Here is a 57,671-nt window from a genome sequence, read left to right on the forward strand (position 1 = left end):
GGGATGGACGAGCCGTCCGGCACGAATGTGCTCCTGGATCAGATGTTTCCAGCCAAGCGCTATCCCCTGCCCTAGCACCGCTGCTTCGGTTGACGCCAACGCGTCTGTAAAGATCGCATCGGGACTTAGACGAGTGACAGGGACGGAATGATGCAGCAGCCACTCTTTCCAGCCCAATCTCGTCCTGTGACGCTCTTCAAAATGCAGCAATCGATGGTTCAGGAATTCCGCCGGAGTTGAGATTGGTCCATGCTCCCGCAGATATTCTGGGGCACACACCGGAATCACCTCTTCTGTCACGAAGTGCCAAGCATGAACGCCTGGCCATTGGCCGTTTCCAAGTCGAGCGGATATATCGATGTCCTCAATGTTCAAATCTTGATCATCCCTGCTGCTTTCCGCGATCCTTAGAGAGACGTCTGGATGCTTCGCCTTGAAGTCTTTTAGACGGGGCAGAAGCCATAACTGAACAAATGACGCTGAAAATGACACCCGAACCGTGTCGTTGGAATGCCGCGTTCTAAGAGACGTCAGAACCATATGCAAATGGTCGAATGACTGCTGAATTTCCTTATAGAACCGGAGGCCCTCCGCCGTCAGCTCGAGTTTAGTGTGCTCGCGACGAAAGAGCTGCAAGCCGGTGGCTTCTTCGAGCAGCTTTATAGTCTTGCTGACAGCGGGTTGGCTGACGTTGAGTTCTTCGGCTGCTGCGGTGAAACTGCCACGACGAGCAGCCGCCTCGAAGACGAACATATAATTGGCGGATGGAACAAGAGATCGTAACCTGTGCATAAACTGAAGTTATGCCGAACTGGAATTTTTTGCAACGTCACAAGTGCGCTTTGCCTCAGTAGTCTGCCCCTACAACACTGTAAGGAATCTACTCATGCAAACTCATGCTCGTGCCGTCGTCATCGGTGGTGGTTGCGTCGGTGCCGCCATCCTTTATGGCTTGACTAAGAGGGGCTGGACCGACGTCGCCCTTTTGGAGCGAACCCAGCTTACGGCTGGTTCGACCTGGCACGCCGCCGGCCTAATCCCATCCTATGCGCGCAGCATCAACATCGGTCGAATGGTCGCGAAGACGATCGAGATCTACGAGGGTCTTGAAGCTGAGACGGGTCAGCACGTTGGTTGGCATAAGTGTGGTCAGCTTCGAATTGCGAACACACGAGACCGCCTCGACGAGTACAAGAGCTACATGAGCGTCGCTGCCGTCCAGGGTATCCACGCCGAACTTATCACCCCCCAAGAGGCTCGCGAGCTCTGGCCCCTGTTGGAAAACAACAAGGACATGCTCGCCGCCCTATATCATCCTGACGACGGTCACATCGCACCGGCCGATGTAACGCAGGCAATGGCAAAAGGCGCGCGTGACCGAGGCGCAAAAATCTACCTGAACACCGAAGTGAAAAGCTTCGAGCGGATGCCAAGCGGCGAGTGGAAAATCACTACCAACAACGGCGAAATCATATGCGAACACATCATCTCCGCTACCGGAAACTATGCGCGCCAGACCGGAGCGATGCTCGGACTGGAAATTCCGGCGATTCCGATCCTCCATCAGTATTGGATCACCGACGCGGTACCGGAAATCGTTGAGCGCAAGCGCCAGGGTCTGCCGGAAATGCCGATCCTGCGCGACGAGGGCTTTGAAGGATATCTTCGCGAGGAAGGCGACGGCCTGATGTTCGGTCCTTATGAGAAGACAGAACACCTGAAGCTGTTCGCTGAGAACGGTGTCCCTGACTGGTTCGGCGCCGATCTCGTGGAAGAAGACTTCGATGCGGTCGCATGGAATTGGGAGACCGCCATGGAGATGGTCCCCGCCCTTGGACGCGTTGGTATCAAGGCAAACGTCCGTGGCCCGTTCCAGATGACAGCAGATGAACTGCCGCTTGTTGGACCGGCATGGGGTCTCGAGAACGTTTGGCTGGCCGAAGGCGTTCCAGGCGGCATCCTGTGGGGCGGCGCGATTGGCTACTATCTCTCGGAACGCATCGTTGAAGGCGCGAACAGCCTCGATACGTCTGAGCTCGATCCTCGTCGTTTTGGCGATTACGCGAACAAGGAATGGACAAAGCGGAAGGTCCTTGAAAGCTGGGGCACGCATGCGGAGCTTCATTTCCCTGGGCAAGACATGCCGGCGGCACGTCCGCAGAAGACGGCTCCTTCTTACGATACCTTGTCCAGCCGCGGTGCTGTCTGGGGTGTCTTGGATGGCTGGGAGATACCGAACTGGTTTGCTCCGGAAGGCGTCGAGGCAAAGGACCAGTATAGCTGGCGCTGGACACAAAAGGGCAACTACGTCGCCGAGGAAGTCAAAGCGGTCCGCACCGCGGTCGGCCTTGTGGAAATGACTCCGATGACGAAGTTCGAGGTCTCTGGTCCGGGTGCCGAAGCATGGCTCGATGGCATCCTTGCCAATCGCCTGCCAAAGAAAGGCAAGGTAAACCTAAGTCACCACCTCACCAAGACTGGCGGCGTCCAAGCTGAATACGTCGTGGCTCGTCTCGAAGACGGCAGCTTCTACATGATCTCCACGCCGAGAGCTGAACGCTGGAACTTTGACGACCTCTCAAAGCTCCTACCCAAGGACGGTACCGTCCAACTGCGCAACGTCAGCAACGATCGCGGCTGCTTCACCGTTGTGGGTCCGAAGGCGCGCGACGTGTTGCAAAGCCTCACGGAAATGGACCTTTCAAACGAGGCATTCCCTTGGTTCAGCGTGAAGTCCGGCACCGTAGGCCTCGCAACGGATGTGAGAATGCTCCGCGTCAACTACGAAGGCGAACTGGGATGGGAGCTTTATCATCCCCTTCCGTACCAAAGGCATTTGTTGGAGGCGATCCTTGCAGCCGGCGAACCGCACGGGTTGCGTTTGATCGGCTATCACGCTCTGGAGCCGTTGCGCTTGGAGAAGTCCTATCGCGCGATGTACCGCGACATGAACCCGGAACTGACGGCATGGGAAAGCAGTCTCGACCGCTTCATCCGTTTGGACAAGGGCGATTTCATTGGAAAGGAGGCGCTTGTTCGTCAGAAGGAGGCCGGGATCAAGAACCGCTCCGTGACTATCGCGATCGACACTGATGGCGCGAGCGCGCTGATCTACGAAGGCGTCTATCACGAGGGGAAGCTTGTGGGGCGCATAACGTCTGGAACATACGCGTACACCCTTGGGCATGACGTGGCATTCGCGCTGCTGCCTGTCGAACTTGGAACAGCCGGAACCGAGCTTGAAGTTCAGATCCTTGGGGAAGTCAAAAAGGCCAAGGTCATCGCAGAGTCCCCGTACGATCCAGAAGCCCTTCGCGGTCGCATGTAATCGCCAACGCCAATCCTGAAGGAAATAGACAATGAGGATACTAGTCCCCGTAAAGCGGGTAGTGGATTACAACGTCAAGATTCGTGTCAAGGCGGACGGGACGGGCGTTGATTTGGCCAACGTCAAAATGGCGATGAATCCTTTCGATGAAATCTCCGTCGAGGAGGCGCTTCGCCTGAAGGAAGCTGGCAAGGCTGAAGAAGTCGTCGTCGTCTCGATCGGGCCGGCCAAGGCTGAAGAGACGTTGCGTACCGCGCTCGCGATGGGTGCCGACCGCGCGGTTCTCATCGAGACCGATGAAGCCGTAGAGCCGCTCGCCGTCGCCAAGATACTTAAAGCCGTCGCCGATACGGAAAAGCCCGGCTTGATCATTGTCGGTAAGCAGGCGATCGACGATGATAGTAACCAGACCGGTCAGATGCTGGCCGCCCTACTCGGTTCCGCCCAGGCGACTTTCGCTTCGAAGATCGAAATCGACAGCGACAGCGCGACTGTAATCCGCGAAGTCGATGGCGGCCTGCAGACCATCAAGGTCAAGCTGCCGGCGGTGGTGACTACGGACCTGCGTCTCAACGAGCCACGCTACGCGTCGCTGCCAAACATCATGAAGGCGAAGAAGAAGCCACTGGACAAGAAGACACCTGCCGACTTCGGCGTCTCCACCGATCCCCGGCTCACGGTTTTGAAGACTGAAGAGCCGCCCGGGCGCAAGGCCGGTATCAAGGTCAAGTCCGTCGCCGAGCTCGTGGAAAAGCTCAAGGCCGAAACCGGCGTCCTATAGTTTGAGAAAGGAACTCCACCTATGGCCATTCTTCTCCTGGCTGATCACGATAACGCAACCCTTTCCGACCAGACTTCCAAAGCTCTGACGGCCGCTGGCAAGATCGGGGGCGAGGTACACGTCCTAATCGCTGGCAAAGACGCGAAAGCGGCGGCGGACCAAGCGGCGAAGCTCTCCGGCGTATCCAAGGTTCTGCTCGCCGAAAGCGATGAGTTGGCCAACGATCTGGCCGAGCCGCTGAGCGATCTGATTGTATCACTGGCGGGCAGCTACGACACGATTATCGCTGCGGCGACCTCGACCGGCAAGAACGTCCTGCCGCGGGTTGCAGCCCTGCTCGACGTCGCCCAGGTGTCCGAAATCATCGAAGTCGTGTCGGCAGACACCTTCAAGCGCCCGATCTATGCCGGCAACGCCATCCAGACAGTCCGTTCGACCGATGCGAAGAAGGTCATCACTGTACGAACCGCATCGTTCGCCTCGGCTGCAGAAGGCGGTACGGCGTCGGTTGAGACCGTACAGACCCCTTCCAATCCGATGCTTTCGACCTTCGTCAGAGACGCTCTGTCGACATCGGATCGTCCGGAGCTTACCTCTGCCAAGATCATCATCTCGGGCGGTCGCGCACTTGGCTCGTCGGAGAAGTTCCGGGAAGTCATCCTTCCGGTCGCCGACAAGCTCGGTGCTGCCGTCGGTGCATCGCGCGCCGCCGTGGATGCCGGCTACGCGCCGAACGACTGGCAGGTCGGCCAGACCGGCAAGGTCGTTGCCCCGCAACTCTACATTGCCTGCGGTATTTCTGGCGCTATCCAGCATCTCGCTGGCATGAAAGACTCGAAAATTATCGTTGCCATTAACAAGGATGACGAGGCGCCGATTTTCCAAGTCGCGGACTACGGCCTTGTTGCCGATCTTTTCGAGGCTCTGCCGGAACTGGAGAAGGCCATATAGGCCTTCTGCAAAAGTCCCACATCCAAGGATTCAAAATGCAACACGTTGTTTTAACGGTAACGTGCCCGTCGACCCGTGGCATCGTCGCAGCCATTTCCGGTTATCTGGCAAACGAGGGCTGCAATATTGTCGACAGCTCGCAATTCGACGATCTTGATACCGGTCGGTTCTTTATGCGCATCGGGTTCCTGACGGAAAGCGCGACCTCGATCGCCACACTGCGCGAAGGCTTCAAGGACATCGAAACTCGGTTTGAAATGCAGGCGAGTTTCCATGACGCTTCCCATCGCATGAAGGTGATGCTCATGGTGTCTCGTTTTGGCCATTGCCTAAACGACCTGCTTTATCGGTGGAAGATCGGCGCCCTGCCGATCGACATCGTCGGCGTCGTTTCTAACCATTTCGACTACCAGAAAGTCGTCGTCAATCACGACATCCCTTTCCACCACATTCCGGTGACCAAGGAAAACAAGCCGCAAGCCGAAGCTCGCATCATGGACTTGGTGAAAAGTACCGGTACGGAACTCATTGTGCTTGCGCGTTACATGCAGATCTTGTCGGATCAGATGTGCACGGAAATGTCGGGCAAGATCATCAACATCCATCATTCCTTCCTGCCATCATTCAAGGGCGCGAATCCCTACAAGCAGGCCTATGGTCGTGGCGTGAAACTGATTGGCGCCACCGCGCACTACGTCACAGCGGATCTCGACGAGGGCCCGATCCTTGAACAGGACACCGTGAGGATCACCCACGCACAGAGCCCGGACGACTACGTGTCGCTCGGACGCGACGTCGAGAGTCAGGTTCTTGCACGTGCAATACACGGCCATATCCACCATCGGACGTTCATCAATGGCAATCGAACGGTGGTATTCCCCGCCAGCCCCGGCTCATACGCTTCTGAAAGAATGGGCTGAAATGCCAACGATCATCGACGGAAAAAAGACGGCGGCCTCGGTAGTCGAGGCTGTCAAGCAGGCTGCCTTCGACATCGAGAGCCGTACATCAGTTAAGCCCGGCCTGGCCGTGATCATTGTTGGTGACGACCCGGCAAGTCATACTTACGTCGCAGCCAAAAGCCGCATGGCGAAGGATTGCGGCTTCAACTCTGTGCAGTACACTCTGTCAGAGGACACTTCCCAGGACGAAATTCTCCGTCTCGTCAGCCAGCTCAATGCCGCGCCGGAAATCCACGGGATCCTCGTCCAGCTTCCTCTCCCGCGTCATCTTGATTCGGAGCTTGTCGTCCAATCTATCCTGCCAACGAAGGATGTGGACGGTCTCAACGTCACAAATGCTGGAAAATTGGCGACCGGAGATCTTTCAACGGGACTCGTTTCGTGCACGCCAGCAGGCGCGATGTTGCTTGTTCGGCAGATCCACGGCGGAGATCTCTCCGGTCTGACGGCAGTCGTCATCGGACGTTCGAACCTATTCGGTAAGCCCATGGTACAGCTCCTGTTGAACGCAAACGCGACGGTCACGATCGCTCATTCGCGGACCAAGGATCTGGCCTCCCATGCCAAAAGCGCGGATATTCTGGTCGTGGCAGTCGGCCGCGCGGAGATGGTTCGAGCAGCCTGGGTGAAGCCCGGCGCCACGATTATCGACGTTGGCATTAATCGGACAAACTCGAACGAGCGTCCCAGACTTGTGGGCGATGTCGCGTTCGGAGAATGCGCAGAGGTTGCGGGTGCGATCACCCCGGTTCCAGGTGGTGTCGGCCCGATGACCATCGCGATGCTGATGGCGAATACTGTTATTGCGGCCAGCCGCACGTTGAACCTCGAAAGCTCGCCGGCCCTTCGCGACGTAGGAGTACAGGTCCGATGACTGATGCGCGCGAGAGCACGGAATTCGACGTGGTGATCGTCGGCGGCGGTCCTGCCGGTCTTTCGGCGGCGATCAGGCTGAAGCAGGTCAATGCGGATCTTTCGGTCGTCGTGCTGGAAAAAGGCGCCGAAGTCGGCGCGCATATCCTGTCGGGCGCCGTCGTCGATCCGATCGGTATCGATGCCCTGCTGCCCGGCTGGCGCGAAGAAAGCGATCACCCCTTCAAGACCGAGGTGACGGACGACCACTTCCTGCTGCTCGGACCGGCCAGCTCAATCCGTCTTCCTAACTTCGCCATGCCGCCGCTGATGAACAACCACGGCAACTACATCGTCTCGCTCGGCAACGTCTGTCGCTGGCTGGCGGGCCACGCAGAAGCGCTTGGTGTCGAAATCTATCCAGGCTTTGCGGCGACCGAAGTGCTCTACAACAGCGAGGGCGCTGTCATCGGCGTCGCCACAGGCGACATGGGCATCGAGAAGAATGGCGAACCCGGCCCGAACTATACCCGCGGCATGGAACTGCTTGGCAAGTACGTTTTGATCGGCGAAGGCGTGCGCGGCTCACTCGCCAAGCAGTTGATTGCCAAGTTCGATCTTTCCAGGGATCGCGAGCCGCAGAAGTTCGGCATCGGCATTAAGGAACTCTGGCAGGTGAAGCCGGAGAACCACCGCCAAGGTCTCGTGCAGCACTCCTTCGGCTGGCCGCTCGGCATGAAGACCGGTGGCGGCTCGTTCCTCTATCATCTCGCAGACAATCTCGTCGCCGTCGGCTTCGTCGTTCACTTGAACTACAAGAACCCCTATCTCTATCCCTTCGAGGAATTTCAGCGCTTCAAGACGCATCCGGCGATCCGCAGTACTTTCGAAGGCGGCAAGCGGCTTTCCTATGGCGCCCGCGCGATCACCGAGGGCGGCTACCAGTCGGTGCCGAAGCTGACCTTCCCCGGCGGCGCTCTGATTGGCTGTTCCGCCGGTCTGGTCAACGTGCCGCGCATCAAGGGCAGCCACAACGCCGTGCTCTCCGGCATGCTGGCGGCCGACCGCATTGCCACTGCCATCGAAGCCGGCCGTGCCAATGACGAAGTGGTCGAGATCGAAAACGACTGGCGTTCAAGCGATATCGGCAAGGACCTGAAGCGGGTGCGCAACGTCAAGCCGCTGTGGTCGAAGTTCGGCACGGCGATCGGCGTTGGTCTCGGCGGTCTCGACATGTGGACCAACCAGATTTTCGGCTTCTCTTTCTTCGGCACGCTGAAGCAGGGCAAGACCGATGCCGCCTCGCTGGAGCCGGCATCGATGCACAAAAAGATCGATTATCCGAAGCCGGATGGCGTCCTCACCTTTGACCGCCTCTCCTCCGTCTTCCTCTCCAACACCAACCACGAGGAAGACCAGCCGGTCCACCTCAAGGTCAAGGACATGGACCTGCAGAAGCGCTCGGAACACGATGTCTTTGCGGGCCCCTCGACGCGCTACTGTCCGGCCGGGGTCTATGAATGGGTGGAGAAGGACGGCGAAGAAGTGTTCGTCATCAACGCTCAGAACTGCGTGCACTGCAAGACTTGCGACATCAAGGACCCGAACCAGAACATCACGTGGGTACCGCCGCAAGGCGGCGAAGGGCCGGTCTATCCCAATATGTGAGCAACTTGGCGAGACGCAAAACCTGTGACGATCTGGAGTGAGGCGGTCAAACACAGACAAGAAGCAATTTGCTTTTTACGTCTTGGATGAGTTCTCGTTGCAGGCTCTTTCTGCGGCGCTGACAGTGCTTAGGCGAGCGCAGACCTGCCCACTTGAGGCAAGGTCATAGGCACCTGGACAAACCGCACGCGGAAATTTGTCTTTTTCGCCGGCCTCATGATCGCGAGACCGCGTGTCCACAACATCACAGATTGGCGATCGCAACCCGATCGAGACAAGCGGGCCTTCACTGAAGTGCTACGAGACAAATGCTCCAAGGCTGTGGCCTCGCTGCGAAGGCCGGGATGTCCTTTTTCAATGACATCAGCTTTCACCATAAGCCGCCTAACTCTTTATCGAGGTATGGACGCGTCTGACCGAAAGCCATACCACGAGGAGAATAATCGGCACAGCGATCGGAATGACGGCCTTCGTCCAGTGGGCGGCGGGAGTCAGGATTGCTACGCCTTCCAGCATGTATTTCAGTATGCTCAGCGCATAGTAGCCGATAGCAAAAACTGACAGACCCTCGACAGCCTGCTGCAGTCGCGTCTGTATCGCAAGTCGGCGTTCCATGGATTGAAGAAGAGAGGCGTTTTGTTGTTCGAGTTCGACTTGCACTGAAGTCCGCAGGAGCTCGGTCGTCCGTGCAACGTGAACTGCCGTATTTTCAACGCGTCGATCCGCTTGCTCACACGAACGTACGGCAGGTCCAAATCTTCGGTCTATGAAGACGCCGACGCGTTGGTGTCCTTCGATCCGCTCCTCGCGAAGTTCTTGAACTCGACGAAAGACGAGATCCGCGTAGGCCGCAGTCGCACTGAACCTTTCGCGCGTCTTGATCGAGAGATCCTGCATCTCCGCGGAGCATTTAGCGATTTCCGCAAGCACTGCCTGCTGGCTCGAAGAGGGATCGCGCAGCGAGGCAATCGCCGATTGGAGTTCACGCTCTATCTCCACGCACTTTCTGAATGCAGCTTTCGATAAAGGAAGGGCTAAAAGCGCCATCATCCTATAGTCCTCTATCTCAAGGAGACGACGAACCATACGTCCAGTTCGATAGGAATTTAGGTGCCGGTTAAGCAGAACGATCCTCGTGGCGTGGTCCTTCCCCAAACGAAAGGTCGACCATACCTCGGCATCTCTTCCCCCAACTGCAGAAGCAACGAGATCGCTGCCCGCCTCGAGGAGGTCCGCCGCCCGGTAATCGCCGACCGGAACTACCAAGACTTCAACATTGCAAATCCGCTGACCAGGCATCGCTTCGAGTAGTTCCTGCCAAGCAGCGTCCGACACAGGAAGCGAGGCAATGTCTCCGCTCCATGCTACGACCTGGGTGACAGAGACGAATTCGGTATGGACTTCCCATTTGATCTGGCCGCCAGCAACCTGGACAATGCCGCTGTTTCCTTCCCGTGTTTGTTGCCCCTTCAGAGCCAAAAGATTTGCGGGAACGATGTCCATCACGCCCGCAAAATAGAATGCATGATGCCGCACGACCGCAGGCCCATCGAAGTACAGCGATGGGCGCGAATGGAACTCGTCGTGCAATTGTCGTCGCATCGGATGGTCGGTCGGCATCGTAGGTTTTCCAAATCTCAGTGAGGTTCATGGGAACAAACCGCGGGTCGCCTTGGCGCGCATGACAGTCTCGACGCCGATCGCCAGTGCCGCATTGCGATGCGAGATGTTGTCTCGCTTAGCCCGTCCGAGAACCTGATCGTAGGAGCGCTGCAATGCTTGGTACAGGCGATCCATGACCTCCCTTTCGCTCCAGAAGAACTGCTGGAGTCCTTGAACCCACTCGAAGTAGGAAACAATGACCCCGCCGGCATTGCAAAGAATGTCAGGGATTACGAATATTTCGTCGCGCCGCTGATCAAGGATCTCGTCGGCTTCCGGCGTTGTCGGGCCGTTAGCGCCTTCAGCAAGAATCCTGCACTGAAGCTTGCTGACGTTTTCAGAACCGATCACGCGTTCCGTCGCGGCCGGGACGAGCACGTCACATTTTTGAAGCAAAAGGTCTGCGGGGTCGATCGTCATTTCGTTCGAGAAGCCGCGCAATACCCGCCGCTCTCGAACGTGGCGCTCCAAGGCACCAACATCCAAGCCCTTTGGATCGTAGAATGCGGCAGTATGATCGCTGACGCCAATAATGCGAACGCCTTGGCTCGCGAGCGTCAATGCCGCGATAGAGCCGACGTTGCCATATCCTTGGATGATTGCCGTAGCGCCAGAATGCGAAAGGTTGATCTTCTTCATCGCCTGGCCGACCAAGTATGCGACGCCGCGTCCTGTCGCCTCACGACGACCAAGCGTGCCTCCTGTCTCGACGGGCTTTCCGGTGACGATCTCGCTGACGGTCTTCCCCTGATACATAGAATACGTATCCATGAACCATGCCATAACCTGTTCGTTGGTTCCCATGTCGGGCGCCATTACGTCGATATGCGGACCGACAAACGGGATCATCTCTTGCATGTATCGTCGCGAAAGGGCTTCCATCTCTCGTGGCGACAAAGTGTGCGGATCGACGGTGACTCCACCTTTTGCCCCGCCGTAAGGCAGGCCCGCAAGCGCGCACTTCCAACTCATCCACACCGCCAGCGCAGCAACCTCCCCCACGTCGACATTCGCCGCGAAGCGCGTGCCCCCCTTCGTGGGGCCTAAGGTAAGATGATGCTGTACTCTGTATCCTTGAAATACTGCGGTCGATCCGTCGTCACGATGGATAGGGCAAGATACGACGACGGCTCGCTTTGGAAGGAAAATGCGTTGTCGTTCGTCGGTCGGAATATCTAAGTGGTTGGCCACGGCTTCGAACTGCCGAAATGCCATATCAAACACCTCGCCACCGTAGGCGGACGAACTCTGCATAAAAACTCTCCTGGTTCCCGAGTGCACAGGCGCTGTCGCGGATGAGGTGGTCGGGCTCTGCCACGGGGCAGATCGAGATCACCTCCATGCCACTTCATTCCCTCCGCGCATGACGCGAATGAAATATCCGTCACCCCGGTCGCCAACTCAATCAATTGATGGGCAAGACATCATTCCACGGCAGAATGGTTGACTTCAGCGATCCGCGGCTGTCCGCGAGAGGATCCATCGCTTGAAAGCCAACAGAGGAGGATGGGAGGAACGATCTGAAGGCCATACGAGGTGGTAGGCCTCAGCGCTCCTCATTTGGGCATCGACCGCATGCACCAGCTTGCCTTGTGCCAGCTCCTCCTCGATCAGGAATTTTGGGAGTAAGGCCACTCCAACACCGGCGATCGCCGCCTGTGCAGCCGTGGCAAACTGATCGAAAAGCATACCATGAACTGATTCGGGCAGGATGCCGTACATGACCATCCATCGTTCCCATGCGTCGGGACGGCTCGCGAGGTGGAGCAAAGGCGCCCTACGCACATCCGACGGCTCAACGAACTTGTAGGCTTCTTTCACTCCAGGGCTGCATGCCGGCGTCACAATTTCTTGCCGGAGCAACGCAAACTCTCCACCTGGCCACTCTGGTCGTCCAAAGTGGATTGCAGCGTCCAGCGGTTCGAGCCGAAAATCGAATTCAGTGATCTTGGTCATCAAGTTGACCGTTATCCCGGGATTTCCGCTGAGAAAATCGGGTAGCCTTGGCGCTAGCCACCGGGCTCCAAAGGTCGGCAAGATTGCAAGGTTCAGCGTTCCGCCGTAGGGGTTGGCACGAAGATTTAGAGAGGCGCTACTAATCTTGCGTAGCGCGTCCCTGACCTCTCGAGCGTAACCTTGGCCGCCGATCGTAAGCTTGATCGTTTGCCTCTCGCGATGGAACAGCTCTACGCCAAGTTGTTCCTCCAAAGCACGGATTTGCCGCGACACGGCGCTCTGCGTCAGGTTTAGCTCCTTCGCGGCTGCAGTCACGCTTCCTGTACGAGCCGCGGTTTCAAATGCGGCAAGCAAAGGAAGCGAAGGGAGGAAACGACGGGGAACCTGCAAAGTTGCCTCCTTAGAAGCGCGACTCCGCGAAGTGAGCGACCTGTGCACCGAGCTCGTAATAGGCTTCCTTAACTGCCCGGAACGGTGTCGGTGCTGCGACGGTCACGGGAAGCGGGAGAGCCTGTTCGGCCAGGTTTCCCGACACGAAGTTCGCCAATACCTTACCAAACGTTGTTCCGGGAGCGATACCGCGCCCATTGTAGCCGCTGAAACCGACCACATTTTCATCGAACTTGTGAAAGCGTGGGACAGCGTCCGTAGTCATACCGATCTTTCCGTACCAAGCGGCCTCGAACTCGACGTCGCCGAGCTGAGGAAACACTCGCTTCAAGGAGCGCCTCGCCCAAGCTTGATGGACCGAATGCCCGGTATTGCGCAGAGCTCCAACGCTGCCAAAAACCAAACGACCTCGCTGATCCATACGGAACGACGATAGAATTTGCTTGGTATCCCAGCAGCCTTCCCTGTTGGGAAGCACCGATTTTCTAAGGTTGTCGGTAAGTGGCTTGGTCGCGAAATTGAAATACGGGAGATGAACCTGTTCGTCGCGGACGACTTTCCAAGGGCCGAAGGAATATGCGTCTGTTGAAACCACGACCCATTTCGCGGAAACGGATCCTGACTTAGTCTTGACCAGCCAGTTCGACTTTTCTTTCACAGCAGCGACCACAGGGCTGCTGGTGAAAATTCGAACGCCAAGACTTGTTGCAACCTTTGCCAGGCCCCGCACATATGCCAAAGGCTGAAGGGTGCCTGCGCGGGGATCGAAAAGCGCGCCAGTATATGCGGTCGATCCGGTTCGACGGCTCGTTTCCTTGGCATCCAAGAGCTCCAAAGGCGCTCCCCGCGCTACCCACTGCTTGTGGCGGTGCCTGATCTCGGCAACACCTTCTTTTCCGACCGCAAGATGAAGCGTGCCGTTCCTCTCGAGTTCGCATGAGATCCCGTGGTGCTCGATCATCTCGCGGACAACGAGCGGTGCATCCGATAGGAGCTTAAGGCATCTCTCCCCGTAGTCGGCCCCAAGCACGCCAGGGATGTCGTCAGGCATAACCCACATGCCGCCATTGATGAGACCAACGTTACGGCCCGATCCCCCAAAGCCGATTTCGACAGCCTCCAGAACAACGGAGGTCATTCCGAGTTGGGCAAGGTGGAGCGCAGTAGATAATCCCGTAAATCCTGCGCCGACGATCACCACGTCCGCGGCAATCGCATCGGTTAGTTCGGCAGTTGGCGGCGGCGGCGGCGCAGTTTTTTCCCATAGTCCGTGGGATCGCGGGTCATTAAGCATTGTCACAATCCCTTGAGCACAGGTAGGTCCTAGCCAAGGAACCTATCTCATACGCTCTGCGGCAGAAAATAATGATTCCGAACAAACTTATTACCATTCGGAATGACCTCCAGTCCGTCGCCACGATATCTCTCGCAGGCAGCGACAACCCATCGCTTGAAGCGCGTGACATGAGACGCTTCCGGTCGACCTTTTCGTATGACAACATAATGCGCGCCGCTACTCGGCATTTCCTCAATCGACATGGGTACCAGCGCACCTATTTGCAAATGCTTCTCGATTATCGCCTTCCAGCCAAGGAGAACACCCTGTCCTTCAACCGCGGCGGTGACAGCATCCATGTAGTAGCTGCAATGGGTATCGACTGCGACATCGATCTGCTCCCCGAACGCGTAGTTTGCCCAATCAGACCAGCCTTGCCAGGAATTCGCGCCCTAATGTCATCTGTGACGAGATGGCGATCGTAGTAATGAGGACTTTGCAAATGGGCCTCTGCGATCCAGATAACTTGGACTGCACACAGAAACGAGGGTATCAAGGAATAGAAACGTAGCGTCACCATCGGGCCATGTTCCGTGTCCGAATCCGAAGACGGCATCGAAGCTTGAACGGCGGATATCTACGTCAGCATCTTGGGAATCAATGCGGATGCTTATTCCTGGATTGTCGCCCGAAACTGCGACAACCTGGGTGGCAACCAAAGAGTTGAGAATGCGACGTAAGCGCATCCGCCCAATTCGTGCTAACGGCGATCCGATCTCGCAGCTATTCGGCACCCACGAGGACGTCGCCACGGCTGAATAGGTTATTGCTGGCGACGGGCACCGACTCCCTTTTGAAATGACCATCCGACGGTCTTTCACACGACTGCCGAAAAGCGCTTCTTTTTCGAAACGGCCATTACATTTTGCGTGCAACCGACCAATGGGACCGCTGCGCTTTCAAGATCTTTGATCTCATGAAATTTGCACAGATGCTTGAGGAAAAAGTATCTCGCAACATGGTTTCGCTGTGATTACGTGACTGTTTAAGTCTGCGCTTTTTAAACAACAGCGCTGGACAGAAAACGTTCGGAAACTGCTCTGTCGATAAGAAATTTACGGTCTAGGTGAACTAATTTCGCTCTCGCTTCATCGGTCAGTCAAAAACGTCGAAAGGTCACGCTACGTAAACTACGTGGCTCATGCAGTTCTCGACGACCGGGAGAGCGAAGAAGCCATTGAAGAGTACGGCGTGCGGAGCACAGAGGTCCTACAGGGCGTTTTCTAAAGGAATTATAAGCGTAGCGGCTTGCTGGTGTTACTCCTAAGCCTTCGGTGATCGGCAACTGTGCGGTCGAAGTAGCGCGACGGCGTCGTTCCCAGGGCCTTCCTGAACATTGTTATGAAAGAGGTTGCCGACTCGTAGCCAAGGGCATCAGAGACATTCTGTACGGGCACTCCGTCGAACAGCTTAGAGAGCGCAACAAGCAGATGGAGCTGCTGCCGCCATCGGCCGAACGTCATACCCGTTTCCCGGACGACCAAGCGGGCAAGCGTCCGCTCGCTGGTCGCGGTCTGACCGGACCATTCGGCGAGCGTCGTGCGGTCGCCCGGATGTGCCATCAGCGCCTCTTGGATCGCCACCATCTTGGGATGAGACGAAACAGGGAGCCTCAGTCCGCCCGTCGGCATTCCCTCGAGTTCTCTCAACAGGACCTTCATCAGAAGAAGTTCGTGCTCGTCGGCGTCGCTTCCTACGGTCGTGCCAACGAGGCGCAGGACTATCTCCCTCACCAATGGGGTGATCTCGAGGGTGCAACAATGATGGGGCAGGCAGGCGGCGTCCTGCTTAATGAACAGGATGCATATGCGCGAGTGGGGCGATGCCGGACTGCGGTGCCGAAGGCCGGCCGGAACCCACACGGCGCACCCCGTCGGGACGATCCATATCGAGCCGGGAACATGGCACATGACCGCACCGCTCAGCGCGAGAATGAGTTGCCCGCTCGCGTGCTCGTGCAGCGGCAGCTCAACCCAGTCCTCGTCGTACCCGACAAGTAACGCCATCGCGGGTGTCGCGAACTCGACGTCCCACGCGGCTGCCGTCGGCGCCCGAGCGGGTGCGATTGGCAGATTTTCGATATCGATAGTCATTCCACAACGTATCACGCCATTCATGGACGCGATACTAACAATCCGGCCGGGGCGAGCGTTCAACGCTCCCGGCGCCGAATGGAGAAACGAGATCATGCGTATTGTTGCTTTAGAGGAGCATGTCATGCTCCCCGAAATGACCCAACGAATTCCGGCTTCGGTTGCCGTAGAAGCCGGCTGGGTGCCATCAAGCGGTCATTGGGGTCCGGGACCTCTCAACGAGGCGCTGGGCGATATACAGGAGGGGCGCATCGATGCGATGAACCAGGCTGGACTCACCCTGCAAGTGCTGTCGGTCATAGGTCCGGGCGCCGAATTGCTGGCTGGAGAAGAAGGCATCAGCTTTGCGCGTGATTATAATGATCGACTTGCTGTTGCGGTCGAAAGACATCCCGATCGTTTCGCGGCATTCGCCCACTTGCCCATGAAAGAACCTGCGGCGGCGGCAGACGAACTGGAACGGTGCGTGAAACACCTCGGTTTTCGCGGGGCTTCTATCAATGGGACCACGGATGGACTGTTCCTGGACAAACCGCGGTTCGCACCTATCCTGTCGCGTGCCGAGGCGCTCGGGTGCCCGCTTTATATTCATCCCGGTCCCCCGCCCCGTTCAGTGCGCGATGCTTATTATGGCGGACTGCCGGGCGAGATTTCATCATATCTGCTGTCCAACGCAGGCTTTGGCTGGCATTCCGAAACGGCCATCCACATTCTTCGCCTCGTGCTGTCCGGCACGCTCGATCGGAACCCAGGACTGAAGCTGATCATCGGTCACATGGGCGAGTTGCTGCCGATGCTGCTTAAACGCGTCGACGAGACCTTCGGGACGGGAGCGGAAACCGGGCGAAAGCGCAGCGTATCTCAGACCATTCTGGATCAGGTCTGGATCACGACCAGTGGCTTCTTCGATACGTCCGCGTTTCTCGCCGCGCTGACCGCTTTCGGTGCGGATCGCATTCTGTTCTCGGTTGACTATCCGTACGCCACGAATGGCGCCGGGACGGCGTTTCTCAAAAGCCTGCCGGTTTCTCCCGTGGACAGGGAGCGCATCGCCCACGGCAATGCCGACGCTCTCCTTGGTCTACGAACAGCTTGATCAACCCCACCGGGCGCAGTGCCATCGTCGTGGCCGAAGTTCAGGGAAGGGCGATGAGCTGTCAATCGACGCAAAATGTTCCACGTCGAATGTCAGAGGCATTGATGACTTTGCCTTTCGCCACGCCCCTACCGCGTCACATTCCGCAGGGGCAGCCACGTCGAGATAGCCCACGAAGATCAAACCCTGCTGCTAGAATCTGATTTTCGCATCCAAGTGGGCCGCTAGCAGATATGACCTGCCTATGTTGCGCCACCGAGGCGCGCGAGATCTTCCGGCAGCGGGGTCTGACCGCTGCGGTTCTTTACGGCAGGAAGATCGGCTACTTTGCCGCGCCAGGTGTGAAGAGCAGTGAGTTCCGGAGCGATCGGCAAGCCAACAATCTCGGCGAACATCAGGCTGGCAAACAGAGTTATGTCAGGCATCGAAAAGCCATCCCCGGCCAGGAAAGACTGCTTCGCCAGCAGATCATTGAAGTAGGACATATTGGCAACGGCATATGCGCCGCGCCGCTGCCCCCATTCCTTTGCGCCGCTCCAGTCTGGCATCCGCCATGGCCGCAGCGCGGCGCCAAGACCGGGCGTGGCATAATGAAAATAATCGTCGACGGCCTCGATCAACATCATCTCAGCACGACGTTGCATCATATGAATGAGCCCCTTCTCACGCGGCGTCGTGCCGGTCAGGAGCGGGTTGCCATCGAGATTGTCGAGATACTCGGTAATGGCGGTGCACTCGGAAATAATTGTGCCGTCGTCCAGTTCCAGAACGGGGATCTTTCCGATCGGGTTGATCGCGAAGAAACCCGGCTGCTTGTGTACGGCGGCAATCAGGTCGACACTGACGAACTCGACTTGGTCCTCAAGGCCTTTTGCGGCGAGAACGATGCGGACCCGTGCTGGATTAGGCGCGCCTTCTCGGTCATAGATTCTCATGGAAACTCTTTCTATCTGTCAGTTGATAGGTGCATTATGACTATTGCGATCGACGCGTCAATGCTTATCTGCCATTTGGTAGGTGGTAGACATCGAGGGTATCGAAATGAGCACGAACACCAGGGAATTGATTCTGAGCGCTGCCACGCGGACCGCGCAGGCGCATGGCTATGGCGGTCTGAACTTTCGTGACCTCGCGCAGGATGTAGGCATCAAGTCGGCAAGCATTCATTATTATTTTCCCAGCAAGGCCGATCTCGGTGCGGCAGTGGCGAGACGTTATCGGGAGGATGCAGCGGCGGCTTTGGAAGCCCTGTCGGATGAGACGCCAGATCCGATCACGTGTCTGCGCCGTTATCCTGATACATTCCGCGCAGCACTCCAGAACGACAACCGAATGTGCCTCGGCAGTTTCATGGCGGCCGAGTATGACGATCTGCCGGACGCTGTGGCAAAGGAGGTCCAAGACTTTGCCGACGTCAATGTCGCATGGATCGCCCGCCAACTATCCGTGGCTTCCCTCGTTGCCGCTGAAAAAAGCGAACAGAGGGCGCGGGCGATCTTTGCCGCCATCGCAGGCGCGCAATTACTAGCGAGGAGCCGATCAGATATCAGTTTTTATGACTTGGCGATCGACAGCTACCGCGAGGCAGGGCTCCTGCCAGCTTAGGCGCTGGCGTCGAGTGAGAATAAGATTGATCCGGCATGGATCGTGGTTGGCTCCATGCCTATGATTACGCAACCGTCGCCCTCGCGGCCTGCACCTGCACCGAATCGAAATAATCGCGCCAGTGGGTGATCCTTCCGTCCTGTAGCTCGAATATGCCCATGACAGGAAATTCCCACCATTTGCCTTTGATCAGGAAACGGTCCAGTCTTTCGGTCATGACCACGCCGTTTCCACCTTGCGCAATATGATACACGCGCCAGTCTATCTCGCTCGCGTTGCGCATAAACGTCGCCAATCCCTGTCGGATTGCCGCGTGGCCCACCAGCGGGTCCCAAGGCATATTGTGATAGATGCAATCGGGAGCCATCATCGCTAGAATTGCGTCCGGGTCCCCGACATTCCACAGCGCGATGAAATCCCGAACCGTATCGATGTTGGATGGCATATGCTTCTCTCCTGATGTCACGTCCCGGTCCAGCCCAGCGCCCGCTGTGCAGCCGGTGCGCTTGCCCTCAACAGCGCTGATGCATTGCATGTCCCTTTATGCACCCAGGCAATCTCCGCGTCCGGGGAAGGCGGTGCGTGCGGGCCAAAGGCGAAGCACGTTCGGCTGTGAGCTATTGTCCGCGCCACAGCCGAGTTCGTTACTACTGTTATTCGAAGCGCTCGCCGACCATGTCTTCGCTCTTGCTCCAGAGGGCCCTGGCCCGCTCGGCATCGAGTGCATAGGCGCGAACACCCTCGCTGATGCGGCTGGCGGGGTTCTCCGTTACGGTCGCGACGTGGCAATTGTCGCAATAGAGACCACCGACCTCGTCAGCAGCGGCAACAAAGCCGGCCCATACGGACGTGGCGGCACCCTGCGGAATGGACTTCAGCTCGAAAGGCGACTTGCCTTGGGCTGCGAGTTCTTCGTTGATCTTGCTGACCATCGCCTCCAGCGCTCCGTCACCCAGATGACGGGTGAGCTCCGTGCGGATACCGCCTGGATGTACCGCCGTTGCACGAATCCCCCGCGCCTTGTGCCGTCGGTCGAATTCGACAGCAAACAGGATGTTGGCAGTCTTGGATCGCCCATAGGCAATCCAGGGATCGTAAGCCGTGCGTTCGAAGTTGGGGTCTTCGATATCGACATCGGCGAAGCGGTGGCCGGACGATGCCAGGTTCACCAACCGTCCGCCGGGCGCAATCAGGGACGCGATGCGATTGACGAAGGTGAAATGGCCGAGATGATTCGTGCCGAACTGCGTCTCGAAGCCATCGGCCGTGTGACCGAAGGGCGCCGCCATGACACCGGCATTGGCAATGACGACATCGAAGAGCCGACCATCTGCTAGCAGCGCATCCGCGCATGCGCGAACGCTTGCCAGCGATGCCAGATCGAGCTGGATCAGATCGAGGCTCCCACCATTGGCTGTCTCTGCACGGACGGTCGCCAAGGCACCTTCCGCCTTGGCCAGATCACGGGCGGCTCCGACCACATCGGCCCCATGGGCTACCAGCGCCCGCGCGGTTTCGACGCCAAGGCCGGCGGACACGCCGGTGACGAGCACGCGTTTGCCGCTGAGGTCGATCCCGGAAAGCACGTCTTCGGTGGTGGATTTGGCCCCAAACACGTTTGTCATCAAATAATCTCCTTGTGCTTTGCACATATAAGCAGCGGTGCTGGACAGACCACTGATCGAGTTAAGGGAATGTTGGTGCGCTTGCGCGGTCGCGGATGGGTGTCGGAAAACCCACAATGCGGCGTTGTCATACCGCCAGCCAACCCGTCGGTGCTTGTCGTGCAATGGTACCGGACCAACGATGTTTCCAGTGGGCTCCTTCCGCCTGCCAGCATCGTGCCCGCGTTACGCAAACTGTGGCAAATCGTCGTGTATCTCGTACCACTCGGCCTTCGAGGCGACGAAATAATGTGCGGTCGGTGGCGCCGGCAGCGGCGTATCGAGCGTCCCCAGCCGTAAGCGGACGACATCTGGCATCTCATCGCGGCGACTCATGATCGACGAACCACAGCTGGAACAGAAGAAGCGATGAACGCCTGGCGAAGAATCGAATGCCTTCAGCGCAGCCTCGCCCTCGATGATCACGAAGTCGCTGGCTACAACGGATGCATTGGTCGCAAACGCCGTTGCGGTTGCTTTGCGACAACGTGAACAGTGGCAATAGATTGCTGCACCAAGCTCCCCGCGAACTTCGTATTTCACCGTACTGCAGAGGCAACTGCCTTTATACATATTAGCTCCTGTGGCCGACGTAACGTTTTGCGCTTATTTAACGGGATGGAAGTTCTTTGCCTTCCGCCTGGGCGGTCGCGACCAGTTCGTGGCGAATCTGCCTGTTACGCCCGCCGACGTCGCGCATCGTCACGACGACAATATGTCGATGTCGTGCCCAGCTTCAGCACCGTGAGCTTCCAGAACCTGATGCTCGCGCTGGTCACGACCGCCACCTTGGTGCTCAACCCAGATCCCGCCATCTTGGAGAATGACGAAAGGATATACAGCTCTGTCCATCTAGGCAAGTAAAATATACAGGTCTGTCTGTCCATGGGCCTACGAATGTACTATTTGGCGGGCATGGAAACAGTGCCACGCAGCAATTGTCTAATTTCGTTGACCGGGCGCTTGCCGCGCGCGCTCCACGAAAGCGCGTTCTGAGAACCGGGCCAGACCTGTTTTATCGGCTCAGCATTCATGGGGTAGGTATCGACAAGATCATCGCCGATAAGCGCATGGTTCGAACTGTGTCGATACCTCTGAAAGAAGTTTCCTCGGTTCGATAGGCTGATATCCGCTATCTGCCCGAACATGCCAGCGAGTATGGTAGCGATCCTGCCCGCATCGGCGTGATCGGGGATTTCGCCGGTGGATAACCGAATGACAGGCTCCCGGCATCGCCAGTTTCCGTCTCACCAATTTTACGCGCAATCTCATTAAGCAACGATGCCTAAGCGGAAGCGCAAAAAACGCTTCCGCTTGCCGTTTCCCAAAAGAATACCGACCAAAATCGGGTTCTAACCCATGGCTTATCTTCAGCTTGTTATCTTGCGAATGCTGGCGACCATGGCTTCACGTTCGAACGCCACGCTTCCTTCGACGAGACGGCCAACCGAACTTTGCCCTGCCAATGTGGCGAGATGGGCTAAGACTCGTTCTCTACCTTCCCGACGAGACCTATGGCGTCTGGTTCCGCAGACTCTCCAGTCTTTTAATCACCGGTTCTATCTCGCGGCGGCGCTGCGGCGGCGTCCAAACCACCAGATTTAGTTTTCACAAACGGCCGAACCTTATCCACCGAGTTCTTCGTGCCTTGGCCACCGACCACGTGCTCTTCAATAGCGCAGTCGGCGCCAGGGCACAGCCGACCGTCGACACGGTGCTTGTCACTCAGCGCTCCTCAATAGAAAGTTGCCAGCAAACGGCCAGTCGCTACTTTGGGTTTAGCCAGCCGTCTCGCAGGACATCGCGAAGCACGTGTCGGGTAAAGGCAACGAAGAACCCAGCAGTGGCCTCGATCTGATCGTCGGAAAAACTCCACCATGCGCCATCGTCAAGACCGACGAAGATGACGCTATGGTACTCAAGCTCTTTGCTCTTATGGATCGTCATCAGCGGAATTGCGAGAACGCCAGCCGTACATTTCAAGGGTCGTCTTGGTCTAGGCATTAGCGACCGAGTGTTGGCTGACACCGTCAATCTCTGGACCGCAACACCTGTCGCCTTGCTTTTGACCGCATCGCCTCTGTAGCCGTCCACCGAACTCACTGAAAATTCCGGCTTTTCACCTTCAGTGTGTCGATGTGCAAATCAGGTATATAAATTTCCCGCGCCTTGACGCCCATCGGCGGCCGCTCGCGGCTGTCGGGGCTGCCCGGTGAACCATGGGCGAACTCGTCGCCCCGTCCTGGCGGCAGCCGGAAACCATCCCGCTCGCCAAGGCTTGCCAGATCGGTGGTCAGATCGAACATCCGTTGCGCCACCAGATGCACCACGCCCCCTTCGCGCTGGATCTTGCCGTTGATCGCCATCATCGCGGATCCGAGTACGACGCGGCGCTGTTTTTCAAAGAGGCTCGGCCAGACGACGATATTGGCAACGCCTGTCTCATCCTCGATGGTCATGAACATGACGCCCTTGGCACTGCCCGGTTTCTGGCGGACGAGAACAAGACCCGCCGTCATCAGCCAGCGGCCGTCGCGCGCCGATGTCGCCTCGGCGCAGGTGACGATGTTTCGGCGGGTGAGATCCTCGCGCAGGAAGCTGACCGGATGGGCTCGCAGAGTGACCCCCGTATGCCCGTAGTCCTCGACGACATTGGCGCCTTCCGTCATCTGCCGAAGCGTCACATCCGGTTCCTGCTGTTCGGCGATTACCGCCCGCTCACGATCGGCGGCAGCCGCGAATAGTGGAAGCGGGTCGTCGCGCAAGGCCTTGATCGCCCAGAGCGCATCGCGTCTTTCAAGTTTGAGAGCCGGTCGAAACGCATCAGCTTCGGCAAGCTTTACGAGAGACGCCGACGACACGCCGGCGCGCCGCCACATATCGTCGATGGAAACAAAGGGCTCGTCACCCCGCGCCACCGCGATTTTTGCCGCATCCTGTTCGGGAAACCCCTTGACCAGGCGTATCCCCAGACGCACGGCATGGCTGTCGGTTCCCTCAACCGCTTCGAGCGTGCAATCCCACCGCGACCGATTGATGCAGACTGGCCGGATCGCAACGCCATGGGCTCGGGCATCGGTGACGATCTGAGCCGGCGCATAGAACCCCATCGGTTGCGCATTGATGAGGGCGGCACAGAACACGTCCGGATAGTGGCACTTCACATAGGATGAGGCATAGGCGATGAGGGCAAAGGACGCGGCATGGCTCTCGGGAAAGCCATAGGAGCCAAAACCCTCGAGCTGCGAGAAGGTCTTTTCGGCAAACTCTTCCGTGTAGCCGTTTTTCACCATCCCCTGGACCAACTTGTCCTTGAACTTGCTGACCCCGCCGGTGAACTTGAATGTCGCCATCGAGCGTCTGAGCGCATCGGCCTCGCCGGCGGTAAAACCGGCACAGACGATCGCGACTTTCATGGCGCTTTCCTGAAACAATGGCACGCCCAGCGTCTTGCCGAGCACGGCCTCCAGTTCCGGCTTCGGATAGATGACTGCCTCCTTGCCCTCGCGCCGTCTCAGATAAGGATGCACCATGTCACCCTGGATCGGCCCGGGGCGAACGATCGCCACCTGGATGACCAGGTCGTAATAGGTCTGGGGTTTCAGCCGCGGCAGCATCGACATCTGCGCGCGGGATTCGATCTGGAAGGTACCGAGCGTGTCGGCCTTTCGGATCATCGCGTATGTCGGCGCATCTTCCGGCTCGATGGTGGCGAGATCGAGCGTTATACCCTTGTGTTCCTCCAGGAAGGCAAAGCTCTTGGCCATGCAGGTCAACATGCCCAAGGCCAGCACATCCACCTTCATGAACTTGAGCGCCTCGATATCGTCCTTGTCCCACTCAATGGTCTGGCGGTCCTGCATGCGCGCCTGTTCGATCGGTACCAGTTCGTCGAGGCGGTCATTGGTCAGGACAAAACCGCCCGGATGCTGGCCCAGATGACGCGGAGCCCCCATCAACTGCTGCGCCAGCTCCAATGTCAGCCGCAGGCGGCGGTCGGACATGTTCATGTTCAGCTCATTGACCTGCTTTTCGCCGACGCCCTCCTTGCTCCAGCCCCAGACACCGGCCGACAGCGCCGTGATCATGTCTTCGGGCAGGCCGAGCACCTTGCCGACATCGCGAAGCGCACCCTTGGCGCGGTAGCGGGTGACGGTCGCGCAAAGGGCAGCCTTCTGCCGGCCGTAGGCCTTGTAGATCCACTGGATCACCTCTTCGCGTCTGGCATGTTCGAAATCGACGTCGATGTCGGGCGGCTCGTTGCGCTCGGCGGAGATAAAACGTTCGAACAGCAGATCGTTTGCGGCCGGATCGATCGCTGTGATCCCCAGCACATAGCAGACGGCGGAGTTGGCAGCACTTCCCCGGCCCTGGCAGAGAATATCTTGAGATCGCGCAAAGCGGACGATGCTGTAAACCGTCAGGAAGTAAGGGGCGTAGTCGAGTTTGCGGATCAGATCGAGTTCGTGATTGAGGGTCTTCACCACATCATCAGGCACCCCTTCGGGATAGCGATCGCGCGCACCCTCCCAGGTGAATTTTTCCAACGACTGCTGCGCCGTCAGTCCGGGGATGATGGCTTCCTCGGGGTATTGGTATGTCAGCTCGCTCATGTCGAAGCGGCAGCGATCGACAATCTCGCGGGTGCGGGCGAGTGCCTCGGGATAGCGGCTGAACAGACGGTGCATTTCCTCAGGGGGCTTCAAAAAACGATCGGCGTGCCGTTCGCGCAAGAATCCGGCCTGGTCGATGGTGGTACGATGGCGAATGCAGGTGACGACATCCTGCAGCTGTCGTCTGCCCGGCTCGTGAAACAGCACGTCATTGGTGACGACCGGCCGGACCTTTTGCCGGATCGCCAGGCTGTTGAGCTCATACAGGCGCAGTTGATCGTTCGGCCGCCGGCGCAGCGTCAGTGCCATATAGGCGCGGTCGCCAAATATCTCTCTCACCTTGCGCAGCTGGACGGCACATGCGTCATCGGCCTCGTCGGGGATCAGGACGGCGAGCAGGCCCTCTGCATAAAGAGCCACATCCGACAAATCGAGGATGCACTTGCCCTTGCCGCCCCGCTCCTTGCCGAGCGACAGAAGCCGGCAAAGCCTCGAATAGGCAGCCCGGTCCGTTGGATAGACCAGCATCGACATGCCGTCTGTCAGATCGAGCCGGCAGCCAACGACCAGCCGGACGCCAGTTTCCTTGGCCGCTTCCCAGGCGCGCACGATGCCGGCAAGGCTGTTGCGATCGACGATCCCGAGCGCCGCAATGCCGAGTGCCTTGGCGGTAGTGAACAGCTCATCGCAGCCTGACGCACCGCGTAGAAAGGAAAAATGACTGGTGACCTGGAGTTCGGCGTAGCGCATCAGCCATAGATCCCGTGCAGAAACCATTTGGCCGTTCCGGTCGCGGGATCCACACCATCGCCGGAGCGATAGACCCAGAAGCGATTACCGTCCTCATCCTCGACAGAATAGTAGTCCCTGACAGCCTCCATCTCGGAGGAGCGGACCCACCACTCTCCGAACACCCGTTCCGGTCCGTCGCCTCGCTGGATGCGCCGGCGCTTGCCGCGCCAGGTCATGGACGCCGGCGGGTGGTCGGGTGTGAGCGCAATCACCTCGATCCGTTCAGGGTGTTTCAGCATCCGGCTCGGCCGCGGCCAACGGGTCGGCCAGGCCTGACCCAGCTTTTCCGAAACGGGGGAGACGCGGCCGACATTGCGCTCGGGAACGTCGCTTTCGACAGGGGCCAGCCGGTACATGCGCTGGCCGCGATTTCCAAGACTATCGAGCAGCGGCGTGACATCGACGACGGTTTCTTCGACAAGCGCGGAAATCGATTGCTTCTCTTCGAACGGCTCGATCATCGTCGCGGCAAGAGACAGTTTCTCGATGCCGAAACCGGGATCGATTTTCTCGATGCTGGAACAGAGAAGCTTTGTCAGATGGGGGATGTCACGCACCGGCTTTGCCGTGCCGGCACGCAGCGACTGCAACGTGTTGTCGACGCGGTAGATGATCAGGTCGGCGCGGCGAACGCCCTGCCCGCGCGTCTCCAACACGGCACAGAGTTCGACCACCAGCTTGCCGATATATTTGGCGATGGTTTCGGCAGCCCCGATCGGCTCAGGAAAGGATCTGATCACTTCGATCAGGTCCGCTGTGCGAATGGGGTCGATCGGTTCGACGACGCGTCCGAACATCTGATCGAGCCTGCGGCCGACCTCCGGCCCAAAACGCAGAGCCAAAGGCGCCCGCGGCGTTGCCGAAAGTTCGCCGACGGTCCGGAACCCGAGTACCGCCAGGCCGCTGACGATGCCGGAAGGCAGGCGAAGGCTGGAAATTGGCAGGTTAGCGACAGCTTTGGCTGTCTCACCAACCGGCACAATAATCACCTCACGCCGCGTGGCGCGAGCAATGGCATGGGCAATGCCCAAGGTGTCGGCGATGGCGCCGCGGGCTTGAAGACCGTGACCTCTCAACGCGTTGACAAGACCAGTCAGCATCGGCAACTCACCGCCGCGCAGATGGTCGGCCCCCTCGGTATCCATGACAATGCCATCGGGACCGTCCATCGCCACGACCGGCGTATATTGGCGCAGCATCCATAGCGCCAGGCGCTCGATTGCCAAGGCATCACCTTGTCGATCGGCATCGACCAGATGCAGGCCGGATATCATCGCCTGGGCTTTGGCGGCGGGCATGCCGATGCGGACGCCCGCCTTGAAGGCCGCAGCGTCGATTGCCGCAACGCTGCGTTTTGATCCACTGCGCGCAACGACCACAACTGGTGTATCAGGCAGAATTCCGGGCTCCGCGCGCCTGATCCTGTCCGTCGCGAGCGTGGGGAGAAAGACTGATACGACCCGTGGCATCGCAGGCACCTATTTCAAATTCTGCGGCTTCTCCCGCTCTTGCTCTGATCAATTCCGCCAGCCACCGTGCCCGCCCGATACCGGGCACGGGCAGCGGCTCGGACGGCAGGACGCTGATGCGCCATCGTGTCGTGGCGGCTGTCGGCTGCCCGAAATCAGCTGCCTCCGTCGGGCGACGCCATCGTCGAAGCGCAATGCCAATCGTTCCTGAAGCCTCGGCCGCCAGTTGCAGGCGTCGCGAGGCGGTCATGGGCAGGCGCACAAGCTCGGCAACGACGGCGCCAAGTCCACCAAAACGCAGCCCCTCTTCGAAATTGGTCAGCACGTCCTCTTCCCGGTCGGCCTCGACATAGATCACTCGATCATGATGGAGGCCTGCCTGTGCCAATGCCGGCGCAAACAGATCCGGCCGTGTCAGGCACCAGAGCACGTCGCCCTTCGTGCGCGCGACGATCCCGGCGACGAACAGAGCGGCGGCCGCGCCATGCACCGCGTCGGCGCCACCACCGGCCACTTCGTGCAGTGCGCCGCGGGCCAGCCCACCACCGGGTAGCTTTGCGTCGATCTCGGCAATACCGAACGACAGCACCTCGCCCTTGCGTGCAGCTCCGCCTTCAAGCCGCCGGATGCGGTCCTGAAGTTCGAAAATGACGGGGTTGGCGGCAGTGATGGGCATCGGTTTCCAACTTCGAGAGTGCATTTGCATAGCCAAAAAAGCTGATATGTTCTGTTTTTGTTCTTTAAACACCAATGAGTCAACGGGCAAGAATCGGGTGGACTGCAGCCGGCATCACGCGACGGCTGTTGCTCAGTCGATTCATCAAGCAGATTCAATTCGATGCTGAATGTGATGAAAAATATCGTGAAAAAGAAAATAGAGATATGCCCGGCCTGCTGACGCTCAGAGATTTCAAGGGACCGGTGATTATCGTCGAATGTAAACCGTGCGGGCAAAAGGGCGAGCTTGATCGCAAGGCGCTGGTGAAACAGTTTGGCGCCAGCATGCGTTTTGTGGATCTGCGCCGTCGCATGGCGATGGGTTGCGACAAGATGCATTGTTCTGACGGGCAGGATAGATGCGGGACGGGATTTCCGTGTTTGCTGGAGGCGGCCGTAGTTCTTGAGCTGCAAAAGCCCACGTGATCGGTGGAGCTCTCAAAGCTTGGTTGCATTCCGAAAGAGTCGGAAACATCGCCTTGAGCCGCATTGGATAGGAGGACGGCGTCCGGCAAAGGATAGGTGAGCAGACGTTCCTTGATGGAATTCGGCGAGAATTGCGCTCTGGCGCATACCAACCGAGCCCATCACGACGGAAGCTCATCCCCAAGCCGGGCAAACCGGGGCAGTTCCGACCCTTGGGCATTCCCACGGTAAAGGATCGCGTCGTCCAAGGCGCGGTCAAAGCAGTTCTCGAGCCAATCTTCGAGGCCCAATTCTGGCCTGTCTCCTACGGGTTTCGGCCCGGAAAGAGCACGCATGGGGCCTTGGAGCATATCCGGCTATCTCTCCAACCGCGCAAGCGGGAAGCGGATAGCCGACGGCACCAAATGCCATACAACTGGATAATCGAGGGCGACATAAAGGGCTGTTTCGACAACATCAACCACCACCACCTCATGGAGAGGCTACGCGCACGCGTGGCCGACCGGCGGGTGACGGGGTTGGTCGGGCAGTTCTTGAAGGCTGGCGTTCTGGCCGAGGATCAATTCCTACGTACAGATAACGGCACGCCTCAGGGTGGGATCATCTCCCCGTTGCTGGCCAACATCGCACTGAGCGCGATCGAGGAACGCTACGAGCGATGGACCTATCACCGCACGAAAATCCGGAACCACCGCCTCTGCGACGAGGCGGCGGCGGCACTAAGCGCACGAGGACGGGATCGCCGGCTAGGACGCTGTGTGTTCTTCCCGATCCGATATGCCGATGACTTTGTCGTGTTGGTTTCAGGCTCGGAGGAAGATGCCATCGCGGAGAAATCCGCCCTGGCGGATTACCTTCGGCGGACAACCGGTCTCGAACTGTCACCGGAAAAGACCAGGATCACGGCAGTGACGGAAGGATTCGAATTCCTCGGATTCCATGTCGCAATGCGATGGGACAAACGATACGGGTATTTCCCCCGTATCGAGATACCCAAAGCAAAAGCCGCTGATCTGCGTCACAAGATCAAGGTACTCACCAAGGTCGATACGAATTTGGTGACCCTTGGTCACAAGCTCGACGAACTGAATCTCATCCTTCGCGGCTGGGCTGGCTACTATCGCCACTGCGCCAGAGCCGGAAAAGTGTTCACGGCTATCGACTGGTTCGTGACGCGCCGTATCTGGTGCTGGCTTCGCAAGAAGCGCCGAAAAGCACGGGTGCGCGACATCATGCGGTCCTTCGGACCGAGCCGTCGCCGCCCGACAAGACGCCTCTGGCAAGAGGGTTTGCACGAGCAGTATATTCTCGCGTGGATTCCTATTCGCCGGTTCCTTCTTGGCTGGATGAAAACGCCCAACTTTGCCATGTCTTCTGGAGAGCCGGATGCGTAACGAAAGGCGCACGTCCGGTTCGGCGAGAGGCGATGAGAGACCACCCGCCGCGAGGCGGCTAGGCGCTCATCGCCTACTCTACCATTTTATGCGTCAGTCGAGCAGCGAGACAACCCGGAGCTACGTGGGCTACCATTGGCCGTCGGCGGATCGGCGGCACGCGGTGTGGTGGCAGCAGCGAGTTACGGGGCCCGAACCTTTGGCGTGCATTCCGCCATGCCGTCGGTGACCGCCAAGCGAAAATGCCCTGATCTGATCTTTGTACCGCCGCGCTTCGAGGTCTATCGGCAGGTCTCGCAGCAGATCCGGGAAATCTTTGCCGAGTATACACCATTGATCGAGCCGCTGTCCTTGGACGAAGCCTATCTCGATGTCACCGAGAACCTGAAGGGAATGGAGATTGCCACCGAGATTGCGCTGGAAATCCGTGCGAGGATCAAGGCGGTTACCGGCCTCAACGCATCTGCCGGCATCTCCTACAACAAGTTTCTGGCCAAAATGGCGAGCGATCTGAACAAGCCGAATGGCCAAGCTGTCATCACGCCGAAGAACGGACCGGGGTTCGTCGAGGCCCTCCCCGTCAAGAAATTCCATGGCGTCGGGCCGGCCACCGCCGAGCGGATGAAACGTCATGGCATAGAGACGGGGCTTGATCTCAAGTCGAAGTCCCTCGCCTTCCTTCAACAGAATTTCGGCAAGTCCGGTCCGTATTTCTACGGCATTGCCCGCGGCGTCGATGAACGGCAGGTTAGACCTGATCGCATCCGCAAGTCCGTCGGCGCGGAAGACACCTTCGTTGAAGACATCGACGATTTCGATCTCGCCAAAGCCGAGCTGCGGCCATTGGCCGAGAAAGTCTGGAGGTATTGCGAGGCGCACGACATCACGGGGAAGACCGTGACTGTCAAAATCAAATATTCGGATTTTAGCCAGGGGACACGCAGCAGAACAGTGTCGGGATCCGTTTCGGACATCGAGATGATCCTGGACATTGCGGAGACGCTGCTCGCCTCTGTGTTCCCGTTCAAACGTCCAGTCCGGCTTTTAGGGATCACCCTTTCATCGCTCAACATGGAAGAATGCTGGCAAGAACCGCAGCTAGCTCTCGGACTCTGATGCAGCCGGCCCTGAAACGAAAAAGCCTGCCGCGGGAGGAGGTGCGGCAGGCTTTCCGAAAAGAACCGAACAACGGCTGGGAGGAGGAGTGCCGCTGTTCCGACAGACGCCCCTTGGGAGGAGGAGTGGGTCGTCTGAATTCGAAGCTCTGCGGGAGGAGGTGCATCGCTTCGATGAAACCAAGATACCCATTCCCTCCGCATATTAAATAGACCTTGCTGCAGTGCAGCTATGCGGGAAATGCACGGCCTAATTCTGCTGAGAGCGATCTCCAACTCAGGGCTTCGTGGCAGGCCAGGCACGGAAACGCCCGCGTCATCAGCGGGCGTAGTGTCATTCAGGATGGGCAGGAAAAAGTCGCTTAGCGAGCGACCGACTGGCGGGCGACGCTGTGGATGTCGGCACGATTGATACCGAGGTCCTGCAGGTCGCGCGAGCTCATGCGGCCGAGTTCGGTAACCGTCTGACGATACTTGCGCCAGTTATTGAAAGAGCGCGCCACGTTCATGATGATCCCCTTCCGTGAGGTCTTTTGACGCCAGCAACTTGCTTCAGTTCCAACGTCGTTTCGATGGTTGGAATATAGGCTCATGGACGTTCGCCGATAAGGCACAAGGTCTCAGGTCGGCCATGCGCTCGAAGCATGGGTCTAATCAGAAGATTGGCTGAAGGGGGCTATCAGGCCCGGAACCGGTCGAAGGCGGTCAGCCGTTTGACTGGTGGATCGGCGTCCGGATAGCGGTAGATTTCGGCCCTGAGATAGCGCAGCTCATCATCGAGCACTTCTTCCCCAACCTCGATCCACCAGGATTTGAGACGACCATCGCTTCCGTCGGACCAGCGATAGCCTCGCGCCTTCAAGTGGTCCTTCATGTCGAAGGGACTGTTCTCCGCAAAGATCCGGACACGCGAAGTCTGGCTTGCTTCATAGAGTTCGGCGAAAGCGGTGGAAGCCGATCCGTCCACCTCGCGAGCCAGGACCTCCAGAAGTGCAAAGCAATCGTCGACCGCACGATGACCATCATGGAAGTAGCCCGCCTGCCCGATGAGGTAGCCGAGCTTGGTGCCTTCATAGCCGCGCAATGACCAGTCGATCTCAGAGTTGGAGCAGGCCCAGGCCTTGCCAGAAAACAGATGGGAAAAAGCCTCGCAGAATGGCCGGTCGAAACCGGCATTGTGGGCGATCAGCAGGTCAGCCGGCTCAATCAGCGCCCGCAACGCAGCCATATCGATTGACTGCCCGGCTACCATGTCATCTGTGATCCCGGTGAGCCTGGTGATTTCGGGGGGAATGGAAATGCTCGGCTGTTGAAGCCCACCGTAGACCCCGGTGACGTCACCGATGTTTCCTTTGGCATCGAAGGTGAAAGCGATCATACCAATCTCGATGATCTCATCCTTGCGAGCATTAAGGCCCGTGGTCTCGGTGTCGAGGATGATGCCCTTGAGGGGGTACGCTGGCCGGGCGAATGACGCGATTTCGCGCGGCATAAGTTTCTGCAGGATTCGATATCGACCTGTCTCCGAGAGGTGCCGAACCATGTCCTCTTCACTCATGGAGACGGCGGCCGGTTCGGACTTGGCGAATCTGGAAGCAGCCCGCGTGACCACCCGGTCGCGCGAAGCCTCTTCCGAAAACATGTCGAACTGTTCTGCCATTGTTTCTACCATCACCCTGCCGCCGGTTCCCACCTTCAAAACACGGCGAGATCGGCAGATCAACCACGTTGGTGCGAGGCATCATCAACAAGCCGAGCGACATTCACTACAAATGGCGCGGTGCAAGTTGTGACGGCTTTCAGCCGTTGCGAAAGCGCCCAAGCTCGTAATGGGCATACCAGCTGTAGCGGGGCACCGCGAAAGCCGTTCGCCCCCCGCAAGACCGGTCAAAAGGGTTGCCGCAGGAGGTTTAGCATAGCGACGGCAATGCCGAAAACCGGGATCGACAGCCCCCGGCACGCGGGTCAGCTTTTGAAATCCCCGTCTGCTAAGTGCAATGATAGGACGCGGTAGATGCCATTTGAGTTTCTGGCTTTGGTTTGAAGTCGACTTATCCCGCAAAGCATGGAGGTGGCGCTGCCCCGTTCTTACACAGCATCGCCCCGCATGCCGCCCTGCAGACTTCTCAGTAGATTTAACTTTGAAAAATGGACGCCCGCCATCAGCGGGGTGATCGCATGCACAGCGATCCTGGGAGCGATCTCCACGGTATGGCTTGCTGATGTCGACTAAAGAATTGTTGGCATCGATCCTATGAAATCGCATGCAATGATATCAACCTATTGCATGCGAATTGAGCAAGCCGATATGTGATCGCCCCAAGTTTGTGCAAATCAGAAGCGTCAAGAAGGAGCTGGCTGCTCAGCATAGTTTTGAAAACGCTAAGTTTTCACAAGAATCGCAAACTGGCACGCCCTTTGCATGAATATAATCGCACGCACTTGTTGCATACGATTTAACCAAGCCTGAAGGGAACAGAAAATGCGCATTCCATCTCTTATGTCCCGCGACATCAGCCGACGCGGCTTCCTGAAGGCTGGTGCCGCAGGCGTCGCCTTTGCAGCGGCCAATCAATGGTCCACCGCCTATGCGGACGATCCGAACGTCTTGAACTACCTATCTTGGCCCGGCAATGCCGATCCGTACCTGATTGCTGACTTTGAAAAAGAAAATAACGTAAGGGTCCGGATCAAGGAATATGTCGGCGGCGACCAGATGCTTGCCGTCATCAATCAGTCGCCACCCGGGTCGTTCGACGTGGTTCTCGCCGATGCGGAGTATATGCACCTTCTGCATGCATCCGATTTCATCGAAGAACTCGACCCTGACGATTATCCGATCAAGGATTTCTGGCCGGAGTTTCAGAAATTCCCGCTGCACTGGTTCGATGGAAAACTCTACGGCGTCATGACGGATTTCGGCTATCTCGGCCTGTCCTACAATACCAATACCTTCAAGCCGGAAGAAGTTAAGTCCTACGCGGCAATGTGGAGTGAAAAGGCAAAGGGCAAAGTCGGCTTCTTCGACTGGTATCTGCCTTCGATGGGCTCGATCAGCCTGTCCAATGGCAACCTTCCTCCGTTCGATATCTCTGAAGAGAAATTCGAGGCCGTCAAGGAAAAGCTCTTCACCCTGAAGCCCCAGGCCTCCGGCTTCTACACCATTGCTGACATCTTCTCCTCCTTGACCAACGGACAGGCCCAACTCGTGCCGGGTATCGGCGAGTGGATCACGCTCGGCCTGCGGCTGAATGGCGTGCCGGTCGACACGATCATTCCGGATGAAGGTGGCCTCCAGTGGACGGAGTCGCTTTCCATCGTCAAGGGCACGCCGAAGAAGGACCTTGCCCGCAAGTTCATCCAGTACACCACCTCGCCGCAGGGCCAGGTAAAAATGGCGACAAAGGTGGACAACAAGAAATCGATCCCGTCGATTGCCGGCTGGAAGCTCCTCAACGAGACAATGCCGAAGGATGCAGAAATCCTTCGCATGAAGCTCGATCAGCCGAACGTCATGGATGAATACAAGGCCAAGAAAATCCAGTTCCGCCAGTTGCCATCGGAACAGTCCATTGAGGACTGGAATGACGTGTGGAGCGAATTCAAGAGCCTCTGATCGGAAAGGCTCTAACCTGGAGAACCTGGGATGACAGACATCGATGCATCAATGCTGAAGGCTGGCCAGGGGGCCGGGCGCGGTTCATTCCGTGCCCGCACCGCTGCGTCGCCTGCGACCATGCCTGCCATTCTGGGGCTCCCGGTTCTGCTTTGGCAGCTCGTGTTCTTCGCAGCTCCGCTGATCTTCCTGATCGTCGTCACTTTCTGGCGCGTCAGGTCTTTCCGGCTGGAGCCCGACTTCTCGCTGGATAACTGGTCGAGAATATTGTTCTCCACCCCTTTCCAGAGGGCCTTGGTCTACACCGGCGAAGTTGCTGTAACCTGCACTGTGCTGACGCTGGTGATCGCGCTTCCCGCCGCCTACACCATCGCCTTCCGACTCACCCAGAAAATGCGTGATCTTGCGGTCACATTTCTCATCGTACCGGTCTTCTCAAGCTACATGTTGCGCATTTATGCGTGGCAAATCGTCTTAAGCCCCGACGGGGTCATCAACAGCATCGTCAAGCGTGCCGGACTGACCGGATTGCCTTTGCTGGGCGGTCAGTTCTCGCTTCAGGTCGGCTTGCTGACGCTGACCCTTCCTGTCGCGATCCTGATCCTCGTTCTCGCCTTCGCCGGCGTTGATCGCACTCTGGTCGAGGCCGCCGAAAACCTTGGCTGCCGCCGCAGCAAGGTCATTCTGCATGTCCTGCTTCCGTCCATACGTAATGCAATCTTCCTGGCAGGATCGACGGCCTTCCTGATGTCCTTCGGCGATTATATCAGCCCGCTGTTCATGACAGGCAGCAAGCCACCGACACTCTCCATTCTGATCGTCGATACCGTCAAATCGGGATCGCAGTGGCCCCGCGCTTCCGTCATCGGTGTCACCATGCTGGCGATCCTGGCACTTGTATTCCTGACGGCAGGCTTCCTCGGCCGCGACCGCCGAACCCAGAAGGGAGGCCACTGATGTCCCTGCCGCTCATAACCCGCCTGTCGCGGTTTCTGCAATTCGGCCTGATCGGTGCAATTGCCCTCTTTATCGCAACCCCGATGCTGGTCATCGCGGTATTCTCGTTCGATGCCAATCGCTTTCCAACGATCCCCTGGGGTGGCTTCAGCCTGCAATGGCACCAGGCCGTGCTGGCAGACAGCATGATCCGCGACGCCTTCCTCAACAGCCTGATTGTCGGTTTCGGAACTGCCATGATCGCCACCGTTCTGGGATTTGCCGCCGCCTATATCGACTACCGGTACATGTTTCGCGGAAAGACGCTGTTCGGGCTTCTCGTGGCTATCCCGCCGGCCGTTCCCGTCAGCATCATGGGAATGGCAATGCTTGCATTCCTCTCTCGCATCGGGCTGTTCGGCAGCGTCGAGGCCATCATCGCCTGTCACGTCGCCATTGCCACTTCCTTTGCCATGGCAATCATCCGGCTTCGTCTTGGCGAATTTTCCCGGGACCTGGAGCCCGCAGCCTGGAATCTCGGTGCATCACCGTTTGCGACCCTGTTCACGGTCGTCCTGCCCTTCTGCAAACCGTCTCTGATCGCGTCGTTCTTTCTCTCGGCGGCGGTATCCTTCGACGAGTTCCTGATTGCCTGGTTCGTCGGCGGCGTCAACGAGACGCTGCCGGTGCGCATCCTCAACCTCCTCCAGGGGCAGGTGAACCCGAAGATCAATGCCATCGGTACCATCGTCCTCATCATCAGCATCGTTCTTGTCCTCGTGGCGCAACGCTTCATCGGTGTTCGTGCAGGCAAGACCGCTTCCTCCAATCCTTGAAAGGCAGAAGACATGTCGAATGCATTCGTGACCTTGGAAAACCTCGATAAACGCTACGCGACCCACCACGCGGTGAAGGCAATCAACCTTGATATCCAAGGCGGCGAGTTCATCGCCCTGATGGGGCCATCCGGCTGCGGCAAGTCCACGACCCTTCGGCTCCTGGCAGGACTGGACCAGCCGACCGGCGGCGATATCCGGATCGGTGGGCAAAGCATGCGCGGCATCCCGGCGTTTCAGCGGGACACGCCCATGGTCTGGCAGAGCCTTGCTCTGTTTCCGTTTCTCTCCGTTGTTGAGAACGTGGAGTTTCCCCTTCGGATGAAGAAAATCGGCAAGCGGGAACGGCGCAAACGGGCGATGGAATGGCTCGAGCGTCTTGGGCTCAGCAGCATGGCTGAGCGCGGTATCGCTCAACTGTCCGGTGGGCAGCGTCAGCGCGTGGCAATCGCACGGTCGCTGGTGACGCAGCCTTCGATCCTCCTGCTCGATGAGCCACTCAGCGCGCTCGATGCCCATCTCCGGGTCCGAATGCAGACCGAACTCTCCCGCCTTCACAAGGAACTCGGGATCACCTTCGTCTATGTCACCCATGCACAGTCGGAAGCCTTTGCTCTCGCAGACCGGATTGTCCTGATGAAAGATGGGGCGATACAGCAGACCGGCCGACCACAGGACGTCTACCGCGAACCCGCCAATGCCTTCGTCGCCGAGTTCATGGGCATGAACAACATTATCAGCGGGAAAGTATCCGGACACGACGAAGGCAAGGTGCGGATCGACGGTCCGCTGGGGACATTTACCGTGCCGACGAAATCGAGCATCTCCGATCATGACAAGGCAAGCTTCGTCATCGCAGCGGATCGCATCAGCCTGTCCTCTTTGCCGACGGGCGACACGGCGGGAGACGGCGTGACAGGCAGCGTCATCGGTATCGAATTCGTGGGCTCGACCCAGACGATCTTCTTTGACGTGAAGGGCAAGGAATTCCGCGTCCAGAAGCAACAGCACGAGATCGATGCACTCGACCTGACGCCCGGCAAGGAACTGACGTTGAACTGGCAGCCCCAGCATGCCTGGTTGCTGCCCGAAGCAGCATAATAAACAACCAAGGCAGGAGACCCAATGACCTACAATGAAGACTTCATGCAACGCGCCGTGGAATTGTCACGGCAGGCACTGACGAAACCCGGTACCGAGCCTTTCGGTGCGGTCGTCGTTCTCAACGGAAAAATCGTCGGGGAAGGTTTGAACCACTCCCTGGCAAACTTCGATCCGACATCACATGGTGAAGTCGAAGCCATGCGCGATGCCTGCCGTCGTCTGGAATGCGTCGACCTGACCGGGGCCGATATGTACACCTCCTGCGAACCCTGCGCGATGTGCGTGGCCACCATGGAGGTCACCGGCATATCGCGCCTGTTTTATGCGGCCTCGATGGACCAGGCCGGGAAAGCATTCGAGGGGTTGACGAAGAAGGAACGGCATCCCATCGATGTCGACAAGGTCCGCAAAGCGGCGGGCGCGCTGCTCAACGAGCGTTCGATGCCCAGCGCGCAAAGCATGGACGGGCAAGCCACGGATATTCTCAACACGTGGGTGGAAATGAAGAAGGCAGGAAAATGATCACTCGCAATGCACAGAGCGGTGGAACGGCTCGTTCGGTGAACGATCCGACCGCCAAGGGCAAAGGCCCGCCCGCCAATGACGGGACCGCAGCAGGTCGAACAGCCGCACCCAGCTCGCGAACGGAAGCCGTTCAGGACGCTCTTCGCCAGGCGATCATGGAACAGAAATTACAGCCAGGCGCTCGTCTGCCCGAAGATGCAATCGGGGAGACGTTCGGAACCAGCCGCACCATCGCACGGGAGGCGCTGGGACGCCTTGCCGTGGAAGGATTGGTTGAATTGAAACCGAACAAGGGCGCTTATGTCGCAAACCCAACGCTTGAGGAAGCCCTCGATACCTTCATGGTTCGCAGAGGCCTCGAATGCACCGTCACCGGCCTCCTCGCCGGAAAGCTTAAGCCCGCCGAGATCGACGCGCTGAACAGCTTCATCGAAAAGGAACACGCCGTTTCCGGCGTCGACGATCGGGAGTCGATCCGTCTTGCTGGCGAGTTTCACCTGCTGCTCGCGCGGATGACCAGGAACCAACTTCTCATCCGATATGTCACGGAAGTGGTGTCACGATGCTCGTTGATCCTGGCGATGTATGGCCGACCCCACTCGGCCGATTGCGGAGTGGACGAACATCGCCAAATCGTGCAGGCGCTGGTCAACGGTGATGCCTCACGCGCCAACGAACTGATGGATCACCATCTCGCGTCGGTCGCCGGGAGAGCCATGCTCGAAGCGAGGCAGGAACGCGACATCCGCGACCTGCTGGCACCCTATGCCGCTCGAATAAAAGGTCTCTGACAATGACAGCACATATTGCTGAAGCCCCTGCAAACAGCGGGGTGACTTCTTTCGACTTCACGACGCTCAGCGCCCGCGAACGCTACAAGCTGATGATCGGAACGATCATCCCTCGTCCAATCGCCCTCGTCACGACCGTCGATGAACTTGGCCGCGTCAACGCGGCGCCGTTCAGCTTCTTCAACTGCCTGTCGGCCGATCCGCCGATCCTGGCGCTGGGTGTCGAAAACAATCCGGACATGTCCTTCAAGGACACCGGCCATAATATTCGTATGACCGAGGTCTTCACCGTCAACATCGTCTCCGTGGCCATCGCGGAAGCCATGCATAGATGCGCAGCGAAGTACCCGCGCGGCATCGACGAGCTGAAAGAGGCGGGACTGACGGCCATGCCGGGCATCAAGGTCGCATCGCCGTGGATTGCGGAAGCGCCGGCATCCTTCGAATGCCGCCGCCACATCACGCTCGAACTCGGCAAGTCACGTCAGATCATCATGGGCGAAATTATCTACGCGCATTATCGCGAAGGCGCTGTCGATGAACGGCTGCACGTTGATCCCGATGTCATCGACGCAATCGCCCGTCTCGGTGGTGATACCTGCTCCACCATTCGGGATCGGTTTGACATGCTGACGCCGAAGCTCTGAGTGGACGGTAACACGTGATTTCCGCTTGGGGTTAGAAGAGGAAATATGACCTGTCGCCTCAAAAGTAATCGAACCGGCGACCTGGAAATCCACCAAGCGCTTGGCGAAGCTATGTCTTTGGCCGACTTCCGCACGACTTCACGTGGCCATTCTGTGCCCACCCGATAGACATCATAGGAAGCGTTGGGGTCTTTGCCCATCCCCCAAATCACCCGGACGGGTCTGCCCCGGACCAGAGACCCCCGAGGTCGTGTGGGTCCATCAAGAATTCGCGGATGGGGCGGCACGTAGCGCTCGACCAATTCGCCCGGGAGATCGTGGCAGTCTCTGGCGGCCTCTGACTCGCCGAACCGAATCCTTCACCACCGCGAGGTCGGCGACACCGTGAATTAGTGCCGAATCCGGCGCCCTTCACGAGAATCATCAGTTTTGCTATCTCACGCTCAGATAGTTGGCCGCTCCTCGATAGATGTGATATGTCAATAGACGAGGCCAGGACCAAGCAAGTCCGTGCGACATGTCGAATTTTCTGCGTGCTCCGCTTTCGCTTTGGAAGCCTCGAACGCCCATGAAGGGCCATCATGACAATTCAAACTGCAGTCCCTCCGGAACTGGCGCTCGACTTCGCGCTCGCTGTCATTCTTTCGTCCGACGCACCCCTGCTGATGCTCGATGGTAGCCTTGCTGTTCTCGCCGCCAGCAGCTCGTTCTGCCGTGCGTTCCAAATCGATCCGGCAAACGTGAATGGCAGACAGATGTCCGAACTGGGTTCGGGAGAGTGGGATGTCCCGCAACTCGATTCGCTGTTGAAGGCGACAGCATCGGGCTTTGCCGAAGTCAGCGGTTACGAGATGCGGCTTCAGGGGGCAGATAGACCTGTTCGCGATCTTGTGGTCAATGCCCACAAGGTGGACTATCCGGGCGCAACGGGCACCACGACCGTCCGCATACTCCTGTCGGTTGCCGACGTCACAGAGGCTCGCAACAGTGAGAGACAGAAGGATGACCTAGTCCGCGAAAAGGCCATCCTTCTCCAAGAACTTCAACACAGGGTCGCCAACAGCCTGCAGATCATTGCAAGCGTCCTGATGCAAAGCGCCCGCAAGGTGCAGTCGGAGGAATCCCGTGGCCATCTGTTCGACGCCCACAACCGGGTCATGTCGGTCGCCGCGCTTCAGCGTCAGTTGGCAGCTTCGTCCCTGGAGGACGTGGTCCTGCGATCTTACCTCGCCGATCTCTGCCGGAGCATCGGCGCATCGATGATCCACGACCGCAGCCTTGTTTCATTGGACGTGAAGGTGGACGAGAGCATTGTAAAGGCGGACGTCTCGATCAGTCTTGGACTGGTTGTCACCGAACTCGTGATCAATGCGCTGAAACATGCCTTTCCCGGTCAGCGGAGCGGGAAGATCAGCGTACACTACGCGTCGGATGGATCGGAATGGACCCTCTCCGTCATCGATGACGGTGTCGGCATGCCGGCGGAATCAGAAAACGTCAGGGCCGGTCTTGGTACCAGCATTGTGAAGGCCCTCGCAGCGCAGATCGATGCGACCATATCAGTGACCGACGCCGCGCCGGGCACGAGGGTGGCACTCTGCCACAGCGCGTCGGTTAGCATTCAAAAGCCAGCGTCTGAAGTCGCGCCCGTCTGACAGGGCGAGCGATCGGCACTGATAAGCTGGACCCTGCGGAAAGGCCGTCTATGGAAAGGCGCGGCTCATCAAGACCCTGCGACCTTCGTTCACGATGTTGCCATTTTCAGGAAAAATGCCGACGCTCGACAAAAATGGGGATGAGTTGACAGTCCCGAACGCGAAGACCACTGGCGAAAATACCTTCGCCTTGAAGGGATTCGAACCGGCGACCCCGTTGTTAGCCGAAGCCCCATATCTCAAATGTTCCAGCGGCAGACTCGGCTGCCCGGAAGCGGACTAGCAGCTTTCGCGGGTTACGCGTAGATTCCTTATCTTCGTTCAGGTGATCGCCCACTGCGAAGACAGACAACACTAGCGAAGGATTCGGCGGGTGCGGGAAATTGAGGATTTCACTGACGATCGGCTGAAGGCCTGGTGCATCCACTGTGGCGCGGTGATTGCCGACATCGAAAGCAATCGCGACCATGTTCCGACCAAGTCCCTCCTGACGAAGACACTTCGAGAACGGGGCGCCGACTATGACAGCGGCGCGGGAGATGAAATGGACTATCTGCCACAGGTTATCGTCTGTCGGCGATGCAATTCCAGCTTCTCGCCAGACGAGAACTACCTTCTCTGCGTGCTTCACGCGGTTATGGCTGGAAGCCTCTATCCGGATCCGACGAAACATCCCGAATCGGCAACCATACTTCGGAGTAACCGGCACGTAGTCCGCTCCCTGAAGAGAAGGCCGAACGGACAGCTTCTTTTGTTCGAAAACCTCGAGCCGTTCACCCTCTTTCCCGACACCGACAAGGTACGGCGCGTCATTGTAAAGAACGCTCGGGGCCACGCCTATCACGAGATCGGCGAGCCGCTGCTCGAAGCACCTTATCATGTTGCATTCGTACCGCTGGAGCGGTTGAGTCGAGAGCAGCGCGACACCTTCGAGACTGTCGGTACCGGCGCGGAACTTTCAGTCTGGCCAGAAGTCGGAAGTCGCATGACCGTCCAACTGATCGACGAGGAAGCGATGGTCGGCGGGTGGATTACGGTCGAGCCCGGTCGCTACCGCTATTCTATAGACTGGTCCGACGCCGTGACGGTGAAGACTGTCGTATGGGAGTATCTCGCTACCGAGACACGCTGGGAGCGCTAGACACTGCTCTACAGCTCCGCGGCTTTTCCGCGAACAAGAAATGACTTATTTAGTCTCAACCACCCAGTTCTGAATCGCGAGGGACCATAATTAGCGAACTTGGCAGAAAGAGCATTGGATCGATTTCTGCGGCTCTCAAAAGGTGGTCGAATAACCCAATGCCTGCTTCGGGCGATACTCAAGGAGCTGCGGACGGCGTGGCGGCGATGAGGTCGTGGTCCCGAGTCTTACTGTCACGGATGGCCACGCTTTGCCATCCAAGTTCCTGCAGCGATTCCAGCACTCGTGACGACGGCACATTAGGACCCGCTCAACGAGGATGGTCATGAAGGCCTACGTGATCGACAGCAATATGCTGCAGTCGGACGAACTCCGCCGCTACTTTAAGCAAGAAAGCGGCAATCTGGCGATACTCCCGGATTTCGCGTGGTACGAACTCTACAAGCAGCAATCCTTGGAAGGGCTGAGATTGGGGCTTTCTGTCGTCGGCGATCATCCTGAGCAGGTGATCCTCCTTCGGTCCGGGGGCCATATATCGCGCTTGGATCCGACGGTCGCTGAGGATCTGAACCGACTGATCTTCGGCGGACCTGAAGGCGAGATCGGCGAACTTGTTCGCCTCGTACGATCTGACGAACCGATGGGCGATCTGGCGGCGGCCCAATTGAACTCGTTATGGGATTGGGCGCGAACCCTGCAACCTTCGTTGATCGAAGGCGCGACGGACATAGCCGCGTCTTTTCCTGAGATGCAGGAGCAGATGTTCAATCATAAGGAGATTCGGACTATCAGGACGAACGGCAAGTACACCGAAGAGATGGTCCTCACCGTCTTCGGTGCCGCGCTGCAGATTTGGGAAACTTTGGCAGGCCATTACGAAATCGAGTGGGAGGGCCTCGACGAAACCGTCGTATGCCGGGCCTATCTCTTTCGGTATGCACTGGGGATAGTGATCAATCTGCTCTGGTGGATCCGCGGCGGCAGTCAAGCGGTGGTGCGCATGGATCGAATGAGCAATGATCTCATCGATCTCGGTTTCGCTGTGTATGCCACTTACTTCGACGGACTTTTCACTCGTGACGAGAAGGCCGCCTGGGTTCATGCCAATCTAGTCCCAGCAATCGCAAGTTTTCGCGACATTCACAGCGCCGATTGAACTCCTGCCGCACACGTTTCCCAAAGGCCGCACGAAAAGTCCCTTGGACGCGCCCGTGAGTTTCAGAGGCTCACGGCGAGGCACTAGCTTGGCTGGGGCGTGAACAGCGTCGCTCGCGAAAGGGTCTTTGCTGCAAGCCCCACATACCAGGCATTCATCCGGCTGTCCCAGCTGCGCACCTCGCAGAACGTTTTCCAGTCGAACTCGTAAATCGCCAGCAGCTGCCAGTCGGAATCGATGCGCACGACGATCAAATATTCGAATAGCTGCTTCTCCCGGTCATCGCGATCCGGATAGACGGTGCCGGTCTTACGCGCATCGAGCACGCCCTTGATCGAATAGCGGTCGCCGCGCCGGGAGAGGGCATCGACATTCTGCGTGCCGGTCGGCGCAGGCTGTAGATTGGGACGACCCGGAGTAGCGTTGTAGAGGGCGATCGCAAGGTTTTCAGCGACCTGCCCGACATTCAACGCCAGTCCGCGTCGCTTGAGCTCCACCGCCACCCGGGCGCGCAATCGAAGCAACGCAATGTCGCTTAAGTCAGCGAGCGCGTCCGACGGATCTGTTGGCGGAACCGGCAGGGCTTGGCTCATAAAATCTCCTCCGCTGTCGGTGAAATACGTTTCTCTGCAATCTCGTCGAACATGGCGTCGCTGTTCAAGAAGGCTGTAACTTTTTGAGCGAGCTGACTTTCTGGCAGGCGGCCCCGTCCCTTAAGCGCGCATTCCCAGACCAACAGGCTGCGCCAGCCGAGTTCCTTGAGCAAGCTCACCGCAGTGGCATCGCGCTGGCGGTTGAGAGCGATCTTGGCTAGCCAGAATTCTGTGCGAGTCGCCGGCGTACGAAACAGGGAGCAGGCGTGACCATGCCAGAAACAGCCATGCACGAAGACAGCTGTGCGAAACCGTGGCAATACGATATCCGGTTTGCCCGGCAGGTCCCCGCGATGCAGCTGGTATCGGAAGCCGCGGCTGTGCAGCAGCCGGCGTACTGTCCATTCTGGCGCTGTGTTCTTCGCGCGGATGCGGCTCATATTGAGCCGGCGCTGCTCCAGTGTCAGTCTATCGGCCATCGCTCCCGGCCGCCTGCTCCCGGGAGACAGCATCGTCCTCGGCCAAGGGCGCACCGACCGCCAGATCGGCGGGCACGGCAGGAAAGGCAGCTGACAAGGCGTGAAAGGCATCCGACCCCGCGGACAGCACGGCTACGCTGTCCCGAAATTCGACGGCAAGGCTGGCAACGATCCCCGCATGGAGCAGACGCTCACGCTGGCGGCCGATAAAGGTCATCAGAATCGGCTGATCGCCGTCATTGTTCGCAACTGAGCGCAGAAGCACAAAATCCTTACTGTCGAGGAAAGCGCAAGCGTTGGCCGTGATCTTGCGGCCGCCGAGGCGCCAATTCTTGCCGACTTTACCAATGTTCCTGAGTTCGCGGTTGCCATAGCCTCCATAGACACAGATCAAATCCATATCCGCGCCGCCGTTTTCGAACAGCTGCGCGCTCAAGAGCTTGCGCGCGACAGGCGTGGTCAGCGCGATCGCGCGCTGCTTGCTGGTGGCGCTCAGGCGGTGCGCCGAGAAGATACCCAGGTCCGATTCCGCCAGTGATCTGACGACGATAATCTCGTCGCGCCGGCTCATCAGCGACCCGCGCCCGCCGCGAGCGGCAGGTCCTCTGAGCTTGCGTCCCCTATGAGCTGCCTGTGCAGTGTCTGTGCGATCGCGCGCGCCAGCAGCGGTGGGACGGCGTTGCCGATCTGACGGAAGGCCGGGTTCATCGTTCCCGCGAAGCGGAAACCGTCAGGGAAGGACTGCAGTCGGGCAGCTTCGCGTACCGAGATCGGCCGTGCCTGCCGGCTGTCATAATGAATGTGGCTGTAGCCGTCCTTGCCGAGATGCGCGAGGAGCGTACGGGCGGGCGTCACTGCTTCCATCTTGCGCCACTTGTTCGGAAATTTCCCGGCATCGTAAGGCGGCACGAAAGCGGCCTTGAGAGCATCCCATTCGGAACCGCCGTCTTCCGGTCGCTCACCCAGCGCCTGGAGCCGATCAAGTTCGGACTCGAACAAGCTCAGTGCGTAGCGATGCGCCTCAGGATATTGATCACCCGGCTTCAGACCGGCGAAGATACGATAGTCGCGCGGGAGGTATCGGATCACATGGTCGCGCACATGCGAGCCGCCCTCGAACCCGGGCCAAGCCCGCATCGCCTTCACATAGTCGTTCTGCTGGTTATGCCCACCATAAGGCAGCATCGCATCGAGTCGCCGCGTGCCGCGCCGGAGCGTCCCTTCGGCAAGTAGTTCGCGCGCCATGATTTCCGGAAGATCACCGATGGCCTCTTGGGTGCAGACCGCGGGCGGCAGGGTTTCATCAGCTTCGGGCGCAGCCTTATATCCGCTGCCGCCGGCCGCCGCAGTGAGCAGATCCTTCCCTGTCGCCAGTTTTAGCGCAACAGCGCGCGACCCCTGATAACCGGACGGCAGGTCGATCCAGTGCGTCGGCGCGGGAAACTCGACATCGTCCGCAAGCTCCTTGCGGATTGCGATGAGGATCATCCGTTCACGCATCTGCGGCACGCCGTAGAAGGCTGCGTTGAGCAGCGTGTAGCGGACAACATAATCCTTGCCGGCGAGGATCTCGCCGATCTCTGCAGCGAGATTATGACCGCCATGATTGAGCATGTCCGGCACGTTCTCGATTACCACCGCGAGCGGAGCGCAAGCCTCCACATAGGCGAGATATTCAATATAGAGCCGCGCGCGCGGATCATGCCGGAACGCCTCGGGGTGTTCGGCTATCTCGCGCAGCTTTGAGCGTCCAACACGCGCAAATGCCTGACAGGGTGGACCGCCGACAATGACATCGAAGGCGCTCGCCGCCGAGCCGAGACCAAGCGCCGTGGTAAGATCGGCAGGAGATGTCGCAGTGATATCGCGCGCAATACTGTGGCGGTCTTCGCCATGATGGAAGTTGAGGCCGTGCGAGCGGGCCGCTTCAGGATCATTCTCGATCGCTGCGACGATCTCGTAACCCGCCGCCTGAAAACCAAGCGAAATCCCGCCACAGCCCGAGAAGAGATCCAGCACGCGAGGGCGCGCCCCGGCGTGCAAACGCTGGATTTTCTGGCGGATGACTTTCGGGTCAGCGCTCATGACCGGTCGCTTCCGAACGGCAACTCAGTCTGGCCGGCTTTCGTCGCAAGATAATGCAGAACTGCCTGTCGAATCACCCAGGCACAGGATACATCATTGGCAGCAGCCAACGCCTGCACTTGGCGATGCACGCCTTCTGGCAGTAATACGGTTGTGCGGACGGTTTTAACTGTTGCCAAGATTGCGATACTCCTTAATACCGTGATACACCAGATCGCACCACTATGCACCACTTTTCATCATAGCATGGCCGGAGGCGATTGTGCAGGATCGGATGAGTTCCCAGACGGGCTGACAGAATTGCAAAAACGCGGTTTCGCGTCCGTCGGGTCCACTCTCCGCACCGTCCGACTCAGGTACGCGCTGGTAGACACGCGTTGCTACTGCCGCCATCGGAGATTCTCTTTTGCGTCCTGTCGAGATCACGCCATCACCACATGCACTGCTGAGATCTCTACGTGGTCTTGGTTATTCACCCGAAACCGCGCTCGCTGATCTAGTAGACAACTCGCTCGCCGCCGGCGCGCGGCAGGTCCGTATCCGTCTCGAATGGCGCGACAGCAATCCAATTGTCGAAATTCTCGACGACGGTGCCGGCATGAGCTTTGATCGGCTCGTTGAGGCCATGCGCTTTGGGGGCGTTGGACCCGACGCCGAACGAGACGGCGGAGATCTCGGCCGGTTTGGACTGGGACTGAAGACTGCTTCGCTGTCCCAGTGCCGCGAGCTGACCGTTGCGTCGCGCCGCGAGGGCGTGGTCGCCCGGCTGGCCTGGGATGTCGACCACGTCGGGAAAGAATGGCGTGCCGACGCGCCTGACGAGTCGCCTCCAGGTGAGCTGGCGGCCGAATTCGAGTCGTCAGGTGATGGCACGCTGGTGAGTTGGGGCCGGATGGACCGGTTCGGCGGGCTCTGGGGCCTTGATCGCGATGCGTTCAATGACCGCATCTCCGACATCCGCGCGCATCTTGCGATGACCTTTCACCGCTTTTTAAGTGGCGAAGCACGGCGACTCGCGATCATCGTTAACGGCCGGCCCCTTGCAGCCTGGGATCCGTTTTGCCGAGGACATGATGCAACCATTGCGTTGCCGCGTGATATCATTCGCAGTCCCGACGGCGCGATCACCGCGCGGCCATATATTCTTCCTCATCGTGACCGGTTCGCGAGTGAACGCGAATGGGAAGACGCCGGCGGCCAGGGCGGTTGGATCGAACGGCAGGGGTTCTATGTCTACCGCGGCGACCGCCTCGTCTCGGCTGGAGGCTGGCTTGGCCTCGGCGGTGCTCGGGCCTGGACCCGCGAGGAGTCAAGTCGGCTCGCGCGTATCGCTCTCGATCTCCCCGTCGCGATGGACGAGGCGTGGCGGATCGATATTCGCAAGTCTGTCGCTCGACCACCCGCCTGGGCGCGGGCACGATTAGCAGGTCTTGGCGCGGACTGCCGGCGGCGCGCTCGCGAGGTCTTCGCTTGGCGCGGTGTCAGGTCGGGCGGCGAGGGCCGCCGGGGCGACGCTGATGGGGGAGCATGGCCATGGGAAGCGCGCAGCGCCAAGGCCGTGCCACGCTATCGTGTACGACGGGACCATCCTGCAGTTTCTGCTGTGTTTGAAGCGCTCGGCGCCGAATCGAGGCTGCTTGAAGGACTGCTCTCTGCCCTCGAACTCACCGTTCCGGTCGAACGCATTTGGCTGGACGTCGTCGAGCAGGGCGGCGCAGAGCCTGCGCAACCGGTGGCAACCGAGATTGCCGAACTCGCTGCACCGCTTGCAACGCTGGTGCGCAGCATGAATAAGATGGACGATAGTGGAGATCGGCTCGACTCGGTGCTACGTTCGCTTGGCGTCGCGCAGCCTGCGTTGCGCGCTGCCATCATCCAAAAATTGGGGGAGAATTGAGCTGATGGATCCGGTCACACAGCTTGCGAACACTGCCCGCGTTGCACTCGGTCCGCGAGCCGGCGACCGCACGCTGGGCACGGATGAGATCATGGCGGTGGTGCGCGCCTCGGCCCCGCTTGTGGGGCTCACCAGTGGGCACAGTTTCACCGAGGACGAGATTCAAGCAGCGACGCGCGATCTTGAGGCCCTTTTCGTGGTTGCGCAGGGACCGTCGATCCGGCTGCTCGGAGAAACGCAACCGCCACCCTGGTATCTTGGCGAGCGTCGTCGCCCGGGCGCCTTTTTCTCGCGCTATCTGCAGAAGCTGGGCGAGAGCGGGTGGGCGCCGCGCGCGCTTGAGGTGCTTGAAGAAAGCACCGCAGATGTGCTCGAGCTGATCGACGATCCGAACCGGGATGTGCCCTGGAATTGGCGCGGCCTAGTAGTCGGCAATGTTCAGTCGGGCAAGACCGCGCATTATGCAGGGGTCATCAACCGTGCCGCTGATGCCGGGTATCGCGTAATTATCGTCCTGGCGGGCATGCACAATATCCTGCGTCGCCAGACCCAGTTGCGTCTCGACCAGGATTTTCTCGGCTTCGATACCGCCGGGGTTGCAGGAAGCGGGGGGCGGCGGCCGGTCGGCGTCGGCTTGTTGCCGGGACCGGTGCAGCTGGTCGACAGTCTGACTACCTCCCAGTTAAACGGCGATTTCAACCGCACGGTTGCGCAAAATTCAAATTTCGCGCCGGCTAACCGCCCGTTCGTGTTTGTCGTCAAGAAGAACGGCGCAGTGCTCAAGAACCTCAATCGCTGGATCGCGCGACTGCCCGAGGAGTCGCGCAACGCACCACTGCTAGTGATCGATGATGAGGCTGATCAGGCATCGCCTGACACGGGAGATCAGGGCTTCCTCCCGGACGGCAGCTTCGATGAGGATTATGATCCGAAACGCATCAACGGCGAGATCCGCAAACTGCTCGGCGGGTTCAGGCGTAGTGCTTATGTCGGCTACACTGCGACTCCCTTCGCCAACATCATGATCCATGATGAGCGTGCGGCTGAGGACTATGGCGCCGACCTATTTCCTTCCGCCTTTATCGTTTCGCTGTCCGCTCCGGACGATTATTTCGGACCACTCGCGGTGTTCGGTCGCGACGACGACGCTGATTCAGTGGGACTGCCTGTCATCCGCCATCTCGACCAGACCGCTGAGAATTGGATTCCTGACCCGCACGATAAGACGCTGCGGCCGATATACCGGGGCGTGATGCGAGTCCCGCCGAGCCTCGCGGAGGCGATCCGCAGCTTTGTCGTCTGCTGCGCAGCACGGGCCGCGCGCGGCCAAGCCAACGCGCACAAGACCATGCTTGTGCATGTTTCGCGATTTCAGGATGTCCATGACCCGGTCCATGCCCAGGTCGAAGGAGAGCTTCGCTCGATCCGCAATGCGATCGCTGCGGCCGATCCGATCGAAATGGCGGAGCTCGAGCGGCTGTGGCGCGAGGACTTCGAACCGACCACCGAGGCGATGGCATCGTCTGTGTACGGGCGTTCTGTGCGTCGGATCGGCTGGGATGTGGTCGCAGCACGGCTGGGAGATGAGGCTGACCGAATTCAGGTCGCGGTATCCAACGGCCGCAGCCGCACGGGCGTCGATTATGATGCTGCCGACGCTGCCGGGCAGAGCCTCTCGGTCATCGTCATTGGTGGCGACAAGCTGTCACGTGGGCTGACACTCGAAGGTCTGTCGACAAGCTACTTCCTGCGTGTCTCCCGTCAGTATGACAGCCTGCTGCAGATGGGGCGCTGGTTCGGTTACCGCCGCGGCTATGCCGATCTCTGCCGGCTGTACACCACCACCGATATGGAAACCTGGTTCCGACATTTGGCTACGGTCAACGAGGATCTCCGCGCGCAACTGGCACATATGCGCGTTACGGCTGGCACTCCCAAACTCTACGGTCTCAGCATCGCTGACCACAGTATCATGAACGTGACGGCTGCGAACAAACGGCGGCATGCTGTGCTTCGTCCCGTCAGCTACGCCGGCGAAGGCAAGATCCAGACGGTGCAATACCGGGACGCCGATACTACGATCGCGAATGCTGCGGCTGTCGACGGCCTTCTCGAGGAACTGGAGGATCCGGAGATCGATCCGGCCCGGCCGGGAGGCCGACCACCGGCTGCGGGGTTCATCTGGCGGAATGTTCGTGGCAACCGTGTCGCCGCGCTGCTTGAGGCCCTGGCGTTTCCGCCGGAGAGCAGCGACGTCGATGGAAAGCGCATGGCGGGCTATATCACTACGCAGCTCGGGCGGGGCGAGCTGAACGACTGGACGGTGTTCGTACCGGCTGGTGTCGGGGCCACTGTGCAGGTGGCCGGGCGCGATCTGCCCAGCGTTCGTCGCTCTCCGATCGCCCGTTCGACCACTGCGCGATTTATCACCAAGTCGATCCTCAGCCCGCTCGACGAGGCCATCGATCTGAGTGACGATCAGTATCGCCGCGCGCAGGCAGAAACTGATCAGGTACTAGCCGACGAGGGCGAGCCTCCCGCCGACCGTCCGGCCGGTCCCTGGATCCGAAGGGTCCGGGGTGAGGATCCGCGTCGCGGTCTGCTCATTCTCTATCCGATCGACCCGGCAGGCGCCGGCCTTGAACCTGGAATCCCACTCTGGGGTGTAGTGGTGAGCTTCCCGACCTCGCCGACAGCTTCGGCCAACTGGCGCCTGGAAAATACCGTCCAGCAGCGCGCGGCACCATGAGCATGACTCCTGATGCGGCCGCATTACTGGGGGAGTGGGACGAGCTGGCTGCTGTAGCTCCGGGGGACCGGCTGTATCGCACGCGACGGCTTTCCCGACCCGCGCAACTCGACCTCCGCGCGGGTCTGCGAGAAACCGACGGCGCGCCGTGTCTCGTTGCATTGCCGGGTGGCGCTGGTAATTCTATCGCTTCTTTTGAGACCGCAGGCCTGCGGCTGTCGCGAGCCGCTGATCCTGCTGGCCTCCTGCTTGTCCTCTCACTCGAAGAACCCTCCCGACGTGATCTTTTCGCCGAGATTTGCAGCGATTGCATCCGCTCCGTCCTGCGCTGGGAAGATGAAGGCGAAAAAGAATTGGTCACCGTCCTCGCCGCACGCCTCGCTGCGTGGCGAGCGTTTCTGCGTGATCAGACTGGTGGTCTCTCGAGAAACGAGATGGTTGGCCTAATCGGTGAGCTCCTCGTCCTCGATCGGCTGCTCGATGAGAACGCTGAAGCGGTCGCCGCGTGGAAGGCACCCGATGACGGGTTGCATGACTTCGTGCTCTCCGGTCATGGCCTTGAGGTCAAGACTGCACTGGGGCCGACGCGACAACTCCATATTTCGACGCTCGATCAGCTTGACGACGCCGGGCTTGCCTCGCTGCACATCGCGCACGTCCGTCTTGTAGAGTCGGTTGCCGGCGACACGCTCGGCCAGATCACCACCCGGATCGAACAACGGTTGAACGGTGAGCGGGCGCGTAGTGCTTTTCGCAATGCGCTTTTGCGTCGCGGACTCTTACCGGGCGGCGACGCCAACGCTGGGCCGCGGGTCGCTTGCGCCGGGATTGATGGTTACGCGGTGAGCGATGGCTTCCCGCGGCTTCTAAGGAACGATGTATCGCTCGGTATCGCCGAGGCCACCTATCAGGTTGAGGTGCGTGCGCTGGCCGGCTTTGCCGTCGACATGGCAACGGTGTTAGACACGTTCGGGGGGACGGGCAATGAGTGAGAATGCAACGTCGGAATTCGCTCGAGCGCTGGCGGACGAAGTTGATGAGGCGCGTGATGATCCGACGATAGACATCCCGTCGACTGAGGCGCTCTTCACCCGCATAGTCATCGATGAACTGGAGGAAATTGGTCATTTCGAGGCGGCCTTTGATCTACCTCAAGAGGGGAAGGTCGGCCGGTCACCGTTCCGGATCAGTGGGTATGTGATCGATGAGGACGCTGGCCAGCTCACTCTCTTCGCGACGCACTACTCGGGCGACGTGCCGCCGCGTCGCGTTCCCGCCTCAGACCTTCTAAAGACTGCAGAAAAGGCTGGCACCTATGTCGCTGCATGCATTGGCGGGCTTGCAGACCGCATCGAGCCTTCCAACACAGAGGCTGGGGACCTCGCGCGTCGCGTGGCGGCGCTTGGCGAGCGCATCGACCGCTTCCGGATCGTCGTGCTGACCGACTGCATTGCAGGTGGCACACTGCCCGCGACGGTCGATAGTCATGGAAAGTCGATCGAGATCGAGCTCTATGACATTGTCAGGCTACACAGAGTTCTTGGAGAAGGCCAGACCCGCGGTGATATCGACGTCGACCTTGTCGCCCTGGCCGGTCATCGCATCGCCTGTCTGCCGGTCGCTTCGGGGGCAGGGCATTACGACGCGTTCCTTGCGGCTTTCCCGGGAGAGGTGCTGTCGCGCATCTACGATCGATATGGCACGCACCTCCTCGAGCTGAACGTGCGCGCATTTCTGGGACTTTCCGGGCGCAAATCGGTAAATGCCGAACTGCGCCGCACGCTGGTCGAACAGCCGGAGATGTTTCTGGCATACAACAACGGCGTGGTCGCAACTGCCGATGAGGTCCGGCTCGAGTATGAGGGTGGCGCGGTGTACCTGACCGGTCTGCGGGGCCTGCAGATCGTCAATGGAGGACAGACGACGGCATCGCTTCACCGTGCACGGCGCAAGGAAAGCGTTGCGCTTGGCGCGGTGGAGGTACCGGTCAAGATTATCCGAGTGACCGAGGGGGATCTGGCGCAAATAGTCTCCTCGATCTCCCGCGCAGCGAACCGACAGAATACTGTGCAGCAGGCCGACTTCTCGGCCAGCGACCCGTTCCACCGCGAGGTGGAGACGTTGGCGAACAACGAGTGGCTCGAAAGCGGGCGCGGGCGCTGGTTTTATGAGCGCGCGCGCGGATCATGGCTCGCAGCCGAGCAGAAGGCTTCTTACCGCACTACCGAGCAGCGCGCCTTCCGCGAGCAGACGCCAAAGTCCCGACGCTTCGATAAGCTCGACCTCGCACGTTATCTGTCGGCGTGGGACGGCTTCCCCTGGCGTGTCGCTTTTGGCGGTCAGAAAAACTTCCAGGCGTTCATGCAGCGCCGCAAGGAGCTGACCGCTCCACCTCCGGACACTGCTTGGTTCCACCGGCTGATTGCGCTCACTATTCTTTATCGTACGACTGAGCGTCTGGTCCGAACGGTAAAATTCCCTGCGTATGGCGTGAATATTGTCGCATATCTGATCGCCGCGCTTGGAGAGCGCACCGGCGGCCGCATCGATTTCGACTTTGTCTGGCGCCAACAAAAGCTGTCGAACGAGATGGAGGCCCTCATCTCCGCCTGGGCTCCGCTGATCGATCAGGCGTTGCGTGCAAGCGTCGGTAACCACAATCCCACGGAATGGTTCAAGAAAGAGGACTGCTGGGCTGAAGTCCGCAATCACCTGCCGACCCTGTCGGATCCGCTCCCGGCAGAGCTTAACGGCACCTCAACCACGACCGGCGCTTTGGCGGAAAGACGCGCACAAACTCTCCAGGTAGCTGACTATGATCGAATCGAGGAATGCATGCGCATTCCATCGGCAGTCTGGGTGGCGGCGGCCGAGGCCGGTCAGCGTAGCGGAGTGCTGCATTTCAAGCTGGCCAGCATCTGCATGACGCTCGCCAACTATGCCGCAGGTGGTTGGAGCCGACGCCCTTCGATCAAACAAGCGAAGCATGGGCTGGAGAGTGTTGCTAAGGTGCGTGCCGCCGGCTTGTTCGACGAGACACAACGCGAAGCAGGATAGGAGCACCAATGCCGGCCGCTGAAGCTCGCGGTTTATCTGCTTTTCGCGGCCTCTCCTTATCGCGCACGTACTCCTGACCCCTCCCCGTTGAAACCATTGCAGAAGCTCTAAAGATGACGAGACCAAAAAAGCCGAGATCGGCGAACGGACAAAAGAAGCAGGTAGGAGGACGAGATGTCCGCGGGCTGCGTACTGAAGCGGAGCTAGAGAGCCGAATTACCAGCGCTCTAGCAGCTGCTCTGCCTACGTTCTCACAAAACGATTTTGTTCAGCAACGGCGGTTCACAATTCGCCTCGGACATGACAGCTTTGAATTCGACAGCGCGGCCCTTTGGGAGAAGACAGGCCGAGCCGATATCCTGATCTTTTACGGTGACCGACCGCTGGCGGTCCTTGAAGTGAAGCGGGAAACGGTTGCTTTACAAGAAGCCGACTACGAGCAGGCGCAAAGCTACGCCAATATGCTCACGCCGCGCCCCCCACTGTTGATTGTTAGCAATGGCAAGCACACACAGCTTTTCGACAGCAACACCGCTCGGCGATTAGATGCTGGAGACTACGACAACGCCACCATTACAAACTTGCTAGAGAACGTTGGCAAGGTTGCCGCGGCCGACATGCGTTGGGCGATTGAGGCGTTAATGGGCCGCGAGGTCGACATATGGCCGCGCGCGGTTCGTAAATGCACCGCCGGATTGATCGAGACGTGGACCGATCCGCCTGGCGCTGCAGGACGCCCCGTCGCTCGCGACCTGATTTTTCCGCGCGAGGCCACCGAGCAAGCAATCAATGCGCTTACAAGAGTCGATCTTTTCACTGTCCTGGTCGGACCACCAGCAAGCGGCAAGACAAACTTGCTCTGCGAATTAGCTCTGCGGACGACTTCGAGCGACGAACTGGCCGTTCTGATGCTTCAGGATATTGGTCCGGGCCTCTTTCAGGCCGTTTCGAACCTCTTTTCGCGAGAACTCGAATGGACACTGACTCCTCACGATGCTCGACACTGGCTGCGCCGAATGTCGAAAGGAACCGCGGGGCCGACTCTTGTCATTGCAATCGATGGTGGAGAAAGACAAACTGCGGCCTGCGATCGAGGCGTTGATCAGCACGGTAAGAAAGCGGAAGTCAAGTTGATGATCACAGCGAGTAGCGGAACGTTTCCGGCGACAGGACAAAGCGGCGCTTGCGGGAAAATATGAACCGAGCATGGCAAGCGCTAAGAATGCTACAACACGCCCCACGCCCGGAACCGCCCTCTGCCAGTCATCTCCCGCAGCCCGAGCTCGCCGACGATCCGGAGCGCCGCCTGCGGAGTGACGTCGAGCGTCTCGGCAATCATCCCGGCCGAGAGCAGCGGCCGCGACAGCACCAGCTCGATCAGCTCCGGCAGCTTCGACGTTTGGCGCCGGCCGATCAGCCGGCGCTCCATCAATTGCCGGGCCAAAACCAGACGGTCGTGTTCGTTGAGGCCAAGCTCGGCTGCGGCAGTGATGCCGGCGAGAATGGCCAGCAACCGGGTGTCGCGATTGCGATGCCGGCGCCGATCGACGGGGATGGTTTTCAGGCCAAGATTGAACGCGGCCAGATGCGCTCCGGTCGTCACGCCGGCCTGACGCAGTATTGATGCTGCCAGCGGCCGGCCGAGCCAGGGGGCATGCTGCAGGACTTCAAGTGTATTCCAGGCATCGAGGGCGACAATCGCCTGCAGCACGGGTGGAAAACTGTCGAGCTCGCGCAGGACGGCTCGCCATTCGCCGAGCCGTTCGTCCTCGTCCCAATCGAGATCATAGACGAACGGATCCTTCTCGCCGCCGCCGACGCGACTCGGCACCCGCGCCTCTGTGATCGCCGCCTCGGATCGCGCCAGCACGGCGTCGATGGCGGCGAACTCTGCTTCGAGCGGGTTGACGCTATCATCGCGGTTCTCCCCCTCCCCTCCTCCGTTCGCGCTGCCATCCAGCCCGCCGGCGTCGACCGCAACGGTGCTGTCGGCGCCATGTGATGCTGCAGGCGTGCCGGCGACGAAGTCGTGCCCGCGCAGGCTGCGCAGACCGTCGGCGCTGAGCGCCCAACCGGGCGGTTGCGCTGAAATCCGGTGGCGGGTGCGCAGGACGTCGTGGGCGATCGTGAGCTCATGGGTGGGCGCCCGGATGTCGGCGCCGGCGTCATGCAGCACCAGGTCTTCGAGATGCACGAGTTCGCCGTCGATCCACAGCGAGGCGCAGGCATCGGCAAAATTCATGCGTTCGATCCAGCCCTGCCCGACCGGCGAGCGGGCAATGCGCTCGTCAAGGCGGGCCAGCGCTGCGGTGGCGTTCGAAATCGGCCGCAGCAGGCCTGAGATGGGCAATTTGGACAAATCGTAAGACATTGAAATCATAGTAAATGATTTGCTAAACGAACGCTATATGGCAATTAGAGTTCATCACATGATGGTTTTGTTGGAACGATGTCTAACCATCGATAAGTATCAAGTATCGATAGTGATGGTTTTGCAGTCGCAAAACCTGTATGTCAGTCCTTGAGGATCGGCGGAAACCCCACAAATGCAGGCTTTTGCCCACCTTTTCATTTTGGATCGGTGGAATATTCCGCTTCATTGGGTGGAAAATGGCTCGCCGAACCGTTCGGCCGAGCCCCCCTCCCCAAAGCACATCTCGCCAACGTTGGCCCAATGCGGCAGCCCAGCGCTCGACCCCTCGCAAAACAGGCAGTTTCGGGGCATTTCGGCTGTGGAGGGCTGCCGACGGGCGTGCTGTGGCCCGGATGGGTCCGTTGCCTATCCCGGATCGGAAAATGCGCTGCAAGGCCTCCTATTTAAGTTATAAAACACGCTTGCAAACCGGCGTTTTCTCACGCATTCATTATCTGTACAAACGCCATCAAAAACGAGCCAAGACTAATGCCACAGGTTGCAACCGTCAGCTCCCCTTCCCCGCTGCCAAGGCTGATCGGATACGCTCGGGTTTCGACCGACGATCAGCTCAACGACGCCCAGGTCGATGAGTTGCGCGACGCGGGCTGCCATCGCATTCATCAGGAGCACGGATCGGGAGCATCACGCGCAAGACCGGTGCTCACCAAGTTGCTGAAGGATCTTAGTCCCGGCGATGTGCTGGTCGTCGTTCGTCTCGATCGCTTGGCGCGATCGGTCAGCCATCTGCTTCAAGTGATCGAGGACCTCGAAGGGCGCGGCGTTCACTTCCGCTCGTTGCGCGATCCAATCGATACCTCCACGCCGCAGGGCATGTTTTCGCTGCAGGTGCTCGGCGCCGTCGCCCAGCTTGAGCGCGCGCTGATTGCGGAGCGAACCAAGGCCGGCATGAAGGCTGCAAAAGCGCGCGGCCGGCTCGCTGGTAATCCCGGTCTGCGCGAGCGCCGACCGGAAGCGATCAAGGCGGTGTCGCAAGCACGCGAGAAACTTTATCTCGACGAACTGATTTCGTCGGCACAGACATGGCTGCCGACCGTGCGGCAGCTTCGGCCTCAACACAGCTGGGACAATGTCGTGCGGGTTCTCAATCGCCGCGGCTA

At 59.0% G+C, this 57,671-nt stretch carries 49 protein-coding genes and 1 pseudogene (2 of these 50 cut by a window edge); 27 read left to right on the forward strand and 23 right to left on the reverse strand.

Annotated features, from left to right (window positions below; translation table 11 throughout):
* On the reverse strand, nt 1-753 hold the 5' portion of the coding sequence (locus JTP94_RS13755) for a LysR substrate-binding domain-containing protein (RefSeq protein WP_246754937.1). The gene continues 147 nt to the left of window position 1, outside the view; the window shows 753 of its 900 coding nt (coding positions 1-753); it begins with the start codon at nt 751-753; its stop codon lies beyond the left edge, outside the window.
* Nucleotides 754-886: 133 nt separating this feature from the next.
* Between JTP94_RS13755 and JTP94_RS13760 the strand changes: the two genes are divergently transcribed.
* Genes JTP94_RS13760 through JTP94_RS13785 form a run of 6 tightly spaced genes read left to right on the forward strand, consistent with a single transcriptional unit; the run spans nt 887 to nt 8,542 of the window.
* A complete protein-coding gene (locus JTP94_RS13760) occupies nt 887-3,328 on the forward strand; it encodes an FAD-dependent oxidoreductase (RefSeq protein ID WP_204851151.1) in 2,442 nt (813 codons plus the stop codon).
* 31 nt (nt 3,329-3,359) lie between these two features.
* Nucleotides 3,360-4,109: an electron transfer flavoprotein subunit beta/FixA family protein gene (locus JTP94_RS13765; protein WP_204851055.1), complete on the forward strand. Its 750-nt coding sequence runs from the start codon at nt 3,360-3,362 to the stop codon at nt 4,107-4,109.
* Nucleotides 4,110-4,130: 21 nt separating this feature from the next.
* The gene (locus JTP94_RS13770) at nt 4,131-5,060 is read left to right on the forward strand and encodes an electron transfer flavoprotein subunit alpha/FixB family protein (protein ID WP_204851056.1); all 930 of its coding nucleotides are present in this window, start codon (nt 4,131-4,133) and stop codon (nt 5,058-5,060) included.
* A gap of 35 nt (nt 5,061-5,095) precedes the next feature.
* Nucleotides 5,096-5,980: a formyltetrahydrofolate deformylase gene (purU, locus tag JTP94_RS13775; protein WP_204851057.1), complete on the forward strand. Its 885-nt coding sequence runs from the start codon at nt 5,096-5,098 to the stop codon at nt 5,978-5,980.
* 1 nt (nt 5,981) lies between these two features.
* Nucleotides 5,982-6,896: a bifunctional methylenetetrahydrofolate dehydrogenase/methenyltetrahydrofolate cyclohydrolase FolD gene (gene folD, locus JTP94_RS13780; protein WP_204851058.1), complete on the forward strand. Its 915-nt coding sequence runs from the start codon at nt 5,982-5,984 to the stop codon at nt 6,894-6,896.
* The gene (locus JTP94_RS13785; RefSeq protein WP_204851059.1) at nt 6,893-8,542 is read left to right on the forward strand and encodes an electron transfer flavoprotein-ubiquinone oxidoreductase; all 1,650 of its coding nucleotides are present in this window, start codon (nt 6,893-6,895) and stop codon (nt 8,540-8,542) included. The genes folD and JTP94_RS13785 overlap by 4 nt, the downstream gene beginning before the upstream one ends.
* A gap of 384 nt (nt 8,543-8,926) precedes the next feature.
* Here the strand turns inward: JTP94_RS13785 and JTP94_RS13790 are convergent, their stop codons facing one another.
* The 6 genes from JTP94_RS13790 to JTP94_RS13815 all read right to left on the reverse strand — a co-directional run bounded on the left by JTP94_RS13790 (nt 8,927) and on the right by JTP94_RS13815 (nt 15,979).
* The gene (locus JTP94_RS13790; RefSeq protein ID WP_204851060.1) at nt 8,927-10,162 is read right to left on the reverse strand and encodes a DUF3422 domain-containing protein; all 1,236 of its coding nucleotides are present in this window, start codon (nt 10,160-10,162) and stop codon (nt 8,927-8,929) included.
* Nucleotides 10,163-10,189: 27 nt separating this feature from the next.
* Nucleotides 10,190-11,458, reverse strand: a complete 1,269-nt coding sequence (locus JTP94_RS13795; protein WP_204851061.1) for a Glu/Leu/Phe/Val dehydrogenase — start codon at nt 11,456-11,458, stop codon at nt 10,190-10,192.
* Between the two features lie 195 nt (nt 11,459-11,653).
* Nucleotides 11,654-12,550, reverse strand: coding sequence for a LysR family transcriptional regulator (locus tag JTP94_RS13800; RefSeq protein ID WP_204851062.1), 897 nt, complete (start codon nt 12,548-12,550; stop codon nt 11,654-11,656).
* 10 nt (nt 12,551-12,560) lie between these two features.
* The gene (locus tag JTP94_RS13805; RefSeq protein ID WP_204851063.1) at nt 12,561-13,844 is read right to left on the reverse strand and encodes an FAD-binding oxidoreductase; all 1,284 of its coding nucleotides are present in this window, start codon (nt 13,842-13,844) and stop codon (nt 12,561-12,563) included.
* A 47-nt stretch (nt 13,845-13,891) separates the two neighbouring features.
* Entirely contained in the window at nt 13,892-14,185 is a 294-nt protein-coding gene (locus JTP94_RS13810) for a hypothetical protein (protein WP_204851064.1), read from the reverse strand.
* Between the two features lie 933 nt (nt 14,186-15,118).
* Nucleotides 15,119-15,979 carry a helix-turn-helix domain-containing protein gene (locus tag JTP94_RS13815; RefSeq protein WP_204851065.1) on the reverse strand — a complete coding sequence of 287 codons (861 nt, stop codon included), beginning with the start codon at nt 15,977-15,979 and terminating at the stop codon, nt 15,119-15,121.
* A 94-nt stretch (nt 15,980-16,073) separates the two neighbouring features.
* Between JTP94_RS13815 and JTP94_RS13820 the strand changes: the two genes are divergently transcribed.
* A complete protein-coding gene (locus tag JTP94_RS13820) occupies nt 16,074-17,075 on the forward strand; it encodes an amidohydrolase family protein (protein ID WP_204851066.1) in 1,002 nt (333 codons plus the stop codon).
* Between the two features lie 242 nt (nt 17,076-17,317).
* Here JTP94_RS13820 and JTP94_RS13825 read toward each other — a convergent pair whose 3' ends face one another.
* A complete protein-coding gene (locus JTP94_RS13825; protein WP_204851067.1) occupies nt 17,318-18,010 on the reverse strand; it encodes a glutathione S-transferase family protein in 693 nt (230 codons plus the stop codon).
* A 106-nt stretch (nt 18,011-18,116) separates the two neighbouring features.
* Here JTP94_RS13825 and JTP94_RS13830 point away from each other — a divergent pair, with 106 nt between their 5' ends.
* Entirely contained in the window at nt 18,117-18,680 is a 564-nt protein-coding gene (locus JTP94_RS13830; RefSeq protein ID WP_204851068.1) for a TetR/AcrR family transcriptional regulator, read from the forward strand.
* 64 nt (nt 18,681-18,744) lie between these two features.
* On the opposite strand, the gene JTP94_RS13835 is transcribed toward JTP94_RS13830, so the two are convergent.
* The 7 genes from JTP94_RS13835 to JTP94_RS13865 all read right to left on the reverse strand — a co-directional run bounded on the left by JTP94_RS13835 (nt 18,745) and on the right by JTP94_RS13865 (nt 27,894).
* Nucleotides 18,745-19,125: a limonene-1,2-epoxide hydrolase family protein gene (locus tag JTP94_RS13835; RefSeq protein WP_204851069.1), complete on the reverse strand. Its 381-nt coding sequence runs from the start codon at nt 19,123-19,125 to the stop codon at nt 18,745-18,747.
* 208 nt (nt 19,126-19,333) lie between these two features.
* On the reverse strand, nt 19,334-20,305 hold the full coding sequence (locus JTP94_RS13840; protein WP_204851070.1) for an SDR family NAD(P)-dependent oxidoreductase: 972 nt from the start codon (nt 20,303-20,305) through the stop codon (nt 19,334-19,336).
* A gap of 225 nt (nt 20,306-20,530) precedes the next feature.
* A complete protein-coding gene (locus tag JTP94_RS13845; RefSeq protein WP_204851071.1) occupies nt 20,531-20,917 on the reverse strand; it encodes a GFA family protein in 387 nt (128 codons plus the stop codon).
* 1,194 nt (nt 20,918-22,111) lie between these two features.
* A complete protein-coding gene (locus JTP94_RS13850; RefSeq protein ID WP_246754939.1) occupies nt 22,112-22,327 on the reverse strand; it encodes a 3'-5' exonuclease in 216 nt (71 codons plus the stop codon).
* A 116-nt stretch (nt 22,328-22,443) separates the two neighbouring features.
* Nucleotides 22,444-25,707: an error-prone DNA polymerase gene (locus JTP94_RS13855; protein ID WP_204851153.1), complete on the reverse strand. Its 3,264-nt coding sequence runs from the start codon at nt 25,705-25,707 to the stop codon at nt 22,444-22,446.
* Nucleotides 25,707-27,218, reverse strand: coding sequence for a DNA polymerase Y family protein (locus JTP94_RS13860; protein WP_204851072.1), 1,512 nt, complete (start codon nt 27,216-27,218; stop codon nt 25,707-25,709). Before JTP94_RS13860 ends, JTP94_RS13855 begins: the two co-directional genes overlap by 1 nt.
* Nucleotides 27,139-27,894, reverse strand: coding sequence for an ImuA family protein (locus tag JTP94_RS13865; RefSeq protein ID WP_204851073.1), 756 nt, complete (start codon nt 27,892-27,894; stop codon nt 27,139-27,141). The genes JTP94_RS13860 and JTP94_RS13865 overlap by 80 nt, the downstream gene beginning before the upstream one ends.
* A gap of 74 nt (nt 27,895-27,968) precedes the next feature.
* Between JTP94_RS13865 and JTP94_RS13870 the strand changes: the two genes are divergently transcribed.
* The 3 genes and pseudogenes from JTP94_RS13870 to dinB form a co-directional block, all read left to right on the forward strand.
* Nucleotides 27,969-28,361 (forward strand): hypothetical protein, encoded by a 393-nt coding sequence (locus tag JTP94_RS13870; protein ID WP_409456608.1) that lies wholly within the window; start codon nt 27,969-27,971, stop codon nt 28,359-28,361.
* Nucleotides 28,362-28,492: 131 nt separating this feature from the next.
* Nucleotides 28,493-29,755, forward strand: a complete 1,263-nt coding sequence (gene ltrA / locus JTP94_RS13875) for a group II intron reverse transcriptase/maturase (RefSeq protein ID WP_210384121.1) — start codon at nt 28,493-28,495, stop codon at nt 29,753-29,755.
* Between the two features lie 84 nt (nt 29,756-29,839).
* Nucleotides 29,840-30,871 (forward strand): annotated as a pseudogene (gene dinB, locus JTP94_RS13880) (DNA polymerase IV); the annotation flags it as partial.
* A 361-nt stretch (nt 30,872-31,232) separates the two neighbouring features.
* Here dinB and JTP94_RS13885 read toward each other — a convergent pair.
* Together JTP94_RS13885 and JTP94_RS13890 are read right to left on the reverse strand one after the other, a co-directional pair.
* Nucleotides 31,233-31,379, reverse strand: coding sequence for a DUF1127 domain-containing protein (locus JTP94_RS13885; RefSeq protein ID WP_204851074.1), 147 nt, complete (start codon nt 31,377-31,379; stop codon nt 31,233-31,235).
* A 170-nt stretch (nt 31,380-31,549) separates the two neighbouring features.
* Nucleotides 31,550-32,530 (reverse strand): 3'-5' exonuclease, encoded by a 981-nt coding sequence (locus JTP94_RS13890; protein ID WP_204851075.1) that lies wholly within the window; start codon nt 32,528-32,530, stop codon nt 31,550-31,552.
* Between the two features lie 822 nt (nt 32,531-33,352).
* On the opposite strand from JTP94_RS13890, the gene JTP94_RS13895 reads away from it, so the two are divergent.
* From JTP94_RS13895 to JTP94_RS13940, 10 genes are all read left to right on the forward strand, one after another.
* Entirely contained in the window at nt 33,353-34,486 is a 1,134-nt protein-coding gene (locus tag JTP94_RS13895; protein WP_204851076.1) for a PotD/PotF family extracellular solute-binding protein, read from the forward strand.
* A 30-nt stretch (nt 34,487-34,516) separates the two neighbouring features.
* The gene (locus tag JTP94_RS13900) at nt 34,517-35,443 is read left to right on the forward strand and encodes an ABC transporter permease (RefSeq protein WP_204851077.1); all 927 of its coding nucleotides are present in this window, start codon (nt 34,517-34,519) and stop codon (nt 35,441-35,443) included.
* Nucleotides 35,443-36,258, forward strand: coding sequence for an ABC transporter permease (locus JTP94_RS13905; protein WP_204851078.1), 816 nt, complete (start codon nt 35,443-35,445; stop codon nt 36,256-36,258). Before JTP94_RS13900 ends, JTP94_RS13905 begins: the two co-directional genes overlap by 1 nt.
* Before the next feature lie 12 nt (nt 36,259-36,270).
* On the forward strand, nt 36,271-37,359 hold the full coding sequence (locus JTP94_RS13910) for an ABC transporter ATP-binding protein (protein WP_204851079.1): 1,089 nt from the start codon (nt 36,271-36,273) through the stop codon (nt 37,357-37,359).
* A gap of 24 nt (nt 37,360-37,383) precedes the next feature.
* On the forward strand, nt 37,384-37,884 hold the full coding sequence (locus JTP94_RS13915) for a nucleoside deaminase (protein ID WP_204851080.1): 501 nt from the start codon (nt 37,384-37,386) through the stop codon (nt 37,882-37,884).
* A complete protein-coding gene (locus JTP94_RS13920) occupies nt 37,881-38,678 on the forward strand; it encodes a GntR family transcriptional regulator (RefSeq protein WP_204851081.1) in 798 nt (265 codons plus the stop codon). Before JTP94_RS13915 ends, JTP94_RS13920 begins: the two co-directional genes overlap by 4 nt.
* A 2-nt stretch (nt 38,679-38,680) precedes the next feature.
* Nucleotides 38,681-39,325, forward strand: a complete 645-nt coding sequence (locus JTP94_RS13925) for a flavin reductase family protein (protein ID WP_204851082.1) — start codon at nt 38,681-38,683, stop codon at nt 39,323-39,325.
* Nucleotides 39,326-39,906: 581 nt separating this feature from the next.
* Entirely contained in the window at nt 39,907-40,980 is a 1,074-nt protein-coding gene (locus JTP94_RS13930) for a sensor histidine kinase (protein ID WP_204851083.1), read from the forward strand.
* A gap of 373 nt (nt 40,981-41,353) precedes the next feature.
* Nucleotides 41,354-42,121, forward strand: a complete 768-nt coding sequence (locus JTP94_RS13935) for a hypothetical protein (protein WP_204851084.1) — start codon at nt 41,354-41,356, stop codon at nt 42,119-42,121.
* Between the two features lie 325 nt (nt 42,122-42,446).
* Nucleotides 42,447-43,277: a hypothetical protein gene (locus JTP94_RS13940; protein ID WP_204851085.1), complete on the forward strand. Its 831-nt coding sequence runs from the start codon at nt 42,447-42,449 to the stop codon at nt 43,275-43,277.
* Between the two features lie 83 nt (nt 43,278-43,360).
* On the opposite strand, the gene JTP94_RS13945 is transcribed toward JTP94_RS13940, so the two are convergent.
* From JTP94_RS13945 to JTP94_RS35910, 5 genes are read right to left on the reverse strand one after another with little or no spacing between them, the layout of a single operon-like run.
* On the reverse strand, nt 43,361-43,870 hold the full coding sequence (locus tag JTP94_RS13945) for a hypothetical protein (protein ID WP_204851086.1): 510 nt from the start codon (nt 43,868-43,870) through the stop codon (nt 43,361-43,363).
* The gene (locus JTP94_RS13950) at nt 43,867-44,349 is read right to left on the reverse strand and encodes a very short patch repair endonuclease (protein WP_204851087.1); all 483 of its coding nucleotides are present in this window, start codon (nt 44,347-44,349) and stop codon (nt 43,867-43,869) included. The genes JTP94_RS13945 and JTP94_RS13950 overlap by 4 nt, the downstream gene beginning before the upstream one ends.
* Entirely contained in the window at nt 44,339-44,920 is a 582-nt protein-coding gene (locus tag JTP94_RS13955) for a hypothetical protein (protein ID WP_204851088.1), read from the reverse strand. The genes JTP94_RS13950 and JTP94_RS13955 overlap by 11 nt, the downstream gene beginning before the upstream one ends.
* Complete coding sequence (locus tag JTP94_RS13960; protein WP_204851089.1) at nt 44,920-46,434, reverse strand: DNA cytosine methyltransferase; 1,515 nt, start codon at nt 46,432-46,434, stop codon at nt 44,920-44,922. The genes JTP94_RS13955 and JTP94_RS13960 overlap by 1 nt, the downstream gene beginning before the upstream one ends.
* Nucleotides 46,431-46,667 carry a CopG family transcriptional regulator gene (locus tag JTP94_RS35910; RefSeq protein ID WP_312038163.1) on the reverse strand — a complete coding sequence of 79 codons (237 nt, stop codon included), beginning with the start codon at nt 46,665-46,667 and terminating at the stop codon, nt 46,431-46,433. Before JTP94_RS35910 ends, JTP94_RS13960 begins: the two co-directional genes overlap by 4 nt.
* Nucleotides 46,668-46,840: 173 nt before the next feature.
* On the opposite strand from JTP94_RS35910, the gene JTP94_RS13970 reads away from it, so the two are divergent.
* The 5 genes from JTP94_RS13970 to JTP94_RS13990 all read left to right on the forward strand — a co-directional run bounded on the left by JTP94_RS13970 (nt 46,841) and on the right by JTP94_RS13990 (nt 55,336).
* Nucleotides 46,841-48,331, forward strand: a complete 1,491-nt coding sequence (locus JTP94_RS13970; protein ID WP_204851090.1) for an ATP-binding protein — start codon at nt 46,841-46,843, stop codon at nt 48,329-48,331.
* Nucleotides 48,273-51,080, forward strand: coding sequence for a Z1 domain-containing protein (locus JTP94_RS13975; RefSeq protein WP_246754941.1), 2,808 nt, complete (start codon nt 48,273-48,275; stop codon nt 51,078-51,080). The genes JTP94_RS13970 and JTP94_RS13975 overlap by 59 nt, the downstream gene beginning before the upstream one ends.
* A complete protein-coding gene (locus JTP94_RS13980) occupies nt 51,077-52,072 on the forward strand; it encodes a PD-(D/E)XK motif protein (RefSeq protein ID WP_204851091.1) in 996 nt (331 codons plus the stop codon). The genes JTP94_RS13975 and JTP94_RS13980 overlap by 4 nt, the downstream gene beginning before the upstream one ends.
* The gene (locus JTP94_RS13985) at nt 52,065-54,137 is read left to right on the forward strand and encodes an AIPR family protein (protein ID WP_204851092.1); all 2,073 of its coding nucleotides are present in this window, start codon (nt 52,065-52,067) and stop codon (nt 54,135-54,137) included. Before JTP94_RS13980 ends, JTP94_RS13985 begins: the two co-directional genes overlap by 8 nt.
* Nucleotides 54,138-54,250: 113 nt before the next feature.
* Nucleotides 54,251-55,336: a type I restriction enzyme HsdR N-terminal domain-containing protein gene (locus tag JTP94_RS13990; RefSeq protein ID WP_204851093.1), complete on the forward strand. Its 1,086-nt coding sequence runs from the start codon at nt 54,251-54,253 to the stop codon at nt 55,334-55,336.
* Nucleotides 55,337-55,362: 26 nt separating this feature from the next.
* On the opposite strand, the gene JTP94_RS13995 is transcribed toward JTP94_RS13990, so the two are convergent.
* The gene (locus tag JTP94_RS13995) at nt 55,363-56,517 is read right to left on the reverse strand and encodes an RHE_PE00001 family protein (RefSeq protein ID WP_204851094.1); all 1,155 of its coding nucleotides are present in this window, start codon (nt 56,515-56,517) and stop codon (nt 55,363-55,365) included.
* Between the two features lie 522 nt (nt 56,518-57,039).
* Here JTP94_RS13995 and JTP94_RS14000 point away from each other — a divergent pair.
* Nucleotides 57,040-57,671: the 5' portion of a recombinase family protein gene (locus tag JTP94_RS14000; RefSeq protein WP_204851095.1), read on the forward strand. The gene runs 286 nt beyond the window's last position; the window shows 632 of its 918 coding nt (coding positions 1-632); its start codon is at nt 57,040-57,042; its stop codon lies beyond the right edge, outside the window.

Origin of the sequence: Martinezella lusitana (assembly GCF_016901135.1) — a bacterium.
In the GTDB taxonomy this organism is placed as follows: Bacteria; Pseudomonadota; Alphaproteobacteria; order Rhizobiales; family Rhizobiaceae; genus Rhizobium; species Rhizobium lusitanum_D.

What these genes read in the sequence shown, in the direction of transcription:
- JTP94_RS13760 (WP_204851151.1), top strand. Translation starts at nt 887, where the DNA reads ATGCAAACTCATGCTCGTGCCGTCGTCATCGGTGGTGGTTGCGTCGGT.
- JTP94_RS13765 (WP_204851055.1), top strand. Translation starts at nt 3,360, where the DNA reads ATGAGGATACTAGTCCCCGTAAAGCGGGTAGTGGATTACAACGTCAAG.
- JTP94_RS13770 (WP_204851056.1), top strand. Translation starts at nt 4,131, where the DNA reads ATGGCCATTCTTCTCCTGGCTGATCACGATAACGCAACCCTTTCCGAC.
- purU (WP_204851057.1), top strand. Translation starts at nt 5,096, where the DNA reads ATGCAACACGTTGTTTTAACGGTAACGTGCCCGTCGACCCGTGGCATC.
- folD (WP_204851058.1), top strand. Translation starts at nt 5,982, where the DNA reads ATGCCAACGATCATCGACGGAAAAAAGACGGCGGCCTCGGTAGTCGAG.
- JTP94_RS13785 (WP_204851059.1), top strand. Translation starts at nt 6,893, where the DNA reads ATGACTGATGCGCGCGAGAGCACGGAATTCGACGTGGTGATCGTCGGC.
- JTP94_RS13790 (WP_204851060.1), bottom strand. Translation starts at nt 10,162, where the DNA reads ATGCCGACCGACCATCCGATGCGACGACAATTGCACGACGAGTTCCAT.
- JTP94_RS13795 (WP_204851061.1), bottom strand. Translation starts at nt 11,458, where the DNA reads ATGCAGAGTTCGTCCGCCTACGGTGGCGAGGTGTTTGATATGGCATTT.
- JTP94_RS13805 (WP_204851063.1), bottom strand. Translation starts at nt 13,844, where the DNA reads ATGCTTAATGACCCGCGATCCCACGGACTATGGGAAAAAACTGCGCCG.
- JTP94_RS13810 (WP_204851064.1), bottom strand. Translation starts at nt 14,185, where the DNA reads ATGGATGCTGTCACCGCCGCGGTTGAAGGACAGGGTGTTCTCCTTGGC.
- JTP94_RS13815 (WP_204851065.1), bottom strand. Translation starts at nt 15,979, where the DNA reads ATGACTATCGATATCGAAAATCTGCCAATCGCACCCGCTCGGGCGCCG.
- JTP94_RS13820 (WP_204851066.1), top strand. Translation starts at nt 16,074, where the DNA reads ATGCGTATTGTTGCTTTAGAGGAGCATGTCATGCTCCCCGAAATGACC.
- JTP94_RS13825 (WP_204851067.1), bottom strand. Translation starts at nt 18,010, where the DNA reads ATGAGAATCTATGACCGAGAAGGCGCGCCTAATCCAGCACGGGTCCGC.
- JTP94_RS13830 (WP_204851068.1), top strand. Translation starts at nt 18,117, where the DNA reads ATGAGCACGAACACCAGGGAATTGATTCTGAGCGCTGCCACGCGGACC.
- JTP94_RS13835 (WP_204851069.1), bottom strand. Translation starts at nt 19,125, where the DNA reads ATGCCATCCAACATCGATACGGTTCGGGATTTCATCGCGCTGTGGAAT.
- JTP94_RS13840 (WP_204851070.1), bottom strand. Translation starts at nt 20,305, where the DNA reads ATGACAAACGTGTTTGGGGCCAAATCCACCACCGAAGACGTGCTTTCC.
- JTP94_RS13845 (WP_204851071.1), bottom strand. Translation starts at nt 20,917, where the DNA reads ATGTATAAAGGCAGTTGCCTCTGCAGTACGGTGAAATACGAAGTTCGC.
- JTP94_RS13855 (WP_204851153.1), bottom strand. Translation starts at nt 25,707, where the DNA reads ATGCGCTACGCCGAACTCCAGGTCACCAGTCATTTTTCCTTTCTACGC.
- JTP94_RS13860 (WP_204851072.1), bottom strand. Translation starts at nt 27,218, where the DNA reads ATGCCACGGGTCGTATCAGTCTTTCTCCCCACGCTCGCGACGGACAGG.
- JTP94_RS13865 (WP_204851073.1), bottom strand. Translation starts at nt 27,894, where the DNA reads ATGCCCATCACTGCCGCCAACCCCGTCATTTTCGAACTTCAGGACCGC.
- JTP94_RS13870 (WP_409456608.1), top strand. Translation starts at nt 27,969, where the DNA reads ATGAGTCAACGGGCAAGAATCGGGTGGACTGCAGCCGGCATCACGCGA.
- JTP94_RS13885 (WP_204851074.1), bottom strand. Translation starts at nt 31,379, where the DNA reads ATGAACGTGGCGCGCTCTTTCAATAACTGGCGCAAGTATCGTCAGACG.
- JTP94_RS13890 (WP_204851075.1), bottom strand. Translation starts at nt 32,530, where the DNA reads ATGGCAGAACAGTTCGACATGTTTTCGGAAGAGGCTTCGCGCGACCGG.
- JTP94_RS13895 (WP_204851076.1), top strand. Translation starts at nt 33,353, where the DNA reads ATGCGCATTCCATCTCTTATGTCCCGCGACATCAGCCGACGCGGCTTC.
- JTP94_RS13900 (WP_204851077.1), top strand. Translation starts at nt 34,517, where the DNA reads ATGACAGACATCGATGCATCAATGCTGAAGGCTGGCCAGGGGGCCGGG.
- JTP94_RS13905 (WP_204851078.1), top strand. Translation starts at nt 35,443, where the DNA reads ATGTCCCTGCCGCTCATAACCCGCCTGTCGCGGTTTCTGCAATTCGGC.
- JTP94_RS13910 (WP_204851079.1), top strand. Translation starts at nt 36,271, where the DNA reads ATGTCGAATGCATTCGTGACCTTGGAAAACCTCGATAAACGCTACGCG.
- JTP94_RS13915 (WP_204851080.1), top strand. Translation starts at nt 37,384, where the DNA reads ATGACCTACAATGAAGACTTCATGCAACGCGCCGTGGAATTGTCACGG.
- JTP94_RS13920 (WP_204851081.1), top strand. Translation starts at nt 37,881, where the DNA reads ATGATCACTCGCAATGCACAGAGCGGTGGAACGGCTCGTTCGGTGAAC.
- JTP94_RS13925 (WP_204851082.1), top strand. Translation starts at nt 38,681, where the DNA reads ATGACAGCACATATTGCTGAAGCCCCTGCAAACAGCGGGGTGACTTCT.
- JTP94_RS13930 (WP_204851083.1), top strand. Translation starts at nt 39,907, where the DNA reads ATGACAATTCAAACTGCAGTCCCTCCGGAACTGGCGCTCGACTTCGCG.
- JTP94_RS13940 (WP_204851085.1), top strand. Translation starts at nt 42,447, where the DNA reads ATGAAGGCCTACGTGATCGACAGCAATATGCTGCAGTCGGACGAACTC.
- JTP94_RS13945 (WP_204851086.1), bottom strand. Translation starts at nt 43,870, where the DNA reads ATGAGCCAAGCCCTGCCGGTTCCGCCAACAGATCCGTCGGACGCGCTC.
- JTP94_RS13950 (WP_204851087.1), bottom strand. Translation starts at nt 44,349, where the DNA reads ATGGCCGATAGACTGACACTGGAGCAGCGCCGGCTCAATATGAGCCGC.
- JTP94_RS13955 (WP_204851088.1), bottom strand. Translation starts at nt 44,920, where the DNA reads ATGAGCCGGCGCGACGAGATTATCGTCGTCAGATCACTGGCGGAATCG.
- JTP94_RS13960 (WP_204851089.1), bottom strand. Translation starts at nt 46,434, where the DNA reads ATGAGCGCTGACCCGAAAGTCATCCGCCAGAAAATCCAGCGTTTGCAC.
- JTP94_RS13980 (WP_204851091.1), top strand. Translation starts at nt 51,077, where the DNA reads ATGAGCATGACTCCTGATGCGGCCGCATTACTGGGGGAGTGGGACGAG.
- JTP94_RS13985 (WP_204851092.1), top strand. Translation starts at nt 52,065, where the DNA reads ATGAGTGAGAATGCAACGTCGGAATTCGCTCGAGCGCTGGCGGACGAA.
- JTP94_RS13990 (WP_204851093.1), top strand. Translation starts at nt 54,251, where the DNA reads ATGACGAGACCAAAAAAGCCGAGATCGGCGAACGGACAAAAGAAGCAG.
- JTP94_RS13995 (WP_204851094.1), bottom strand. Translation starts at nt 56,517, where the DNA reads ATGATTTCAATGTCTTACGATTTGTCCAAATTGCCCATCTCAGGCCTG.